This is a genomic window from Bradyrhizobium sp. UFLA05-125 (genome assembly GCF_059803515.1).
In genome coordinates, this window is record NZ_JBANBJ010000026.1 from 1 (window position 1) to 57,671 (window position 57,671).

Consider the following 57,671-nt stretch of genomic DNA (forward strand, 5'->3'; position numbering starts at 1 on the left):
TTTGCCTTCCCTGAACGATCACTCCGCCCGCGTGGAGATCAGCATCTTGCTTGAACGCAAGCGTGTTATTCTCTTTGGTAAAGATTTGATCGCAGGCCGAGGCGTCGATCGTCCAGGCTCCGTTCAGATCCGCAGCCTGTGTCGGGGCCGATTGCGTAACGAGAAGTACTAATAGCACCGAGGGATTGAAGGTTCTCATGAAACTCTCCGATTAAATGGTCAACTACCGGAGCCCGTTCGCGCGATTGGACGTAAAATCGTCGCTAAATCGATCTCTTCGACGCGGACACCGCGCGTCATCCCGAAAAAGTGGGACAGTGCCAGGACAATCATTTGTCGTGCGAACCACCGGTAAGGTTCAGGTGGCACCCACGTGCGGTTTGCAGAAGCTGGCTCGCCTTCAGAGAAAAGGGTTGCGCGGCTCCGCGAACGCTAGGTCGAGAGCTTATGCTTTTCAATGCCAGCACGGCGGCCGAGATCGCCCCCGCTTTCGACGAGGCAAACGAAAACATGTTGTAGGTCTGGCTTTTTGGCTCGAGGACTCGAGCCGAGTGTTGGGGTTGGCAGCGCTGGATGGCCGAACGTCGCCCTGTCGAAATCACCTTCGACGCCGAACAAGAAGTGTCCGGCCTGAAAATTGTAGCCCGCTTGAATGCCAGCAATAAACTCAGTGAGGCCACCGTAAAAATTGTTGCCGGGAACGTTCAGGTTGCCGCTGGTCCACGCGCCACCGAAATTTGCGCCGACATATGCCTGGCCGCAGAGACGGCCCAGCAGACGCTTCTATTTCGTGAACATTGGCCTTGAGGGCGCCGTTGGCGGCGTTGCCGCTGCAGGCGAAATATTGAACGTCAGCCAGAGGTTCCAGCCCGCGGGCCGACTGGCATTGGCGAATTCGCCGTAGGCCTTCAGGTTGAGATAGCCCTGCAGCTTGTCTGCGAGCGGAAAGATGTAACCAACCTGCGGTCCGATGCCCTGCACCCGCGACCGGAAGCAGCCGACGCGATCACCGGAGCCGCTGTCGCAGCCGATCTCCTGATAGAGATAACCCACCAGGCCGACCTGCCACTGCTTGGTCAGGAATTGCGACGCGCCCCAGTCGAGGTGCATGTCCACCCCGCTTTGGTATTGGGTGGCCGGGTTTTTGAAGTTGTATGTGAATCCGAGCACCGCCGAAAATTCGTGCCCGGTCTGTTGGTTCAAATAGGTGTAGCCGCCGCCGGCGTCGACCGCCCAATGCCCGATCCCTATGTTGGCAAGACGGGCTGAATCGTACATCCCGACCGGGACGTCCCCGGTGATGTAGGTCATATAGTTGTTAACACCGGCATTCCAGCGCAGCGCGAACTGTGGGTACACATCACCAAATCCCATAATCGAGCTGTTGATACTGTCGGAGCGCGAGAAAGGAAATGTGGTGCCGCCCGGACCCGTCACCGTTCCCGTGAGTGTTCCCGCCAGCGACGTGCTGTTGGCGCCGTAGGCTGCAAGAAAGCCGGCAGAGGCCTGACCGCCGAACACCGGCGTTTCGAAGGCGTAGTTCGCAATCAAAAAGCCAATATCCAGATTGGCATGGACGTTGGCGTTCGCGGTGGCCGTGACATTCGCCGGGATATTACCGATGGTGATCTCACGGGCCCGCGCCACGTCGCCAGCGGCGGAAACCGAGTCATGCCAATAGATGGTGGTCGCCGACCACCCCGGCGCCTGCTGGGGCACAGCCGCGAGACTGCCATAGAGGCCGGGCACCCAAAAGCTGACGCCGCCTTCGTCGGCGCGCGCCATTTGAGTGGGAAGCGACAGCAGAGCGGCAAACGATCCGATGCAGAAAAGACGCAGTGCTGACCTCGATCCAAGATCACACATTGTGTCAGTCCCCTAATTTTTCTAGGTCTTAATTCTCCCCAATCCCCCAAAATATGCCCACGACGCCAACATAGTCCGGCACGGGGGGGCTCCGTCTATGCCGAATCGGCAAGGCCTGCGGGCCTCCTGCTGTTTGTTCGAGACCGTGTCTCGGGTGTCACAGTTGCCGCGCACAACCCACTGCGGTTTTCCAACAGCGCCGCACGACCGTTGTAAAGGTCGAGAGGCCATGGTGCGAAGTGTTGTTGAATGAGGGCTGAGCAAGGCAGCTGCCAAGCGTGCAGTGACACTGCCGACGAAATCAGCGGGCGACAATTGTGGATCATTCTGGTGGGCGCGCCACCGCCTCCGTGGTGCTGGCCTATGTTTTGCTGCCGACCTAAGCGAACGGAACCACCACTCACGATGCCGCCTCCCATGATGATAGCCCTAAAGGATCAAGTCTGGCGGCATCAGCAGTGCAGTCAGCCAATAGTCACGTATCAATGGCTATTGTTTCAAACGTGCGCGGAGTTCGTCGGTTAGACGAGCCAGGTTGCGGTCGTTCGGCGCGAGATGGGAGAGGCGCTCGAGATAGTCGAGTGCGGTACCTAGATCTCCGGAGTCGCGGCTGAAGGTTGCCAGCGCCAACAGGGTATCGCGATCTTCGGGATGCCGGGCCAGGTTTTCCTTCAGAACCTTCATCGACTCATTGATGCGGCCCGATGAATGCAGCGCCACGGCATAAACATAGGCGTAGCGCGCCCGCTCAGGTTCCAGCTCGGTCGCGTCGCGGAATTCGCCGATTGCATCATCCGGTAACTTCTGTCGCGTCAGGGTGAGCCCGAGCGCATGGTGCAGTCCTGCGTCCCGGGGGGACGATACGATGGCTATCCTCAGCACGCTCGCTCCGTCGCCCTCACGGCCAAGTCGTCGGTACAAATCTGCGAGATTGATCGCCGCAGGCGCATATTGCGCGCTGAGGCGCAGTGCGCTCTTATATTCGCTCTCTGCGTCAGTGGTGAGTCCGCGACTGACGAAGAAGTTTCCGAGCGCTGAGCGAGCTTCAGGTCGATCAGCGTTGAAACGTTGCGCGGCGATGAACTCGGCTGTTGCCGTCTCGTAAGCCGCACGATCGGAGATGGGCTGGTTGGCAGCGGGCACCGCAGCCAGCACCGACACTGCTCTGATACGAACGCTAAGGCTTGAATCGGAGAGCAGGGGTGAGACCAGGGGCCAGAGCCGGTCGCCTGGAAGGCCGTCGAGCATCTCGAGGGCACCAATCCGAACCATCGGATCAGGATCGGCCAAGCCCTTGCGGGCAAGCTCGATATTAGCGGGCGAGACCCGGGATCGAAGTTCGCTCAGAGCGCTCGCTCGCGCGATCGCCGGCATTGTGGGGCTAGCTGCAACGACGGCCAGCAGAGCGGCCGCGTCGCTACGATCAGCCCAAGAAGCCTGGAAAGCCTCAGCGTAATTCTGGAAACCTTTTCGGACCGGCCCGTGCCAGCGCTCGACTGCATCGGTCGCCCATTGTGCGGATTTGTCGACGTGACAATTGTTGCAGGCGTTCGGCGTGCCAAGTTTCACGGAAAGATCCGGCCTGGGAATTCGAAGGCTGTGATCATGCCGCTTGTCAACCACCATATAGGTGCTGACCGGCATATGGCAGGACGCACAAGTGACTTTTGGTGTCACGTCACTGTGGTGGGTATGGGATGCAACCTCATAGCTGTCTGAAGCGTGGCACTGCAAGCACAGGCCATCGTCGGACGCGCGCAATTTGGCGGCGTGCGGCTCGTGGCAATCGCTGCAAGTGACGCCTGCTGCAAACATCTTGCTCTGCTTGAACGAGCCGTAGTTGTAGACTTCGTCGAGCATCTGCCCGTCGGCGTGATAGAGGCCGCGGGCCAGATTGGAGACCTGGTGCGTGTCGGACAACGGCCGCCCAGGTGTCCAGTCCTCGGAAAATTGTGCTCGTCGCGCATGACACAAGCCGCAGGTCTCGACTTCCCGGCGTATCGCAGCAGGGGAGAGGTTGCGTTGCGGATTGCCGGTCTTGGGATCGCGGTTCCAAATCACGCCGTCCCGCTCGTCGAGAAACACGGCAAGGCCCTTCAGAGGGTCGTTATCCCGTCCGAATGGCCACCAGCTCCGCTGACTGTATGCCCAGTTGACGTGTCGCGAGCCCTTGCCGTGGCACGCCTCGCAGCCGACGCTGATCTCCGCCCAGTTGGTGTGGAAACGGTCGTTGGCCACGTCGTAGTTCTTTTGCACACCCGTCGAATGGCACTCGGCGCACATGAAATTCCAGTTTTGATTGAGCTTGGTCCAATGCAACACGTCGTCGTGCTTGATCGCTTCATTTGGATAGAGATGAAACCAGCGCTGGCCGCCCTGGTCCTTCGGCCGGTTGTCCCAGGCGATTGAAAGCGCCTGTATTCGGCCATCCGGAAATTCGATCAGATATTGCTGGAGGGGGGCGATTCCGAAGGTATATTTCGCCTCGAAGGTCGCAAGCTTGCCGTCGGCGCCGTCGGTTTCGACGAAGAATTTGTTCCCCGTTTTGAAGAAGCGGGAATGGACGCCGTAGTAATCAAAACTCGCATCGTTGAAGTCGCCGAGCACGGAGGCGGCACTGGCGTGCTGCATGGCGTGCCGGTGCTGGGACCCGGCCCACAACGTAGCTTCAGTCTTGTGACATGCGCCGCAGGCTTCGCTGCCGACGAAGGCGGGAGCAGTGGCCGCACTCGTGCGATGTAGTGTCTCGGGCAAGCCGGCTCTTTCCTCGCGGAGGAGGTAGATGCCCAGGCTACCTATCGCGATCGCTGCAATTGACGCAAACACTGCGATCCGCAGCTTCAATGTCCGAGAGCGATCGGGGGGAGCGCTGACAGCTTCGTTCCGAGCGTCCGCGGCTGGCCTCGATGGGGCGGCGCGCTTTGACAGCGCGTCGCTGTTGCCGGTTCGTCCCTTCTTGCGCGCCACTGGCCCTACTCGCTAGACGCCGACCCCTTTTAAAAGGGAGATTGATCAAAGGATTTGGTGCGGGCTATGCAAATTCGGCAATTCCGAGCATTCCGGTCAGAAGTCTCCATGTCCTGCGGTGCCGAGGTGAATATGACGCGTGCCAAGCGATCCTCGTCTCACCACCCGTCGCCATAACCTTGATAGCAGCCGTTCACCCAGCCGTAGCCGTCCCAAAATAGACATTGGTCATAACCCGTATACGAATAGTCCCAGGTTCCGGCAGCGATACCCGCACCGACGCCGGCTGCAACAGGCCAGCCCCATCCGCCCCCACGCCAGCCCGGCCGCCATCCAGCCCAGCCGCCGCCCCAACCCGGGCGGCCCCAGCCTGGTCGCGCTACGACAGCGCCTCCTCGAAAGCCGCCAACAGCCATGGCGCTGGCTCCCCGCATAGCCAGCGCCCCTAAATCCGCCGCCGAAACCTCCTCCCGCAAAGCCTCCGCCATGAAACCCGCCTCCGCCATGGAACCCGCCGCCGCCAAAGCCTCCTCTCGCTGCTGCAGGATCTGGAGCCAGCGCCAGCATTGATGCAACGATCGCCGTACCGCTTAAGATTGCCAATCTGCTGTTGCGCATTGCATGCCTCCGTTTGGTTTCGGGAATCGCCAGCCGAGACGGTGTGATCCGCCATGTTCACGTGCATTTACACGAGGCCGGTGCTCGACACGCGATGATCGGCGCTATCGAACTTTGCTGTTTCTCTTCCATTGATGGAGGTCGCCAAGTTTGGCGGAAGCGCGCTGAGCACGCTATGCAGTTTCGCCTGGTAGAGACTGATCGACGCGCGCGACGATTGCATCACGGAAACAGACGCATTGGACTAGCGGTGACGAGAGCTGATTTGATCCTGATTATCAGTCATCTCGGTTCTTTGCTCGGCGTTGTTGATCGAGTTGGGGTTCAATCGCACAGCCCTTCATCCTTGAGCATGTGGGGAGCAAAGCGCTTTAAGACCACTCGCAGGGCAACCCTAACGTGACTTCGGCGGTTGGACGGCGCGCGAGTTTTGAAGTTTGTGCTCGGCTCGTGGCGGTTCGCTAGGCGCGGCCCCGGCGCGATGCAGGGAGCGCTATTTCAGTTGCTCCACCTTCGCTGCCATGTCGGGGTAGCGACTAATCCTGTACGTGGCGTTGCTGCATTGCAAAACCCAAACCTCGTAGTCCGGCTTTGATCGCTTCGCGTCTCGTATCGCGCGCTTGGGTTGTTCGCACGCAACGCCTTGAGTCCGGATCTGTGCCGCCAGCATGTCCTTGACTGTATTTCCAGCGGCCCATGCGACTGGTCCGAAAGGTCCACCGCCTTGAGGTATGCCATCGACGATCAAAAGGATTGCAATCAGGAAATGCCGACGCGCCATCATCTCAAGTCCTTGTTTCGGGACGGCTTCTGCTAAACATCCGGGTCGAAGGTTGGCCGAAACTCCCTGTTCGAGCTATGCATGTTCGGCAAGATTTCTTGATCTCGGTGTGTCAGGCTGATGTCTAAGAAAATGCGGGTACTGCGGACCCAAAACTTCACCACACCGGCGGCCGAACGGTTGGCTCAACACCTGCGGAAGAAGGAAGACCGGGAGCGGGCGGTTGCGGCTGGCCGGCAGGCGGCAGCAGTTCTCCCCAGTTTGTCCGTGCCCGCATCTGCTCGCGCGTCGCGGCGGTGACGAAATAGCTGTCTTCCCGGATCTGCCATCCACCCCCAAGCGCCCGATAGATGGCGGTCGCACCGAGTGCGACATTGGCCGAGGCTGTCGCCACATTGCTCTCCGCCTGAAACAGATTCTGCTCGGCAGTCAGAACGGTCGTGAAATCTGTCGCCCCTTGCTCGTACTGTACCGTCCCAATTCGCAAGGCGCCGCACGCAGCTTTCGGCGCTCCTGCGAGGCGGCCGGGCAATTGCCCCAAGCTGACAATTCCAATCACTGCCACCGCGATGAGAACGGCAAACACCGTAAATGCATCCAAGACGCCAAACATGGCGTTTAGCGTCGGACCACCTTCTCGCGCGACACGGTCACAAGCTGACGAACACCGTTGCCTTTCCTCCGCGGGCGGGGAGGGCGGTTCGGAACGACATGAACAAGTCCCCTCGAAACGTCCTCGCGGAGGTTGCACTACTGCTCGAACGGGAACACTCGCTTCCAGTCGTTCTTCATGCTGATGACAGTCCAGCCGTCCTTCTTCGCCTCCTCGTAGAGTGCGGCCGTGAAAATGCCGACCTTGCTGTCTGGCAGACCTTGCGCCGGGCCGTAGGCGTACTCGCGGTCGGCATCGTCATGCAGCACCAGCATCGTTAGCCGCGCGCCGGCGCCGGCACCGGTCCACTCAAGCATTTCGCGATCACCCGTCGAGTTGCCGAACGCGGCATAGGGCCGACGGCCAATCATGAGGTGAATCCCCTCTGGCTTGCCTGCGTTGTCGTCGTTCAGGACGAGCTTGGGCTCCTTGGTCAGGAACGGTTTGCCGTCCTTGTCGTAGCCATATTTCGTTCCGCCCGCAGTCCCGACCACCTGCTCGGGCGGGATGCCATAGACTTGCTGGGCGTAGACGCGTACGAAGTCTTGCCCGCCGCCGGTCACGATATAGGTCTTGTAGCCGTTGTCGCGCAGCAATCGGAGTACTTCGAGCATCGGTTGATAAACGAGCTCGGTATAGGGGCGTTTCCAGCGCGAATGCCTCGCGGTTTCGATCCACCTCTTCGCTTCGGCGTTGAATTCGTCGACCGACATGCCGGTCAGCGTCGCAGCCAGGATTTCCTCGAGGTCCCGCAAGGAAAGCTTGGCGATCGCCTCCCGATCGCCCGACAGAACGGTCTTGAACGGTGCGACGTCCTTCAGCTCCGGCTTCCTTTCGACCACCCCCGGGACACGCTCCAGACAGTACAGCACTTGCGTGTACATGGGATGCTCGACCCAGAGCGTGCCGTCCTGGTCGAACACCGCAATGCGGTCATCCGGCGGCACGAAGTTCGAGTTGGCCTGATCAGTGGTGGTGCGCACGAAGTTGAGGATCGCCTGTTTCGCCGCGCCATCATTCCAGGAAGGCAATGGGCTTCCGGACGGGGTTGTCTGCGCCGATGCCGGAACCGTCAGGAGCGGTCCGGATAAGGCGGGCAACATCGTCAAGATCGAAACCAGAACGCGACGGTTCGTGCGATAGTGCAGGAGCGAGAGCAAGGCCACCTCCTAATTCGTCGATGGTGGAAGCCTCAGCTTCTCCATCGCCTGCTCGACCGAGAAGCTGCCGGGCCGCTGGCGCGGGGGGAATTCGCGGAAGCTTGCGATATGTTGCGCCACGATCGCCTGCGCCGGCACAAGCAGGAAGGCGTGTTCAATGAACCATCGCACGTAGTCGCCCGATTCGTGCTGCGACCGCTCGAAAGGATCGGATCGCAGGTTAAGCAATCTGGGTAACCTCAGCTGCTGCAGAGGCTCCGCCCAGACATCGAGACCGTGGGCACGCTGCTCCAAAAAAACAGCCTTCCACTGATCGTAGCGCAAGCCGGCCAGGTTGCCGTCGTCGGTCCAGTAGAAGAACTCGCGGCGCTTGTCCGCCCCCTTGCCGGCGAGGAGATCGCGCTGGTCGTATCCATCGAGGTGAACCTTGAAATTTCTGCCCGCCGCGTCATAGCCCTGCAACAGCTTGTTCTTGATATCGGGTTCGCCGGCTGCGGCGACCAGCGTGGTTGCCCAATCCTCGGCGGAAAAGATATCGTTGATCTCGCTGCGGGGAGAGACCAGTCCGGGCCAGCGTACCATCGCCGGCACGCGATAGCCGCCTTCCCAATTGGTGTTCTTCTCACCCCGAAAGGGGGTTGTGCCGCCGTCGGGCCAGGAGAATGTTTCGGCGCCGTTGTCGGTTGTGTAAATCACGATCGTGTTGTTGGCGATGCCGAGGTCATCGAGCTTCTTCAATAGCTGTCCGACCTGCCCGTCGTGCTCGACCATGCCATCCGGATAGAGGCCAAGCCCTGTCTTGTCTTGTGACTCAGGCTTGAGGCGGGTCCAGATGTGCATCCGGCTCGGATTGAACCAGACGAAGAACGGCTTCTTCTCGCGGTTGGCACGTTCGATGAAATCTGTCGAGGCTTTGAGGAACTCCTCGTCGACTGTTTCCATGCGCTTCTTGGTGAGTGGCCCGGTGTCTTCGCACTTTTGTTTGCCCCAGGGACCAAAGCGCGGATCGTCACCAGGCGCGTCGGTCGAGGTTGCGACACATTTCAGGACCCCGCGCGGACCGAACTGTGCCCTGAACGCTGGATTTTTCGGATAGTCTGTGTGCTCCGGTTCGTCCTCGGCATTGAGATGGTAGAGATTGCCGAAAAACTCATCGAAGCCGTGTACAGTCGGCAGGAATTCGTTGCGATCGCCGAGATGGTTTTTGCCGAATTGTCCGGTTGAATAGCCCTGGGGCTTCAGTAGTTCGGCAATTGTCGGATCCTTGTCGGATAATCCCTCCTTTGCCGCTGGCAGGCCAACCTTCAAAAGTCCCGTGCGCAGCGGGCTTTGTCCAGTAATGAATGCGGCGCGCCCCGCAGTGCAGGATTGCTGACCATAATAGTCGGTGAAGATCGCGCCCTCATTGGCGATACGATCGATGTTGGGCGTGCGATAGCCCATCTGTCCCCGGTTGTAGGCGCTGATGTTCCAGTACCCGATATCGTCGGCCATGATGACGAGGATATTAGGCTTCTGCGGCTGCTGTGCTGATGTCGGTGCAGCGATTGTCGTTGCAGCTGCGAGTACCGCGAGCAGCCCGAGAGCCGTGTTTTTCAGATTGTACATGATCAATCCTCCAAACTCGGCTCGGGACCGGCTCAGCTGATCTGCGAGCTCTGTTCGATCCGTGATCCAGTTCCGTGATCCAGTAGAGCTCGCATCACCCGTGTTGGAAAGCTTCGTCACTTCATCGGTGGCGGGCGGACGCCCCTGTGGGGCGCCCGCCCGTTCATATGACCCTTGCTTCATGCACCTAGTCACTCGCTGAACGGGAATTGGCCTTTTTGACCTCTTCCAGGACTCCGCTGAGGTTGTAGCTTTCAGGCGCCTGCAGTGGCGGGTACTTCTCGTACGTTGTCAGATGCTGCAGCCAAAGCTGTTGGCCGATAGGCAGGAGGTTCCAGTCGTACAGAAAAGCAGTCGTCGGGCCGCCGAGCGCTCCTCCGATGCTCAGGGCCGTCTTTTGGTCGATGCCGACCGCCTGCTCGAAGGGATCGCGTTTGATGTTCTGGACGAGCGTGAAGTGGAACGGGACGAGCGGCATGATCCAGCCGGCCGGCCCGGGCTGCGACATCGTGTAGTACATCTTCCAGTTCTTGTAGCGCACCGCCGACGGCGTCGCGCCCGAGAAATAGAAGAAGTGATCGCGGGCCGACTTTTCGGACTTGCCTTCGAGATAGTCGCGCTGGTCGAAGCCATCGAGGGTCGTCTTGACGATACCGGGGTACTTCCCTGCCTCGATCTGCTGCTTCAACTCGTCGCCCTTGGGGCCGCCGGCGATATCGACGAGCGTCGGCACCCAGTCCAGCGCGGCGAACAGTTGGTTCTTCACCGTGCCCGGCTTGATATGCCCTGGCCAGCGGATCACCATCGGGGCGCGGTAGCCGCCTTCCCAGGCCTCGCCCTTCTGGCCTTTGAACGGTGTCACGCCGCCGTCCGGGAAGGTGATCGCCTCGGCGCCGTTGTCGGTGGTGAACACGACGATCGTATTGTCGATCTGCCCCATGTCGTCAAGCTTCTTCAGGACAAGCCCGATGTTGTCATCGAGTTGCTTCATGCCAGCTTCTTGGAGTCCCCAATCCTTCCCGCCCTGCTCGCCCATCATGGCCTCGTACTTCGGCGGCAACACGGTCGTGACGTGCATGCGTGCCGGGTTGTACCAGACGAAGAAGGGTTTGTTGGTTTTCTTCGGGTCATTGCGATCAAGGAAGTCGATGACCTTGGTCGAGATCTCCTCGTCGACTGTCTTGGAGCGCTCCAGCGTCAGCGGTCCTTCGTCACTACACATTTGGTTCTTGCCAGTGCCGTCCGAGGATTTGCATGACAGCATATTGCGCGGAGGCGTCAAACAGACCGTAGTCTTGGCGTCCACCGCGCCAGGCACTTCCGGCACGCCGGGGATCGGCGTGTTTTTGCACGGCGGCGCAACGGTCTGCTGGAGCGGAGTCTTGTTGATGTCGGGAAAGCTCACCCCCTGCATCGCATCGAGGTGATAGAGGTAGCCCCAGTATTCCTGGAAGCCGTGCGCGGTCGGCAGAGCCTCGGTGTGGTCGCCGAGGTGGTTCTTGCCGAACTCACCCGTGTTGTAGCCGAGATCGAGCAGGAATTGGGCGAGCGCCGGCGTGCCGGGCCGCAGGTAGGACGGGCTCCCCGGGAGCTGCGGCGGGATCATGCCGGTGCGCAGCGGATACATGCCGGTGAAGAACGCGTTGCGACCGGAGGTGCAGCTCTGCATGGCGACGTAATCCACGAACATCGCGCCCTCATTTCCGATGCGATCGATGTTCGGTGTCTCGCCAACCATCAACCCGCGGTGATAGATGCTCGGCTGCATCCATCCGATGTCGTCGCCCATGATGAAGAGGATGTTGGGCTTTTGTCCCTGCTGGGCGGAGGCAGGAATGCTCGCTATTGTCGTGGTGGTACACAACACGGCAAGAGCGCCCCAGATTGTTCTGAACATGCTCATGGTTGCTTCCCTTGATATCGGCTGCCTAAGCCCGGGCCGCAGCCTTCGCCCACCTCCACCCGTCGACCGAGCCTTTGCTCCTTATCCATACGGGATCGTGCCCCGCGTTTTCGGTCGACGCTCTCGCGACTGGAAAATTCGCCGAAGTGCCGTGGTTGCGCTATGCGATTTCGGCAGCTCGCGCTTAACTTTGCGGAGCCTGTTGCAGTGTAGCCGAAGGTGATTCACCGAAGGTGATGCGATACGTCACCGCGAACCGCCCAAGCTCGAGGAACTGATGATTTCGGGCGACTTCCGACACGCTCGTTGTCGAAGGATCGGCACGTCGCAGCGCGGCGCGAGCCTTGTTCAATCGTCGCAATAAGAGATATCGCATGGGGCTTACGCCAAAAAATTCAGTGCAGCACATGCGCAGTGTTCGCTCTGGCACGCCGATCTCTGTACAAAGCGCGGACATGCTTAGCTTTTGGTCGATGCGTTTGCTTATCGCTTCTTCGAAACGAACGATCACCGCGCCGTGATGGAGTCTAGTCTTGGGATTGTCGCCCGTCCCGTTGGCGGCCAGGCAATTGATCGTCGCGTGAAGTAGTTCCCGCTCCAGCGCTCTTGCGGCCTCGGTAGTCAGTTTGCGCCTTTCCGCAAGGCGGCAGGCTTTCGCGAAAAGACGCTGGAATCTCAATGCCTCCGCCTGCGCCGGGCGGAGTATCTTGCTTGTGCGCGGCGGCGCAATCGTCCGACCCGTCAATGCCTTGCTGCAACTCTCAAGTAGCCTAGGCGATAGCGCCATCAAACCCCATTGGCATGCGCCGTTGGATTGTTGATGCGTGGGTTGGCCACGACCGTGCAAAACCACGTCGCCGCTACGCAAAGTAAATCCGTCGGATATGAGAGACTGCGCACCCACTGGAAACGATAGGAACGTTCGCTCCGGGGGTAGCGAGACATAGGCAATGCGCGGAAGGTTCTCGCAACATAGACAGATTTCCAGATCCTTCAATTTCAGCCGTGTCAGCCGTGCCTTGAAATCGCCGGCACCTGTTATCGTGAGATTGATAAATGCATCGGCGAATCCGGCTGAGTAACTATCGGGATCGCCAAAGGTGAGTGTGCAAGTCTCTGCCATGTGTCCCGTCCTGTTGGACCGGCGGACAATTGTTGCGACCAGTTGAATTATTGGTCTCACCGCACGCAGCAGTATCAGGCAACTGGCCGCCTTCGGCTATGCAGGTTCGGAAGCTCGGTCCGGTGGGTGGAATGTGACGAATATGCAATTCCGGCAAGCTGGCAGATGATCTCTCGTTAGGTGCTGCGCGCACGGGTACTTCCGTGATCGACAACACGCCCAGCCTCACACGTGATCGGACACGTGCTGGGCGGATAGGTTTCAGCCCGGCCGAAACAACGATATCCAGCCGCCCCAAGCTCGCTATGCATTTTCGGCACGAATTATTGGATCGTTTGGTTTGTCTTCAGATGAGTGGAGGTGCAAGCACAACGCCCGTGACAAATTTGAAGGAAGCAAGCAAAAAGAAGGCGCGAAACTGGTCGGAGATTAAAGCAAGAGTTGCAGCCATGTGCCGGGTTTATTGAGATGACGCGCGCTCCGCTGGTGTAACATTCGGTTTGCGCGCCATTGGCCCGCGCTGAGCAGCCGCATAAGCGGCCCCAGAATCCATTCTTCCTGGTCGTATCCCAGCGGGAGCGTCTGTGACAAAAGCGTGACAGTGAGGCGCGAAAAGTCCCGGATTCCGGAGAGCCCTTCTGGATAAGTCGATCTTTCCTATTGCCCCGTCGCAGAGTTCATCTTCCCCTCAGTCTGGGGAACGGGGGACATTGCGATGCATCGACGTACCGCTTGGCGGCTGCTTGTTCTTTTCATTGTTCTTGCAAGCACTCCGGTTAGTGCAGCGTGCATTGATCCCGCGCAGCTTGCACACTCGACCGTCAGCATCATGCGGTATTGGGATGACACGGAACGCGACGCGCATCCCAACGTGGCCGGCATCCGGGGCACTGGTTGGTTCCTGTCCCCGGCGACGATCGTCACCGCCGAACACGTCACCGGGGCGATGAAGCTCTCGACAGAGGATTGGAGGCCGCTCGAGATCAGGGACGAAGATGGCGCCCAGTTCATCGGGGCGCGCATCCAGCGCCTGGCGGGAGGTGCCGCAGAAAGACTGGCCGTGATCGAACTCCAACGGCCCGTTTCCACCGCGCGGAGCTTTGCGATCCGGACCAAGCCGCTCGTACCGGAAGAGCAGGTCATGACGTTCGCCTATCCGGCCGGCCGCCCGCACCTCGTAGAAGGGCGGTTCGTTCGATTGGGAGATGGTGGGAAGCTCGACAGCATGGCGCTCCTCGAAATTTATGAAGGCGAGAACCGCTTTGTCATCGATCACGGCGCTTCCGGAGCGCCGGTGGTCGATTGCGACGGCCGCGTCGCTGCGGTCATCAGCCATGTGTTCACGCAAACTTTGGTATGGGCGTCCCGCCAAATACGAATCTCTACAGCATGGGGAATGCCCAACGTCGCTTCTGTGCCCGCCCAGGCGCTCGATGAGGCGGCTCTCGCCGCTCCAGCGCTTGTTCCGCAGCAAGGGAAGGCGGACGATTGAGGCTGATCGCAGTCCGGTCCGACTACGGCATTTCCGGGGTCCCTGCATTTGGCTCAAGCGATCCGCAAGTGTGTGACTGCCAGCGATGCGGGACGATTGTGATGGACTTCCGGCTGCTCCGCGGGACGGCGCAGTGTATACGAGGGTGTTTCTCCGAACAGCAGATTGTAGGCACCCGAAAAACGCCCGAGTTCCCAAAAGCCGTGGTCAGTAACGATCTGCGTGACGGTCGCCTTCCACGGATCTGAACTCAGGAGCGCCCGCCGCACGAGGTGCATTCGGCGCAAGGTGAGATAGCGGATTGGGCCCATGCCGAGATGCTCTTCGCAGGAGGCGCGAAGCGATCGCTCGGCAACACCGATCGCCGCGCAAATTTCGGCGAGATAGAGCGGCCGGCTGGGATTTGCTTCCAAGAATTCTTCAAACCGCGCCACGATGGTCTCGTGGCGACGGCCCCCTGCGGTTGGCTCGACGGCAGCGCCTTCGGTGAGGCACCTTACCATGAGGTGAACGAGCTCATGCTCTAACGACCGAAGCACTTGCGGCAACTCAAGGATATGCGGATTATCATGGGCAAGCTGCCCGACGCTCTTATGCAACTTCAACAGTCGGACCGTCAGTGCAGAATGTGGGCGAACGACTTGCTTTTGCGGCGTTTTCGGAAACTCACGGCCGACTATCGTCTCAGCAGCAGCATCCAGATCATCAATCGGAAGAGACATTGCTCCGTAGTGAAGGTTAGCGTCGGATCGTTGATGTACGACGTCGGACCGGTTCACTACGATGTCGCCGGGCAAAATCTCGAGGCCACAGTGCAGGAATCGTGACGAACCGGGTTCGGAAAGAAAGCCGATCGATCTACGCCCGGGCTTGACCGCGACAGTATTGACCTGAGGAAGGGACACATGAATCCGATGAACCAGGAGCCTGTTCATACCGATCTGTGTGATCTCGGCATGGAAACGTCCCCTCACGGTCGGGATCAGTTCGAGTTGTGCAGACCGAATGACTGCGGAGCACGTCGACGGTTCGGTAAAATTAAATACTCTACTCCACGCCACTGCTATTCTCCCCTGAAAAAACAGAGGCTGTTATCTGTCGGACAAGACGCGCGCCAGCATCCGTGGAATCGGCTTCGGATCGCAAAAGCAGAGCAGGGTGGTCGCGGCGACACCCAAATGGGGGTTGTATTGTAGCCCTTCATACTTGTGATGCGTGCACCACTGTTGACATAAATCAATGCGGGAATTGTGACATGAACGGCGAGTTGCTGCGCAACGCAGTTAGCTCAACATCTTATGGGCGTTCGCGGCGTCTCAAACGGAAATCGCTTCGTGTCGACGACGCTCCAAGTGTTCCTAGCTGCGAGGTCGAACGCGACATCGAGCCGGCCTCCCACGGTTCAAGGCGCATGATGCCGATGCGGGCGAATATCGTCGGGCCGCCTCGCTCTGCGACCAGAAACAGCGCCTCCATGGCGGCCTGACATTCTGGCCGATCATGCACCGCCTTCGGCAGCGCGCCGATGTACTCGCCAGCATCGCGTGGCGTGACGAGCGTGTGCCCACCAACCTCTATCGGATCCTCGAAAGGTCGCCCCCAGCCTCGATCTGTCGGCCCCTAACCGTGCGGGTCGCAGGTCGAGCATCAGATCGCCCTGACGTTTTTGAAATTGCCGTTGCGCGACAACAACTTTCCAATATTTACGTAACTGATGAAAATTAAGACGCGCCGTCCTTCAGGAGCCTGACATAGGTCCCGCTCTCGTTGGAACTGCCGTCCTGGACAGCTTCGATGCCGACGGCGAACTTCATCTGGGCTTGTCGTCGGCTTGAAAACAAGGATTTGGTCAAGAGGATTGGTCGGCGGCACAATAGCGCCGCCGTCCAGATCACGAGCCTCCGGCCGTTCGCTCTGTTTAAAAAGTGGACCGCGCCGACCGCCCAGCGGCTTCGGTGGATCGGGACACAACGGAGGACACATCACAGGTAAACCCTTATTTTTGTGATATATTTTCAGACTCACCAGTTCCCGCAAGGGGAGAAGGTGGCCCCAGCGCGGGGTCAGCCGGCCGTGACTCCTGATCAGCCGGAATGGCGGGCCGCGTTGGTGGGCTGACGGTCGCCGAGCGGTCCAATCATATTCGCGCGGATCGGCATCTGCGGCGGTCGAGAGGAAAGCGTTATCGGGTCGTCAGGCGAGAGGCTGCTCACTCGAATTCACACTCAACATCCCTAAACTTGAAATGTAGCAACAAAATCAATTGCCTAGTCGCGCAGTTATGGTCTCTCCGAGCGCGCCAGTAAAATCAATAACTTAGGCCTCTCATTTTGCCTGCTACGCCGGGCGAAGATCAAAGGCATGAGGGGCCAGAATGCAGCGATCGGGTTAGCGACCGATCAGGTCGATCTGCGCCGTCCAAACGTCACGATAGGCGTTGAGGCCGGCGATCGGGGCTGCGGGGACGGGCATCGGCGCCGCGATAGGATAGGAAGGCGGCCATTGCGCAAGCATTGCGGCACCGCGCGCTGTGCCCGCGGCGTCTTCCGCCGCAAAGACGCGCTGGGTCGGTCGTAACGCGGCGAGGGTCTGGCAGAAACGAAGATTGCCGGCGAAGCTCCCTTCGACGACGAGATCGCCGCTGGTCGCTCCCATGCGCGTCAGCATCAGATCGCTGACCAGAGCGCAGTAGAGCGTCGCAAGTGCGGGTCGATCGCGCGCTGCGACTTCGCCGCGGATCACGCCTTTGGTCGTCGCATAAGGTCCGCCATGGCCGGAGAAGCAGGGTAGGGCAATCGCGCCCGAGGCGATGACGCGCTCGATCGTGTCAAGATCAGGATTGCCGCCGCCGCCTGCGATGGCGGCGTATTCGCGTCCGCCCATGAAGCGCCCGCAGGCGATGGGTCGGCCCAGTGCGTCGACGTTGGCGAGCGTGTCGTCGCGAGGATCGAGCTGATCGAGCGAAAGGCCCACGCTCATCAGGATCACCCAGGTGCCGGTCGACAACACCGTGAACGGCGCCTGGCGCGAGACGAGGTAGGGCAGAAGCGAAGCGTTTGAATCGTGGATACCGCAAAAGACTTGCGTTTCGGGCGCGAGCCCGCATGCGGTTGCGATTTCGGGTTTGATCGGGCCGAGTGGATCGAAGGCGCGGCGTAGCGGTGGCAGCAGCGACTCCACGCCGAGAGCCTTGACGAGGCTCGAGATTTGTCCCTGCTGCGGCGCCCAGAGATCCGTATGGGCGCCGAGGGTCGTGACTTCAGAGACAGCGACGCCGGTCAGGCGCCAGGTCCAATATTGTGGATAGCCAACGAAATACCTCGCTTTGGCGAAGAGGTCCGGACAGCGCCACTTCTGATAGGCGAGCTGCCGGCCGAGATTGAGGCCGGCTGGCAATTTCGGCGACAGGCTCTCCGAAAAGGGCGGCCGCAGCTCGGCGTAGCCGGACTCGATCACTTCTACGTCCGTGAATTCGTAGTCCATGATCGGAGCGGCGAGCTCGCTCTCGCCGATCAAAGCGCCGGCTGCGCCATGCGCCGTCGGAACGATCGCGCTGATCTGATGCGCGCGTGCGGCCTCTCGAAGCGCATCGAGGAAGAAGTTCCACGCGCTCTCGACCTCTTCGTGCGGATAGGGCGGACCCGATCGAGTGCGGTTGGGCGCCGACTTTTCCCAGAGAAGTCGGCCGTCGTCGAACAAGGCAAGCTTTACGTTGGTCTTGCCGATGTCGAGGACTGCGACGGTCTGGCTCATCGTTAAGCTACATCTCGGCAAGCAACGTCAGGAGTGTCATGGCCGACTTGTCATGGCCACGACAACGAAGGCCAAAAGTGCGCCGCCCGACCGCATCCTGCGGCCGGGCGACGAGTCCAGATCAGAAATCGAAGTCCTTGACGTTCTGCTTCGTGAAGATGAAGGGCGAGCCAAGCAGGATCTCGCTGCCATTGACCACGTTCAGTTTGCCGAGCTTACCCGCGTCCACCGAGGTCGCGCCGGGCTTCAGGGTGCCGTCGACGACGGCGCGCATCACGTAGGTCGCGGCATAGCCGAGATCGACCGGATTCCACAGTACGACCGACTTGACGCAGTCCGCGTTGACATACGGCTTCATCGCATTGGGCGTGGCAAGGCCGACCACCGCCACCTTGCCGCAGAGCTTGGCCTTGGTCACGGCTTCCGCCGAAGCGGGCGTCGCGACCGAGGTCATGCCGAACAGGCCAGCGAGCTTGTCGCCGTGCTTGTTGATCAGCGTCGTCGCCTGGTTGAAGGACAGGTTGTTGTCCTCCTGCGCCTCGACCGTTTCCAGCCATGTCAGCTTGGGATGACACTTCTGTGCATAGGCCCACATCTCGGCGATCCAGCGTGCCTGGTTCGGCGTCGTGAAGGTCGATGTGACGATCGCAAAGCTCTTGTCCTCGCCGGCCTCCTTGGCCATCGAGTCCATCATCGCCTTGGCGATGCCGTTGAACTCGGCCTGGTTGACGAACCATTCGCGCGCATCCGGCGTCGAGTTGGCGTCATAGCCGACGACATGGATGCCCTTCGATAGTGCCTTCTTCAGGACCGGCGCGATCGCGACCGGATCGTTGGCGGCGAAGAGAATGCCGTCGACGCCGCTGGTGATGTAGTTGTCGATGAACTTGATCTGCTCGTCGATCTTGGCTTCGGTCGGGCCGTCGGTCTTCACCGTGACATTGCCGAGCGCCTTGGCGGCGTCCTGCATGCCTTTCGAAGTCGCGTTGAAATAACCGATGCCGATCAACTTCGGCACGTCGACCAGCGTGATCGGCTTGCCGGCCTTGTCGGGCGCGTTGGTTGGCCGGCCGCCGTCATAAGGCTTGGCCGCGGGCGCGGCGTTGGCTTCGCCAGCCGAGCAGGCAAGCGGATTGACTGGTAGGTCGTCCGCGCCGTCCCATCTCTTGTCCGCCGCCGAGGCCGTTCCGGCCAGTAGCGTCGCGCTGAGAAACGCAAAGGCTAATCCGAGCTTCATCTTGTTGTCCTCCCATGTTTAAGCCGCTTTTTTCGCGGTCAGACACTCCATCAAACGCCGTCGCGGCGCCGCTGGAGCGAACTCGCCACAAGAGTGGATAGGATGAGAACCGCGCCGATGACCACGATCGTCGCATCGCCCTTGACGCCGGTCAGGGCCAGTCCATTCTTCAAGAGCTGGATCATTGCTAGGCCTACCACCGTGCCCCAGATCGTGCCGACGCCTCCGAATATGCTGGTGCCGCCGAGCACCACCGCAGCGATCACGTCGAGCTCGTAGCCGATCCCCATGTCCGAGCGGGTCGTAGTCACGCGCGAGACGAGGACAAAAGCGGAAAGGCCGGCCATGAAGCCCGATAGCGTGTAGATGATCAGTTTGACGCGATCGACCGGCAAACCGGAAAAGCGCGCGGCGGTCTCGTTGTTGCCGATCGCATAGAGCGTCCGGCCGAAGGTGGTGCGGTCAAGAACGACTGCCGAGACTACGATCGCGATCAGCAAGAGCCAGAGCTGCGCCGGCACGCCGAAGAGGTTTTCCTGTCCGATGAAGTAGAACCATTCTGGATAGCCGCGCACCGAGCGCGCTTGGCTGATCCCCTCGGCGAGCCCGCGATAGAGGGCGAGCGTCGCGATCGTCATGATCAGCGGCGGCACTTTCACTTTGGTGATGACGATCCCGTTGAGAAAGCCCGCTGCGGCACCGACGAGCAACGAGAAGCAAATCGCCAGCGGCAAGGGAAAGCCGAAAGTCTTCCAGGAATAGCCGAGCAGGATCGCGCACAGCCCGACGATCGAGCCAACCGAGAGGTCGATGCCACCGGTGATGATGATGAAGGTCATCGGCAGCGCGATCAGTCCGACCTCGGTCGTCAGCCTGCCTTGATTGAGCAGATTGTCGAGCGTGAGGAAGCGGCCGTTCAAGCCGCCGAGCACGATCAACGCAATGAGCAGGATCACCGCGAGCATGGTCTCGTGGCGCAGCAGCCACCAGGGCACGACGCGCTTGGCGGTGTGAGGAAGCGGGATTTCGCTCATGGCGCTCATGCTCCGGCCATGCGCCGGCGCCGCAGAATGTCGGCGATCACGGTCACGAGGATGAGCACGCCCTGGACCGCGCGGATCCAGTAGGGCGAGACGTCGATGAAGACCAGCGCGCTGGCGATCTCGGCGATCAGTACGGCGGCAAGCGTCGAGCCGATCACCGTGCCGACGCCGCCGAGGATGCTGACGCCTCCGACGACCGACGCGGTGATGATCGTCAGCTCGAGATTGGGCGGCACGGTCGACTGGATGACGCGCAATTGCGTCGCATAGAGCAGGGCGGCCGCTCCGGCGAAGAAGCCGTGCAGCGCGAAGACCATCACGATCGTGCGCGGCTGCGAAATGCCGCAGAGCCGCGCCGCTTCGGCGTTGCCGCCGACCGCGTAGATGGCGCGGCCCGAGGCCGAATAGCGCATCCACAAGGCGGCCAGGATCGTTGCCAGGATCATGAGAAAAACCGGAAACGGCAGTACACCGAAGAGTTCGATATCGGCGAGATGGAAGCTGTCGGGCAGGTCGGTGATCCATTTGCCCCCGGTGACGCTGATCAGTCCACCTTTGAGGATCGACAGCATGCCGAGCGTAACCACAATCGCCGGAATGCGCAGATAGGCGATGATGGCGCCCTGCAAGGCCATCACCAGGACGCCGGCAACTAGCGCTGCCAGCCAGGCGACCACGATCGGCGCGCCGTTCACGGCCAGAGTGCCGCTGATCGTCGCCAGGACGCCGATCAGCGCGCCAACGGAAATATCGATGTTGCCGGAAACGATCACCATCGACATGCCGACTGCCGCGACTGCGATATAGGCGTTGCCGAGCAGCACGTCGGAAAGATTGCGCGCCGCCAGAAAGCGCGGATTGTAAAGGCCGACGACGATGGCGAGGCCGATCACCGCGATCGCAAGCAAAGCCTCCTGCGAGGCAATCACCTTCAGCCGCCGCCGCGGATCAGCCTCGGCACTGGCTAAGGTCACCGCGGTCATGCCGCTTTCTCCGCGTTGTCATGACTGCCCATCATCGCTGCGCCGATCGACTCCTGGGTTGCTTCTTCGCGCGAGAATTCGGCAACGATGCGGCCTTCGCGCATCACGAGAATGCGGTCGCTCATGCCGAGCACCTCTGGCAGCTCGCTCGAGATCATCAGGATGGCGAGTCCCTGGGCCGCAAGCTCGCCCATCAGCCGATGGATCTCCGCCTTGGCGCCCACATCGATGCCGCGCGTCGGCTCGTCGAGGATCAATAGCTTCGGCTCGTTGGCGAGCCATTTGCCGAGCACGATCTTCTGCTGATTGCCGCCGGACAGCTTGCCCGCGGTCTGCTCGAGCGAACTCGTCTTGACCGCAAAACGCTTGACACCGTCGCGGGCAAGCTTGCGTTCTGCGCCGCGATCGATGAAGCCGCCGAATGCGACCTTGCCAAGCGCGGCGAGGCTGAAGTTCTCGCGCACCGTCATCGGCCGCACCAGGCCCTGCGTGCCGCGATCCTCGGGAACATAGGCGACGCCCAACGATCGTGCCTGTGCAGGCGAGCGGATGTCGACCTTGTGTCCGGCGATCCGGATTTCGCCGTTGTCGGCCGGCGTGACGCCGAAAATCGTTTGCGCCAGCTCGCTGCGACCCGAGCCAACGAGGCCGGCAAGGCCGACAATCTCGCCGGCGCACACCGTGAGCGAGACGTTCCTCGTCAGCGGCCGTCGTTCGAGGTCTTTCACCTCCAGCACCGGCTTGCCGATCGGAACTGCGATCTTCGGGAACAGGCTTTCGATCCTGCGGCCGACCATCAATTGCACGAGCTCGGCCGCGTCCGTCTCAGTGACGCGCTTGGTCGCGACATGCGCGCCATCGCGCAGCACGGTAACACGGTCGGCGATCGCGAAAATCTCGTCGAGCCGATGGCTGATATAGATCACGGCGACACCGCGGGCTTTCAGCTTGCGCACGATATCGAAGAGCCGCGTCACGTCGTACTCGGTCAGAGCCGCGGTCGGCTCGTCCATGATCAGGATGCGCGCGTCCTGCGACAGCGCGCGCAGGATTTCGACGCGCTGGCGATTGCCGACGCTGAGCGAGCCGACGATGCGATCGGCTTGCAGGTCATGAATCTCGAGCGAGGCGAGCAGCGCATTCGTCCTCTCCCGCATCGCCCGCCAGTCGATCCGGCGGAAGCCTGCGCGCGGCGCATGCCCCATGAAGATGTTCTCGGCAACGGTGAGCTCCGGAAACAGCAGCAGCTCTTGATAGATCGTAGCGATGCCGGCGCGCCTTGCATCGTCCGGCCGCGCGAGGTCGACCGGCTTTCCGTCCACCAGCACCTCGCCGCGATCGGGCGGGAACACGCCGGAGACGATCTTGATCAGCGTCGACTTGCCGGCCCCGTTCTCGCCGAGCAAGGCGTGGACTTCACCTTTGGCGGCGTCAAACGAGACGCCGGACAGCGCCCGCACGCCTGGAAAGGACTTCTCGACAGCGCGCACCGACAGAAGTGGCGCCGTCGGAGTTTCACTGTGCGCGTCGGTTGCCATGGTCACGCCGCCGCATCGGTTTGAGCGCCTGCATCGACGACAACGAGGCGGACATCGTGCGCGCGCAGCATCTCGAGTGCGTCGCTAGGCGCATCGGAGTCGGTGATCAGCGTATCGATGCGCGAGAGCGGGCAGACGACGAGGCTGCCGCGAGAGACGAATTTCGAGGAATCGGCGAGCACGATCAGCTTGTCGGCACGCTTCAGCAGTTTCGATTCGGCGCGGGCGAGCAGGGGATCGCCCTCGATCACGCCGAGCGGTCCGATCGAGATTGCACTCATGAACATCCGCGTCGCCGAATAGTGCTGGATCGCATCCTCTTCAAAGGGCGAGACGATCATGCCTTGCTCACGATAGACCTCGCCACCCGGCAAGGCGACGCGGCATTTCGACGTGTGGATCAGCGTGTCGGCGAGCAGATAGGAATTGGTCAATACCTTCAGGCGGCGCTCGCGCAGATAGTCGCCCATCTGGTACGTGGTCGTGCCGCCATTGATGATGATCGTCTCGCCATCGGCGCAGAGCGCGACTGCCGCTTTCGCAATGGCGCGCTTGGCGTCGATGTTGAGCGTCTGGCTGACGTCGAAGGAGCGGGTGGCAAGGGAGAGGACGTCGCCCGGTGCGTTGACGGTTTCCGGCAGGGCTTCGAGCCCGCCATGCACCCTGATCGCGACACCTTGCTCGGCGAGCCTGGCGAAATCGCGCCGTATCGAGGCTTCGGAGACGCCGGTCGCACGACAAGCGTCGGCGATGCGCACCAACGACCGCTCACGCAAGAGTGCCTTGATGACCTGCCAGCGTTCCCGCTCGTGCACGTCGCCCTCCCTTTTGCTCGTAAATAGGTCACGCTCTCGATGAGTGGTCAACTGCAATCCGTCAAATTCGCTCAATATCGCGCTGCATCAATCATATTGCGTCGCAGTGTTGAGTGTCGGTGATTGACCTTGATTGAATCCGTGGCCTAAGTTGCCCAGAGATCAAGCACAGGGAGAATGCCTAATGAGCGAGGTCGCGGCCACGCCCCTGCCAAATCTCTGGGACGACGCGCTCGCCGCCAGCCTCGATGAAGCAGGTCAATTGCTGTACCGCTCGAACCTGCTCGGGGCCGATCTGCGCATCACCAATTTCGGCGGCGGCAACACCTCGGCCAAGATCGAGATGAAGGATCCGCTGACGCGCGCGAGCGCACGCGTGCTCTGGGTCAAAGGTTCGGGCGGCGACCTTGGTTCGATGAAGCGCGACGGCTTTTCGACGCTGTACCTCGACAAACTCGAGAGCCTGAAAGGCCTCTATCGCGGCCTCGCCCACGAGGACGAGATGGTCGCCTTGTTCAATCACTGCACCTTCGATCTCAACCCGCGCGCGACTTCGATCGATACGCCGTTGCACGCTTTCGTGCCGCACCGGCATGTCGACCACGTCCATGCCGATGCGGTCATCGCCATTGCTGCCTCAGTCGACGCCGAGCGTCTGACCCGCGAGGTTTTCGACGGCAAGCTTGGGTTCCTGCCGTGGCAGCGGCCGGGCTTCGATCTCGGCCTGAAACTCGGCGAGATGGCCGCGCGCCATCCCGACTATGTCGGCGTGGTTCTAGGCGGGCACGGGCTCTTCACCTGGGCCGAGACGTCGAAAGCCTGTTACGAGATGACCTTGCGCGTGATTCAGCAGGCCGCCGATTGGCTTGCCGCGCATGAAAAGAAGCCGGCTTTCGGCGGCGCCAAGGTCCAAACGGCCTCGCCGGAAAGGCGCCGCGCGATCGCAGCCAGGCTGATGCCGCTCATCCGCGGCAGGATCTCCGCGGATGAGCGCAAGATTGGCCATTTCACCGATGCCCCGGAGGTACTGGAGTTCGTCAACTCCAGCGCGCTGACGACGCTGGCGCCGCTCGGCACCTCCTGTCCGGATCACTTTCTTCGCACCAAGATCCGACCGCTGTTGCTGCCCTACGATCCCGCGCGCGACAATCTCGACGAGGTGATCGCGGGCCTCGAGGACGTTCTCGCCGCTTATCGGCGCGACTACGCCGCCTATTACGAGCGCTGCAAGCATCCGGACTCGCCAGCCATGCGCGATCCCAATGCGATTGTGTATCTCGTGCCGGGAATCGGCATGTTCACCTTTGCCAAGGACAAGGCGACGGCGCGCGTTGCGGCCGAGTTCTACGTGAACGCCATCAACGTCATGCGCGGCGCCTCAGGCGTCAGCGCCTATGTCGGCCTCGCCGAGCAGGAGGCCTTCAATATCGAATACTGGCTGCTGGAAGAGGCCAAGCTCCAGCGCATGCCCAAGCCGAAATCGCTCGCCGGGCGGATCGCCTACGTGACCGGCGGCGCCGGCGGCATTGGCGGGGCGACCGCGCAGCGGCTGCTCGGCGAAGGCGCTTGCCTCGTCATTGCCGATATCGACGAGAAGGCGCTGAACGAGCGCGTTGCGGCGATCACGAAACGCCATGGCCGCGACGCCGCGATCGGCGTGAAGCTCGATGTGACCGACGAAGCAGCAGTGGTTGCTTCGTTCGAAGAGGCCGCGCGTGCCTTTGGCGGCGTCGACATCGTCGTATCGAATGCCGGGATCGCCTCGGCTTCGCCGGTCGAGGACACCAGTCTTGGACTGTGGCAGAAGAACATGGACATTCTCGCCACCGGCTATTTCCTCGTCTCGCGCGAGGCGTTCCGGCTGATGCAGCGTCAGAACATCGGCGGCGCCATCATCTTCATTGCCTCGAAGAACGGTCTCGCGGCTTCGGCCGGCGCTTCGGCCTATTGCGCCGCCAAGGCGTCGGAGATCCATCTCGCCCGCTGCCTGGCGCTGGAAGGCGCGGCGCATGGCATCCGCGTCAACACAGTCAATCCGGATGCGGTGCTGCGCGGCTCGAAGATCTGGGAAGGCGAGTGGCGTCAGCAGCGTGCGGCGTCCAACAAGGTCACCGAAGACCAGCTCGAGGAAGTTTATCGCCAGCGTTCGATGCTCAAACTGTCGGTTTTCCCGGAGGATATTGCCGAAGGCGTCTACTTCTTCGCGTCCGACCTTTCGGCCAAATCGACCGGCAACATCCTCAATGTCGACGCCGGCAACGCCCAGGCATTCACGCGATGAGCGCGCCGTTCTCGATCAGTGCCGATTTCATCGCCGACCACAACGCGCGGCTCGAAGACGCGGCCACCGAAGACTATGACGCCCTGAAGCGCGCGCTGGCGCGGCACGGGATCGACGCCGAAGCCCTGGTTCAGACGGTCATGGCCTTCGGAGTCGCCATTCCGACCTGGGGTGTCGGCTCAGGGGGGACGCGGTTCGCCCGCTTTCCGGGGGCAGGTGAGCCGCGCAATCTCTTCGAGAAGATCGACGATTGCGCCGTGATCCAGCAACTGGCGCGGGCAACTCCTACGATCTCGCCGCACATTCCGTGGGACAAGGTCGACGACTATGCAGCCTTGCGCGAAATAGCCGCGACGCACGGCCTTGCCTTCGACGCTGTCAATTCCAACACGTTCCAGGATCAGCCGGGGCAGGAGCTTTCATACAAGTTCGGTTCGCTGTCGCATACCGATGCGCGCGTACGCGCTCAGGCGGTCGCGCACAATATCGAATGCATCGAGATCGGCCGCAAGCTCGGCTCGAATGCGCTGACCGTCTGGATCGCCGACGGCTCGAATTTTGCCGGACAATCGAATCTGACCAAGGCGCTCGATCGCTATATCGACGCGATGCGCGAGATCGTCGCCGCACTCCCTACTGATTGGCGCGTGTTCCTCGAGCACAAGCTCTACGAGCCGGCGTTCTACTCGACCGTGATCTCGGATTGGGGCACGAGTTTCGCCGCGGCGCAGGAGCTCGGCCCCAAGGCGTATTGCCTCGTCGACCTCGGCCATCATGCGCCGAACGTGAATATCGAGCAGATCGTCGCCCGGCTCGTTCGCTTCGGCAAGCTCGCGGGCTTCCATTTCAACGATTCAAAATATGGCGACGATGATCTCGACACCGGCTCGGTCGAGCCGTTCCGGCTGTTTCTCGTCTTCAACGAGCTGATCGACGCCGAGCGGCGCAAGGCGGATGGGTTCGCGCCCGCCTACATGATCGACCAGTCGCACAACGTCACCGATCCGATCGAGAGCCTGATGCAATCGGCGATCGAGTTGCAGCGCGCCTATGCGCAGGCCCTCATCGTCGATCGCGCGGCGCTCGAGGCGGCGCAAGGGGCCAATGACGCGCTCGGTGCGCATCTCGAATTGAAACGCGCCTTCACGACCGACGTCTCGCCGCTGCTCGCCATTGCCCGCCTGCGCGCCGGCGGTGCGATCGCGCCGATCGCGGCCTATCGCGCATCCGGCTATCGGGCGCAAAAGGCGAAGGAGCGTCCCGCCATCGCCGGGACGTCGGCGGGAATTGTGTAGGCGAGGGGCTCGCTTCCGCGTCAGAGCTTCCGCAACGCCAGACCGCCATCGACGTGGATGACATCTCCCGTCGAATAGCCGAGTTGGCCTGTTGCCAAGGTGGCGACGGCCTTTCCGATATCCTCGGGCTCGCCCCAGCGCTTGATAGGCGTGAGACCCTCGCCAATGAGCCGGTCGTACTTGTCCTTGGCGATGGCAGTCATTTGCGTTCGGATGATCCCAGGCCGAAGCTCGTAGGATCCGATGCCGTGATCGGCGAGCCGGATCGCGAAAAGCCGGGTCATCATGGACAAGCCCGTCTTGGAGACGCAGTACTCGCCGCGGTCAGTCGAGGCGAATTCGGCATTGATCGACGAGATCGTGATGATGCTGCGAAAGTGGTGCGATTGCGTGCCGATCATTCGCCGCGCGACCTCCTGAGTCAGGAAGAACGGGCCGCGCAGATTGATCCCCATGACGCGGTCATAGCTTTCCGGCGTCATCTTCAGGAGATCGTCGCGGACGCTGACGGATACGCCGGCATTGTTGACGAGACAGTCGATGCCGCCAAAGACATCCCAGGCGTCGTCCACGAATTGATGATGCTGCTCGACCTGCGAAATATCCAGCGCGATGGCCTTTGCATCCCCGCCTGTTTCGCGGATGGCTGCCACCGTCTCGTCAGAAGCTTCCGAGCCCGGCAGATCATTCACGATGATCGAGAAGCCGGCTCTCGATAGCGCGAGCGCGATGGCGCGGCCGATGCCGCGCCCCGCTCCCGTTACCAAAGCGCAAGGTCGTCGCTGATCGATCATATCGGTCTCCTTTCATGCGCTTGAGCCCAAGCGAATGGGCGCCGCCTGATTTGGAACGTTCTATAATAGAAAGGATTTAGCGTTCGAGACCAAAATTCCGCATTGGCCGTGTTTTCTAGCCTTGCGCATCGAGGAGAATGGGAGTATTTGGAACGTTCCAAATTTCGGGAGGCTCGCGAAGGGCATGGCGCGTGCGGGGCGCAAATCTCGTGCGGTGACGATTCTCGACATTGCCAAGTCGGCGGGTGTGTCGAAGTCGACGGTATCGCTCGTGCTCAAGAGAAGTCCTCTCGTCAGAGAGGAGACGCGCCAGCGCGTGGCGGGGGCGATGGACGCTCTCGGCTATGTCTACAACCGCGGGGCTGCGAGCTTGCGCCGTGCGAGGGCCGACATCGTCGGAATGGTCATCAATGATCTGTCGAACCCTTTTTTTGCGGAGCTTGCCATTGGCATCGAGCGCGCCCTGCAAAACTCCGGCTTCGTTCCGTTCATCGCCAATACCGCCGAGAGCGTCGTCCGGCAGGCCGAGGTCGTCCGCTCGATGCGGGAGCATGGCGCTGCCGGCCTGATCCTCAGTCCGGCGCTCGATACTGATGTGGCGGAGATCTCGCGGCTCGAGGCGCGTCTGCCCATCGTGCTCGCGATCCGGCGGATCATCGGGGCGAGGGCCTCGCTGGTGGTTTCCGACAATCTGGCCGGTGCAACGCGGGCGACCGAACATCTGATCGAGCTCGGCCATTGCGATATCGCTTTCGTCGGCGGTGTCGGCCGAATGGTCGTCTTCCAGGACCGTGTCGCCGGGTTTGCGCGCGCTATGGAGCAGGCGCGACTTGCCGTCGAGCCCGCGCGGATCATTGAGAGCATGCCGACCAAGGACGGCGGGTTCGACGCCATGAAGCGCTTGCTGTCGTCGGAGAGGCGGCCGACGGCGGTGGTTTGCTTCAACGACGTCGTGGCCATCGGTGCGATGTTGGCGATCGCACGACAGGGGCTGACGGTCGGGCGCGACGTTGCCGTCGTCGGTTTCGATGACACCGCCGAGGCCCGTCATGTCTCTCCCGCTCTGACCACCGTGTCGGTCGATGCCGGCAGTCTCGGAGAACGCGCCGCGCAGATGCTGCTGAGGCAGATCAACGAGGGCGAGCGTCGTCTCGAGAGCTACGTCGGCGAAGCGCGGTTGGTCGTTCGGGAGAGTTGTGGAGCGACATTCAAACGGAGGATCGCATCTTGAGTGGCCTGCGTTGGGGATTGATCGGTGCAAGTACGATCGCGCGCGAGTGGATGATCGAGGCCTTCCGCGGGGCGAACGGCGAGGTGGTGGCTGTGATGAGCAGCGATCCGGAGCGCGCGAAGCGCTTTGCTGGCGAGAATGGGATCGCGACAGCAACGACGGACCTCGAGGCGTTGCTCGGAAGCGGTATCGATGCGGTCTATATCTCGACAACGAACGAGCATCATTGCTCGCAAACTCTGGCCGCAGCCGCGGCCGGCAAGCACGTGCTGTGCGAAAAGCCGCTTGCGTTGAACCTGGCGGACGCAAGGCGAATGGTCGCGGCCTGCAAGGCGGCAGGGGTGCAGATGGGGACGAACCATCATTTGCGCAATGCGGCCACCCATCGCGCAATTCACGCCGCGATCAAGGCGGGCCACATCGGCAAGCCGCTGTTTGCCCGCGTGTTTCATGCGGTCTACCTGCCGCCGCACCTGCAGGGCTGGCGGATCGAGCGGCCGGAGTCGGGTGGCGGCGTCGTGCTCGACATCACCGTTCATGACGCCGACACCATGCGTTTCGTGCTCGACGAGGAGCCTGTCGCCGTGACCGCGATGACGTCGCGGGGTGGTATGGGCCAGACAGGTCTCGAAGACGGCGTGATGGGCGTGGTCCGCTTCGAAAGCGGGCTGATTGCCCAGTTCCACGACGCCTTCACGACCCGATACGCGGTGACCGGCTTCGAGGTCCATGGCGAGGAGGGATCGCTGATCGGGACCGACTGCATGACCCAGCAGTCCAAGGGCGAGGTCGTGCTGCGGAATCGGGATGGAGAGAGGCAGCTCTCGGTCGCGCACGAGAATCTCTATCTGCGGGCGGTGCGCCTGTTCGGCGATGCTGTTGCGGGCCGTGGGGCGCCCTCTGCAACGGGCGAGGACGGGATCAGGTCCCTGAGCGTTGCGCTCTCGACGCGTGAGGCTGCGCGAACGGAGCGCGAGACTCCCATCGATCTGACGACCTGAGGCGGACATGGCACGAACGAAGATCTTGAGTGCTTCCGAGGCGGCCCGTCTGATCCCCGACGGTGCCGTCGTGACGGTCTCTTCGTCGTCCGGACTCGGCTGCCCGGATGCGGTGCTCGCCGCGATCGGTGCAAGATTTGAAGCCGAAGGCCACCCGCGTAACCTGACGACGCTGCATCCGATCGCCGCCGGCGACATGTGGGGCGTCAAAGGCATCGATCACATCGCAAAGCCTGGATGCCTCAAGAAGGTCCTGGCCGGGTCTTATCCGTCCGGCCCTTCCTCCGCCGCTCCCCCCGCGATCTGGGAGATGATCTCGGGGAACGCCATCCCCGCCTACAACGTGCCGTCGGGAATCCTGTTCGACATGCATCGCGAAGCCGCCGCAAAGCGCCCGGGCGTTTTGACCAAGGTCGGTATGGACACCTTCGTCGACCCGGCGCGCGAAGGCTGTGCGATGAACCCCAAGGCCGCCGCCGAGCCGATCGTCAGTCGGGTGAATTTCGCCGGCGACGACTGGTTGTTCTTCCCGAGCATCGTTCCGCAGGTCGCGATCGTTCGCGCCACCACCGCGGACGAGCGCGGAAACCTCTCCTATGAGCACGAGGGGGGCATTCTCGGGCCGCTCGATCAGGCGCTGAGCGTGCGCAACAATGGCGGCCTTGTGATCGCCCAGGTCAAGCGCCTCGCGGCTGCCGGCACCTTGCGTCCCCACGACGTTGTCGTGCCCGGCGTTCTCGTCGACGTGATCGTCGTCGCCCCGGACCAGCTCCAGACCACGAACACGCCCTACGAACCCGCGATTTCCGGCGAGATCTTTCGGCCAATCGCCTCGTTCGAGACGCCGAAATTCGACGTCGGCAAAGCCATCGCGCGTCGCGTCGCGATGGAGCTTCGCGACGGCGACGCCGTCAACATCGGATTCGGCATTTCGGCCAACGTCCCTCGTATTCTGATCGAGGAAGGCCGGCACGGTGCGGTCACTTGGGTAATCGAGCAGGGCGCCATAGGTGGCGTTCCGCTGCTCGACTTCCAGTTCGGCTGCGCGTCCAATGCCGAGGCCATCGTCCAGTCGCCACATCAATTCACCTATTTCCAGGGCGGTGGCTTCGACATGTCGCTGCTCTCGTTCCTGCAGATCGACCGCTCGGGCTCGGTCAACGTTTCGAAGCTCGGTCTCCGTCCCCACGTGACGGCCGGGGCTGGCGGCTTCGTCGACATCACGGCGCGGGCCAAGCGCATCGTGTTCTCCGGTTACTTTACCGCCGGCGCAGGCCTCGAGATCGCCGACGGCTCCTTGCGGATTGCCAGGGAAGGGAAGGTCAGGAAGCTCGTCAACGAGGTCGAGCAGGTGTCCTTTTCGGGCAGGCGGGCGGTCGCGCAGGGGCAGGAGATCGTTTACGTTACCGAGCGCTGCGTCCTGAGGCTCGAGCCGGAAGGCGTCACCGTCGTCGAAATCGCACCCGGTGTTGACTTGCAGCGTGACGTGCTTGCACAATCGGAGTTCCCGCTGCGAGTGGCTGGCAATTTGAAGTTGATACCGGCCACGCTGTTCCGTCCCGAACCGATTGGCCTCGAATTGCGGAGGGCAGCTTGAGCCCGTTTGTCGAATTGACCTTTCAGGGATCGATCGCCCGGCTCGGCCTCAAGCGCCCCGACAAGCTCAATGCGCTTGATCGCGACATGATCGAGGCGCTCGGCGAGGCGGCGCGGGCCATCGAGGCCTCGCGCGAGACCCGCGTTGCGATCCTGTTCGGCGAGGGCAAGGCATTTTGCGCCGGCGGCGATATTGCGGCCTGGGGCGGATTGCCGGCGCTCGACATGTGGCGCGACTGGACGCGCGCAGGCCATCGCGCGTTCGAGGCGCTGGCACGCCTGCGTATGCCGCTCATTGCGGCGCTCACCGGCCACGCTTTCGGCGGCGGACTGGAACTCGCTGCGGTAGCGGACGTCCGCATCGCCGAGCGCGGCATCAAGCTCGGACTTCCGGAGACGGGATTGGGCATGGCGCCGGGCTGGTCGGGAACGCAGCGCCTGGTTCGCCGCTTCGGCGCCTCCGTGGTTCGCCGCATGGCGCTCACGGGCCGTCTGTTCACGGCCGAAGAGGGCTGCGAGCTCGGGCTGGTCGACGAGGTGACCGACGGCGGCCAAGCACTGATGCGCGCCGAAAGCCTCGCGTCCGACGTTGCCGCGCGTGGCCCACTTGCCGTGCAGATCGTCAAGGCCATGATCAATGCGGCTGAAGGGGAGGACAGTGACGCCCCCATCGAAGGGCTTGCCGGCGCGCTCACCGCCACGACCGATGATCTCGCCGAGGGCGTTGCCGCCTTCAGGGGCAAGCGCGCGCCCCGTTTTGTTGGACAGTAGGAAAGGAGCTTTGAAGGCGGGCCGTTTCTAATGGGTTCGGCGGCAACCGCGGACGACAACGATAATGAAATTCAAGAGCCGAACAGGCTTCTCGAAACGGTGCCGGACCGCTTCCGGCAGGAAACGACCAAAAAAGGGAAGGGACACGCGTATGAAGTTCCGCGCATTTCTGATCTCGACGGCTTTGGCTGCCGTCACCATCAGCTATGGGACGCTGGCGCACGCGGCGGACATCAAGGAAGTGCAGATGCTGCATTGGTGGACGTCAGGTGGCGAAGCGGCTGCGCTCGACGTCATCAAGCAGGCAGTCGCCAAGAAGGGATATGCCTGGAAGGACGTGCCGGTGGCGGGCGGCGGCGGCGGTGCGGCAATGACCACGCTGAAGGCCAATGTCGCCGCGGGTAATCCGCCGACGGCATCGCAGATCCTCGGCTACTACGCGCTCGAATACGCCGAGCAGGGTTCGCTTGCCGATATCTCGAATCTTGCGGACAAGGAAGGCTGGGACAAGGTCATTCCGGCGGCGCTGCAGAAGTTCGCCAAGACCAACGGCAAATGGGGCGCCGTTCCTGTCAACATCCACTCCGTCAACTGGATCTGGCTCAACAAGGCCGTCATGGAGAAAATTGGCGGAACGGAGCCGAAGAACTTCGATGAATTCGTCGCACTGCTCGACAAGGCGAAAAAGGCCGGCGTCGTTCCGCTCGCACTTGGCGGCCAGCCCTGGCAGGAAGCGACGATGTTCGATTCGATCGTCGCGTCGACCGGCGGCACTGAGTTCTACAAGAAGGCGTTCGTGGATCTCGACGAGAGCGCGCTCAAGTCGGACACGATGAAGAAGGCGTTCGACAACCTCGCCAAGCTGCGCGACTATGTCGACCCGAACTACACTGGTCGCGACTGGAACCTTGCCACTGCGATGGTGATCAAGGGCGATGCGCTCGTGCAGGTGATGGGCGACTGGGCCAAGGGCGAGTTCGCAGCAGCCCACAAGGAAGCCGGGAAGGACTTCCTCTGCTACCGCTTCCCGGGGACGGACGGGTCGGTGTTCTATAACTCCGACATGTTCGCCTTCTTCAAGGTCCCGGCGGATCGCCAGGCGGCGCAGCTCGCACTCGCGGAGGTGACGATGAGCCCCGACGTCCAGTCGGCGTTCAACGTCATCAAGGGCTCCGTCCCGGCGAGAACGGACGTTTCCGACGCTGCCTTCGACATCTGCGGCAAGAAGGGCATCGCGGACGTCAAGGCGGCCAACGCAAAGGGAACGTTCTTCGGCTCGCTTGCCCAGAACTACGCCCAGCCGCCGGCCATCGCCACGGCGTACTACGATGTCGTGACGAAGTTCATGCACGGCGGGATCAAGACGTCGGATATTGCCGTGACCGAGCTGGTGAAGGCAATCAACGCCGCCAAGTAGAGGCTCGGCGGCTCCTCTCCCGTTTGCGCTGCTCTGTAAACGGGAGAGGTTATCGAAATCGAAGTCATCGCTACGCCTGCGTCGCCGTCCAGGGCTCGTCGCGGCGACGGGGCGTGGCTTTCGGAGGATCATCATGACCGCGATGACCGAACGCGAGGCGGCAACCGCAATGGCCCGGCGGAAGCTAGGCCCGTCTCTGCGCGGGTGGTTCCAGGACTGGCTGCCACGGCTTGTGCTGGCGCCGTCATTCCTGCTCGTGCTGGTCTTCGTCTACGGCTTCAATCTCTGGACCCTGTTTCTGTCGTTCACGAGTTCGAAGGCGTTTCCGACCACAAACCTCATCGGCTTTACCAACTACATGAGGCTGTGGAACTGGACCTTCGAGACCGATCCGCCGTCGAACTGGTACACCGCCCTCGTCAACATGGGGCTGTTCGGCGGCCTTTACATCTTTTTCTGCCTGTTCCTCGGCCTGCTGCTGGCGATCCTGCTTGATCAGAAGATTCGTGGCGAAGGTATTTTGCGGCCGATCTATCTCTATCCGCTGGCACTGTCGTTCATCGTGACCGGCACGGCCTGGAAGCTGTTCCTGGATCCGCGCATCGGGCTCGAAAACGCCATGCATGATTGGGGATGGACCAGCTTCCATTTCGATTGGGTGGTCGATCCGCAGATGATGATCTATTGCGTCGCGATCGCCGGCATCTGGCAGAGCTCGGGCTTCGTCATGGCGATGTTTCTCGCCGGGCTTCGCGGTGTCGACGGCGAAATCCTCAAGGCGGCACAGATCGACGGCGCCTCGACCTACCAGACCTACCGCCGCATCGTCATTCCGATCATACGCCCGGTCTTCTTCTCGGCCCTGATCGTTCTGGCCCACATGGCGATCAAATCCTATGACCTCGTGCTGTCGGTGACCGGCAAGAATCCCGGCGGGGCGGCGGAGCTGCCGTCAACTTTCATGTATTCCTACACGTTCACCCGCAACCAGATGGCGGTCGGATCGGCCAGCGCGGTGATCATGCTGATGACGATCGCGGCAATCATGGTGCCCTACATCTACTCCGAAACCAGGGAGCAGAACCGATGAGCGCCGCGGATCTCATCACGTCAGCACCGGCGCGACGCGGTCCGGGTCATTCTCGGACGACACGGATCGTCATCTATGGCCTGTTGTTTCTGTTCGCGCTCGTCTATCTCGTGCCGCTCGTCGTCATGGTGATGACGTCGCTCAAGCCGCTGGATGAGGTCACCGGCGGCAACATGTTCGCGCTCCCGCGGCATCTGACGTTCGCGCCATGGTCCATGGCGTGGGGCGAGGCGCGCATCGGAGTGTCGGAGACGCGCGGGATCAGCGGTTATTTCTTCAATTCGGTGAAGATGGTCGTTCCGGCAGTCCTGATCTCGACTCTGCTAGGTGCCTTGAACGGGTATGTCCTGACCAAGTGGAGCTTTCCCGGCCACAAGCTCGTGTTCGGGATGATGCTGTTTGCCTGCTTCATCCCGTTCCAATCGGTCATCATCCCGATGGCCGTGATCCTCGGCATGCTCGGTCGCATCGGAGTTGATCTTGCTGACTTGACGGGCTGGTCGTTTGGTCTCGGCAACGCGACGGTCAATCTGGTGATCGTGCACGTCATCTATGGCCTCGGATTCACCACCCTGTTCTTCCGCAACTACTACGCGGCGTTTCCGTCCGAACTGGTCAAGGCCGCGATGATCGACGGTGCGAGCTTCTTCCAGATATTCCGCCGGATCCTGCTGCCGAACTCGACGCCGATCATCATCGTTACCGTGATCTATCAGTTTACCAACATCTGGAACGATTTCCTGTTCGGCTCGACCTTTGCTGCCGGCGATACCGCGCCAATGACGGTTGCGCTCAACAATCTCGTCAACACATCGACGGGTGTAGTCGAATACAACGTCAACATGGCGGCCGCGATCATCGCCGCCGCACCGACGCTGCTCGTCTATGTCATTGCCGGTCGATATTTTGTCCGCGGCCTGATGGCTGGCGCCGTGAAGGGATGAAGAGATGGCCACGCTCGAGATCAGCTCGCTTCGCAAACGCTTCGGGACGATCGAAGTCCTGAAGGGGATCGACATTACGCTCGAGAAGGGCGGCTTTCTGGTGTTGGTCGGCCCGTCCGGCTGCGGCAAGTCGACCCTGCTCAACACCATTGCAGGCCTGGAGGGGATCTCCTCGGGCGAGATCCGCATCGGCGGCGCTGTCGTCAATGACCTGCACCCGTCGAAGCGGGACATCGCAATGGTGTTCCAATCCTATGCGCTCTACCCGAACATGTCGGTCGCCGAGAACATGGGGTTCGGTATGGAGATGCGCGGTGTTCCGAAATCGGAGCGCGACAAGGCGGTGGCCGGGGTCGCGAAGACCTTGCAGATCGAACATCTCCTGTCGCGCCGGCCGAGCCAGCTCTCCGGCGGACAGAGACAGCGTGTCGCCATGGGACGAGCGCTCGTCAGGCGCCCGAGTGTCTTTCTGTTCGACGAGCCCTTATCGAACCTCGATGCCAAGCTGCGCGTCGACATGCGGGTCGAGATCAAGCGTCTGCATCAGACGACCGGCACGACGATCGTTTATGTCACGCACGATCAGATCGAGGCCATGACGCTGGCGACGAAGATTGCCGTGCTGAAGAATGGCGAACTGCAGCAGGTGGGAAGTCCGAGCGAAATCTATAATCGTCCCGCCAACATGTTCGTCGCGGACTTCATGGGATCTCCGGCGATGAACCTGCTGGAGGGCACGGTCACGCAGGCGGATGGCCAACAGCGGATCGCGCTCGCGCGCAAGGATGGGTCATCGATCATGCTGCCCGTGCCGGCGAGTGCCGATGCTGCCGGGCTCAAGGACGGTGCCAAGGTGATCTTCGGCATTCGTCCCGAGGCCGTGAACGATGACGAAAGCATGGACCGCAACGCCAGATCGGTTGTCCGGTTCGACGCCAACGTGGAGATCATCGAGCCTGCCGGATCGGACACCTATGTCGTCATCCGGGTCGCGGGCAAGGAGGTGACCGCCCGCATGCGTGCGGATGCCGACATCCGGCTCGGGCAACCGCACACTTTTGCGTTCAATCTCGACAAGGCGGTGCTGTTCGACCCAGCGACCACGCACCGCATCTGATCGAGCGCTGCGAGAGCCGCATGAAGATCACGGAGACAACCGATGTTCTCGTCATCGGTTCTGGAATGGGCGGTGCGACCTTTGCCGCCGGTCTCGCGCCTACCGGCGCAAAGATCGTGATCCTCGAGCGCGGCCAGCGCCTGCGCGACTGCGAGGCCGCGCGGGACGCGAGGGCAATCTTCCAGCGTGGGGTTTTCCGGCCGCAGGAGTCCTGGCTCGATGGGGCAGGGAAGGCCTTCAATCCCGGCAATTACTACTATGTGGGCGGCAATACCAAGCTGTACGGGGCGGTGCTGATCCGCTACCGCGCCGAGGACTTTGCTCCCATCGCGCATCGCGATGGAACGACGCCGGGCTGGCCGTTCAGCTATGGCGAACTGGAGCCATGGTATAGCCGTGCAGAGCAACTCTATAACGTGCGCGGCGCGCTCGGGAACGATTCCTCGGAGCCTTTTCACTCCGCACCTTACCCGTTCGGTCCGGTGCCGGATGAGCCGGCGATCGCCGCGGTACGAGAGCGGCTCAAGAAGATCGGGCTCAATCCGTTCTCACTGCCGCTCGGCATCGACATCGAGACATGGCTCAAACGCGCCAAGACACCCTGGGATGCATTCCCGGACGCCGGGCACGGCAAGATGGATGCCGAGTCCTGCGGGCTTGCCTGCGCTCTCGCCCACGACAATGTCGAACTGCGCGAAGGTGCACAGGTCGAGCGGCTTGTCGCCGAGCCGGACGGTAAACGCATCGCCGGCGTCGAGGTCATTCAGGCCGGTGAGCGGAGGATGATCTGTGCCCAGATCGTCGTGCTCGCGGCAGGCGCCGTCAATTCAGCCGCGCTGCTTCTGCGTTCGTCACAGGCCGGCATCGCCAACCGTTCCGATGCAGTCGGCCGCTACTTCATGAACCACAATGCCTCGGCTGTGCTGGCGATCGACCCGCGTGTCGTCAACGATTCGATCTACCAGAAGACGATCGGCGTCAATGATTTCTATCTCGATGATGGACGCGGCGGACCGCCGCTCGGCAACATTCAGCTGCTTGGACGTGTCACCGCGCCGATTCTGAAGGCCAACATGCCGCTCGCGCCGGAATTGGCGCTGGGCCTGATGAGCCGGCACGCGGTCGACTGGTACGCGATGAGCGAGGATCTGCCGAGCGCCGCGAGCCGTGTGACGGTCGATGGTGGAAATATCCGGCTCGACTGGCAGCGTTCGAACTGGACGACCCATCTGGCGCTGGTGGCAGCGTTGAGGGAACGGCTGCGTGCTGCAGGTTACCCGATCGTACTGTCAAAGGCGTTCGACCGGCGCACGCCCTCGCATCAGTGCGGGACGGTGCGCATCGGCCGCGATCCCGCGACATCACCGCTCGATCCGTTCTGTCGTGCCTTTGATCATCCCAATCTTTTCGTCGTCGATGCGTCGTTCCTGCCGACCTCGGCGGCGGTGAACCCGTCACTGACGATCGCCGCCCAGGCGTTGCGCGTCGCGGATCATGTTGCGAGGACCGACCTTCGAACTCATGATCTTCGAACTCTTGGGGACATGAGATGACGGTTTACGATTACATCATCGTCGGCGCCGGGTCCGCCGGCTGCGTGCTTGCCAACCGTCTGAGCGTCGATGCGTCGACGAAGGTGCTCCTGCTCGAGGCAGGCGGCAGCGACAACAACCCGCTGTTCGGCATGCCGGCGGGTTTTGCCAAGATGACCAGGGGCATTGCATCCTGGGGATACTCGACGGTACCCCAGCGCCACCTTGGCGGGCGGGTGCTGCGCTATACCCAGGCGAAGGTGCTCGGCGGCGGCTCCAGCATCAACGCGCAGGTCTATACCCGTGGTAACGCCCGAGACTATGATGGCTGGGCAGCGGATGGCGCGACAGGCTGGAGCTACGCGGATGTCTTGCCGTATTTCAAGCGCGCCGAAGACAACCAGCGCTTCGTCGATGCCTACCATGCGCGCGGTGGTCCGCTCGGCGTTTCGGTGCCGGTCAACCCGCTGCCGATCAGCGAGGCTTTTCTGCGAGCCGGGCAGGAATATGGAATTCAATACAATGCCGATTTCAATGGTGCGCGGCAGGAGGGCGTCGGCCACTATCAGGTGACGGTGCGAGATGCGCGGCGATGCTCGACCGCCACCGCCTATCTGAAGCCGATCCGTGGCCGACCGAATCTCACCGTCCTGACCGGCGCCTACAGCACCCGGATCGTGGTCGAGAATGGGCGTGCTGTGGGAATCGAGTCGGTGCGCGGAGGGGAGCGGGAGATCGTTCGGGCCGAACGGGAGGTCATCCTTGCGTCCGGCGCCATCGGATCGCCTCGTCTTCTGCTGCTATCGGGGATCGGTCCGGCCGACCATCTGAATTCAATCGGTGTCAAGCCGATCCACGATTTGCCCGGTGTGGGCGAGAACCTTCAGGATCATCTCGACCTCTATGCGATTGCGGAGTGCAAGGGCGACTTCACCTACGACAGCTATGCGAAGCTGCACCGCACGATCTGGGCGGGGCTGGAGTATCTGCTGTTCAAGCGCGGACCGGTCGCGTCCACCCTGTTTGAGACCGGGGGCTTCTGGTACGCCGACCCGGCGGCAAGAGCGCTGGAATGGCCGGACGTGCAATTCCACCTTGGCCTCGGTTCGGGAATCGAGGCGGGCGTGGAGAAGCTTGAGCATGCAGGCGTCACGCTCAATTCGGCATTCCTGCGGCCGAGCTCGCGTGGCACCGTGCGGCTTGCAAGCGGCGATCCTTCCGCGTCGCCCTTGATTGATCCAAATTACTGGTCCGATGCGCGTGATCGCTCTGCGGCGATCGAGGGGCTGAAGATGGCCCGTGAGATTCTCCGGCAACCCGCGCTCGAGCCGTTCGTCATGATCGAGCGGATGCCCGGTGTTGCGGCCACCAGCGAAGCCGCTCTCGCCGACTATGCGTATCGGACCTGCAAGACCGATCATCACCCCGTCGGCACCTGCCGAATGGGCACTGACGAGCTGGCGGTGGTCGATCCGTTGCTGAGGCTTCGTGGAATCGATGGTTTGCGGATTTGCGATGCTTCGGTGATGCCGCGCATCACCTCATCCAACACGAACGCCCCGACCATCATGATAGCGGAGAAGGCGGCAGATCTGATTCTCGGAAAGACGACTCTCTCTGCACCACACTTGGCGAACACCGACCGCAACGTGCTGAAGGGTTCGCTCAGTTGCCCTGCAGAATGAGTTCAAGCGGGCTTGCCCGCGAGAATGCGCCGGCAGGCGTCCACGAACACCTGGGCGCCGGTGACAATATCGGCGTCAGCCGTGTTCTCGGTCCAGTGATGGCTGATGCCGCCGATCGATGGCACGAACAGCATCGCGGCCGGCATGATGGTTGCGAGAACCTGGGCGTCGTGGCCGGCGCCGCTGGGCATGCGGGCGGAGCGTCCGTTCGCAAAGGCCTTGCTCGCAGCTTCAATGGTCTCCTGGAAGGGCGGATGCATTCTGGCGGGCACGCCGGTACGTAGCCGCTCCATGGTCGCGTGACAGGGGCCATTCGCGTTGGTCTCATCGATCATCGTCCGCAGCAGATCCTCCAGGCGGGCGATTACGGCCGGATCGTCGTCGCGGATCTGGAATAGCATCTCGGCGCCACCCGGAATGATGCTCGGTGCTCCCGGATCGAGCGTGATGCGGCCCGTTGTCCAGACTGTGCGTGGCCCTGCCACGGCCGGAAACCGCGCGTCGATCGCCACGCAGAATTTGGCCAGCGCCAAGCCTGCGTCCTTGCGCGAAGCCATGCGGGTCGTGCCCGCGTGGTTCTGCTCGCCGACGAAGTTGATGCGGTACTGCCAGATGCCCACGATCGAGGTGACTATGCCGATCGCAAGGCCGCTCGTCTCGAGCGCGTCGCCTTGCTCGATGTGGGCTTCCAGATATCCGATGTGGCGTCCTGGTTCAGCCCCGATACGCGCCCGGCCTGCAAGGCCCGCATCCGATAGTGCCTCGCGCATGCTCTGCCCGGTGGTGCGGTTGCGCGCGGCGTCGATGTCGGCTTCGCTGACGCCGCCGACATAGGACCGCGAGCCGAGGAAGTGACCGAAATGCCCTTCCTCGTCGCACCATGCCGCGACCTCGACGGCGCCGGGCAGCGACGGATCGGAGTTGATGACGCGGGCCGCCTCCAGCGCATAGACGACGCCAAGCGGACCATCGAGCCAGCCGGCGAAGTTCTGGCTTTCGAGGTGCGATCCGGCCAGCAGTTTCGGTCCCGCTCGCGTGCTCGTGCCAAGGATGTTGCCGATGCCGTCGATCGCACCGGTGAGACCGGCTTCGGGAAGCTTTTCGACCAGCCATGCAAGCGAGCGGCGATGCGGCTCGGACAAGGTCGGCTTGTGCACGCCAGTCTCGTAGGCGCCGATGGCGCGGAGCGCATTGAGGTCGGCGAGCACGCGCTCGCCATTGGCGATAGAACGATTGTCAGGCATGTTCGGCAACCTTCAATGCCTCGGTGCGGATTTCCTCGACGAGGCGCTCCTTGAGGCGGACGAACTCCGGCGTGGTCTTGATCTTGTAGGAGCGCGGATGCGGCAGGTCGACTGCAATCTCGGCCTTGATGCGGCCGGGCCGTGCGCTCATGACGATGACGCGGCTGCCGAGGAAAATCGCTTCCTCGATGTCGTGGGTCACGAACAGCACGGTCTTCTGGTCGCGCTCCCAGATCCCGAGCAGCATCTCCTGCATCAGCGCGCGGGTCTGGTTGTCGAGCGCGCCGAAGGGCTCGTCAAGCAGCAGTATCTTTGGATCATTGGCGAGCGCGCGCGCGATCGCGGTACGCTGCTGCATGCCGCCGGACAATTGCTTCGGCCAGTGACTTTCAAAGCCGGACAGCCCCACCTGGCGGATGAAGGCGTCAGCGATCTTGCCGCGCTCGTCTTGCGAAATGCCGCGCTCGCGCAGGCCAAAGGCGATGTTCTCCCGCACGGTAAGCCAGGGGAACAGCGTGTAGGACTGAAAAACCATGCCGCGATCCGCGCCGGGGCCGCTCACCTCGCGCCCGTCGAGGAGGACGCTCCCGCTGGTCGGCCGATCGAGACCGGCGACGATGCGGAGCAGGGTGGATTTGCCGCAGCCGGAAGGACCGAGGATGGTGACGAAGTCGTTGTCGCCGACGTCCAGGCTGGTCGGCTCGAGCGCCTTGGTCGGCGCATGGCCGGCGCGCGCAGGAAAGGTTCGTGAAACCTGATCGATCCTGAGCTTGGTCATGCGAGCTTCCACGGAAACAGCCACGCATTGAACGCCTTGAACAGGAAGTCGGAGACGAGGCCGATCAAGCCGATGACGATGATGCCGAAGATGATCTGCCCGGTGTTGAGCAGGGCCTGGCTGTCGGTGATCATGTGGCCGATGCCCGATGACGACCCGATCAATTCGGCGACGATCACATAGGTCCACGCCCAGCCCAGCACCAGCCGCAGGATTTCGGCGATCTCCGGGGCGGAGGAGGGCAGCAGCACGCGGCGGATGATGCCGCGGTCGCTGGCCCCTAACGTATAGGCCGCCTCGACCAGATCGCGCCGGGTGGCGCCGACGGTGACGGCCACCATCAGGATGACCTGAAACACCGAGCCGATGAAGATGACGAGCAGCTTTTGCAATTCGCCGATGCCGGCCCACAGGATCAGGAGCGGGATGAAGGCGGAGGCTGGCAAATATCGCGCGAAGGATACGAACGGCTCGAGAAAGGCCTCGATCGGCTTGTAGGCGCCCATCAGCACGCCGAGGGGCACGGCAATGACGGCTGCAAGCGCAAAGCCGCCGACGACGCGCCAGACCGTCATGCCGATGTCGAACAGGAAGCCGTGCCGGGTCAGGAGCTCAAAGCCCTCCTGCACCATGGTCAGCGGGTTCGCGAGGAAGGTTTTTGATACATGGCCCCCGAAGGTCGCCCAGGACCACAAGGCAACGAACAGCACGAAGAACGCGAGGCCGTAAGCCGTACGTTGCTTCGCAGTCACGGGATCGAGGGGACGCATCACGGGCGAGGTTTCCGGACGAAGCGAGATCATGCACCGGTTCGCTTCATGCGAAGCGAACCGGCCTGGCGCTGGCGGTGACTACTTGATGAAGCTCGCGTCGAAGAGATCCTCAACCTTGGGCGCCTGCTTGATGATGCCGATCTCGAGCAGCAGTTCCGCGGCATCCTTGTTGAAGCCCAGGAACTCGCCGCCAAAGAACTTCTGGTTCGCGGCCTTGTCCTGCCAGCGCAGATACTTCGCCGAGTTGCCGAACTGCTCGCCGGTCTGCTTCACGTCCGCGCCCATGATCTCATAGGCCTTGGTCTGATCCTTCGCGATCATGTCGAGCGCCTCGAAATAGCTGTCGGCCAGCGCCTGGGCTGCCTTGGGATTCTCGCTGAGGAATTTCGGCGTGCAGCCGAACGTGTCCATCACCATCGGATAGTCGAGCGTGGTGGCTATGATCTTGCCCTTGTCGGGCGCGGCGCGCACCGTCGAAAGATAGGGCTCATAGGTCATCGCGGCATCGTTCTGGCCGGAGACGAAAGCCTGCGCGGCCGCGGCCGGCTCGAGGTTCACGACCGTGACGTCCTTCACGGAGAGGCCGTTCTTCTTGAGCATCCACGCCAGCGCGAAATAGGGTGAGGTGCCGGGCGCGGAGGCGGCGACCGTCTTGCCCTTCAGATCCTTGATCGCCGCGAGATCGTTGCGCACCGCCATGCCGTCGGCGCCGTAGCTCTTGTCGAGCTGGAAGATCTGCTTGGTCGCGACGCCGTTGGCGTTCCAGGAGATCCAGGTCTCGACCGTTGTCGCCGCGCACTGGACGTCGCCGGAGGCGATGGCGAGGTGGCGATCCTTCTGCGGGATCTTCTTGATCGTGACGTCGAGGCCGTTCTTCTTGAAGATGCCAGCCTCCTTGGCGAGCGTCAGTGGCGCAAAGCCGGTCCATCCGGAGATGCCGACGCCGACCTTGACGTCGTCGGCGAGCGCCGGCGTCGCCACTGCGAGAGCAATGATGGCTGCGAATGCTTTTGTGTTACGCATGATTGTTGTCCTCTTGCCGATCGATGTGCTGAACGAACTTGATCTCACCACGTTGCATGAATTGTGCCGCTTGCGACGTCGCCGCTCAACCTCCCTTGAAACGGGCGACGAGACGGTGGGACTCGCCGGGATAGAGCAGCCGCACAGCGGTCAGCGTCCGCGCGCTGCGCCAGGTGTAGCGGTCGATCACCAGGCAGGGCGCGCCGACGGCGATGCCGAGCGCGTCCGCGGTGCGATCATCTGCAACGACGGCGCTGATCGTATGCTCGGCTTCTGTCCATGGGACATGATGAAGCAGCCACGAGCCGGGCGGCTCGGCCGCAAAGTCGGCGTGTGCTGCTTCCGGTACGGCCTCGAGATCGATCAGCCTGTCCTCGAGCGCGAACGGCACGTTATCGGCGCTGTGGCGGCAGGTGATCGCGATCACCTTGCCCGTCTTGCGCACCCCGAGACGGGCGCGATCCGCAGCACTTGCGGTGCGGCGCGTGCATTGGACGAGCTGATAGCCATAGCCGCGGCCGAGCGCGGTGATCTCCGCGCGAATGTCCGCGATCTTGAGCACCGCGGACAGATGCTGTGGACGGCGGACGAAAGTGCCGGCCCGCCGGCGCCGCTCGATCAGATCGGCCTGCGCAAGCTCCGAGAGAGCCTTGTTCACCGTCATGCGCGAGCAGCGATAGCGCGCCATCAATTGATGCTCGAACGGAATGCGATGACCCGGCGGCCACTCGCCCGTCAAGATCCTGGTCTCGATGTCGCGCCTGATCTGCTTGTAAAGCGTCGGCTTGTCGTCGAGCTTGTCGGTGGCAAGGCTCATGCGATGAGCCTCCGCACCGTCGTGTTGAAGCGTTCCCGCGCCGAGCGGCGAAGCATATGTTGCCCGCCTTCGACGACCTTCCTGCCGCTGGCCCAGACACAATCGATCGCGCCTTTGCCCGCCGCAAAGATCCAGCCGTCCAGAACGGCGTCACCACGGCGCCCGGCAAGCGATGGATGCGTCGTGTCGAGAGCGACGATGTCGGCGCGCGCGCCGGCTTTCAGTCCCACGACGGCTTGCGCGAGCGCTTGGCCGCCGCCGGCCAAAGCGCCGTCGAGCAGAGCGCGTCCGGTCGACACACCGGGTCCGTTCGACAGCACGTTGCGCTCGCGGTGCTTCAGCCGCTGGCCATATTCGAGCTGGCGCAGCTCATCGGCAATGCCGACCAGGACATTGGAGTCGGTGCCGACGCCGAACCGGCCCTGGGCATCGAGGAATTCGCGCGCGGGAAAAATACCGTCGCCTAGGCTCGCTTCGGTCATGGGGCAGAGCCCCACGACTGCGCCTGTCCTCGCGAGCGAAGCGACTTCCGTTGGCGTCGTATGGGTCGCGTGAATGATACACCAGCGCCGATCGAGAGGAGCGTGTTCGAGCAGCCATTCCACGGGACGCTTGCCGGACCAGGCGAGGCAATCCTCCACCTCTTTGGTTTGCTCTGCAGCGTGGATATGGATCGGACCGCCGTCCGCGAGGGGAACGATCGCGGCCAGCTCGTCCGGCGTCACGGCGCGCAGGCTGTGCGGCGCAATGCCAATATTGGCGCCGGGCAACCTGCTGACGGCCTGACGCGAAGCGGCAAGCAATTTTGCAAACTGGTCGACCGAGCAGATGAAACGGCGCTGGCCGGCATGTGGCGCAGCTCCCCCGAACGTGCCGTGCGCATAAAAGCTCGGCAGCAGGGTGAGGGCGATCCCCGCAGTTTCGGCGGCCTGGGCGATGCGCATCGCCATTTCCGCCGGGTTGGCGTAGGCCGCGCCGTCGTGATCGTGGTGCAGATAGTGGAACTCGCCGACGCGGGTAAAACCCTGCTCGAGCATCTCGACATAGAGCTGGGTGGCGACGCTCTCGACGTCATCGGGCGTCATCGTGAGCGCGAAGCGATACATCGTCTCGCGCCAGGTCCAGAACGTGTCCGCGGTGTTGCCGCGCGTCTCGGCGAGCCCCGCCATGCCGCGCTGGAACGCGTGGCTATGCAGGCTCGCGATTCCAGGAATGGCGAGTTGATGGCGCTCGTCTCCGGCCGCAGGCGCGACGCCTGCTGTGACTTCGGCGATGGTGCCGTCGGTGACGACGACCTGCACGTCGTCGGCCCAGCCCGAGGGCAGCAGCGCGGATGCGAAATGCAGTCGTGTCATGTTTCCTGCCGGCTGGACAGAACCATGCCACGATTATATGTCTAGACATATAAGTCAAGCGTCCGGCAGCGAAGGAACACCTGCATGGCAGAGCGCTTCGATCGGATCTGGCACAACGCCCGCCTCGCCACGATGCGGGACGATCTGCCCGATCTTGGCGAGATCGCGCATGGCCTGGTCGCGGCGCGCGATGGCCGCATCGCGTACGCCGGCGCTGTCGCGGACTTTCCGGCGGATGCCGACGCGGCGGAGTGGATCGACTGCTCGGGGCGGTGGATCACGCCTGGCCTCGTCGATTGCCACACGCATCTGGTCTACGGCGGCAATCGCGCGCGCGAATTCGAGCTGCGGCTCACGGGCGCCAGCTACGAAGAGATCGCACGCGCCGGCGGCGGCATCGTCTCAACGGTTGCGGCAACGCGGGCGGCGAGCGAGGCGGAGCTCGTTGTGAGTGCGCTGCCGAGGCTAGATGCGCTGATCGGTGAGGGCGTAACGACGCTCGAGATCAAGTCGGGTTATGGTCTCAACACGGTAACCGAGATGCGGCAGCTCAGTGCCGCCCGCGCGCTCGCGCGCGTCCGGCCGGTTGCAATCCGCACGAGTTTCCTCGGCGCGCACGCGCTTCCCGTTGAAGCTGGCGGCGACAAGGATCGCTACATTGATCTGGTGTGCCGCGAGATGCTGCCAGCGGTGGCGCAGGCCAGGCTTGCCGACGCTGTCGATGCGTTCATGGAAGGCATCGCGTTCTCGGCAGAGCAAACGGCGCGTGTGTTCGCGGCGGCAAAAGCGCTCGGTTTGCCGGTGAAGCTGCACGCCGATCAACTCTCCAATCTCGGCGGTGCAGGGCTCGCCGCGACATTCTCGGCGCTGTCCGCAGATCATCTCGAGCACACCGATGAGCGAGGCGCGACAGCGCTGGCGCAGGCGGGAACGGTAGCCGTCCTGTTGCCGGGTGCCTTCTATTTCATCCGCGAAACGCAAAAACCGCCGCTCGAGCTGTTCCGCAAGCATGGCGTCAGGATCGCGCTCGCGACCGACTGCAATCCCGGCAGCTCGCCGCTCACCTCGCTGCTGCTCACGATGAACATGGGCGCAACGCTGTTCCGAATGACGGTCGTCGAATGCCTCGCCGGCGTGACGCGCGAGGGGGCGCGCGCACTGGGCATGCTTTCGGAAATGGGCACGTTAGAGGCTGGCAAAGGGTGCGACCTCGCGATCTGGGACGTCGAGCGGCCGGCCGAGCTCGTCTACCGGATTGGCTTCAATCCGTTGCATCGCCGCGTCTGGAGAGGCCAGTGAACGGCGCTGCGACACCAATCGTTGTCACACCCGGCCGCGTCAGCCTCGGCGATCTCGCGCAGGTGCTGGCGGGCGCGACCGTAGAGCTCGATCCGTCATTCTGGCCGGCGGTCGACGCGGCGTCGGCGATCGTGGCCGCGGCCGCGCAGGCGCCTGCACCAGCCTACGGCATCAACACCGGGTTCGGAAAGCTCGCCTCGAAGCGGATCTCGCCCGACCAGACGGCGACGCTTCAGCACAATCTGATCGTGTCGCATTGCTGCGGGGTGGGACAGCCGACGCCGCAGCCGGTGGTGCGGCTGATGATGGCGCTGAAAATCATCTCGCTGGGGCGTGGCGCATCAGGGGTGCGGCGGGAGGTCATCGCGCAGCTCGAAGCGATGCTCGCGCGCGGCATCTGCCCGCTGGTGCCGCAGCAGGGCTCGGTTGGCGCCTCCGGCGATCTGGCGCCGCTCGCGCACATGGCCGCAGTCATGATCGGCGAAGGGCAGGCGCTGGTGGGCGGAACGATCATACCGGGCGGCGAGGCCCTGGCCCGCGCCGGTCTCGCGCCATTGACGCTTGGTCCCAAGGAAGGCCTCGCACTCATCAACGGCACGCAATTCTCCACGGCTTATGCGATCTCCGGCCTGCTGCGCGCACACGCGCTGGCCTGCGCATCGCTGGTGACCGGCGCGCTGTCCGTCGATGCGGCGATGGCCTCGACGGTGCCGTTTCGTTCCGAGATCCAGGCGCTGCGCGGCCATGCCGGACAGGTCGCCGCCGGCGCAACGCTGATGGCCCTGCTGGAGGGCAGCGATATCCGTCAGTCGCATCTGGAAGGCGACGAGCGGGTGCAGGATCCCTATTGCCTGCGCTGCCAGCCGCAAGTCGCCGGTGCCGCGCTCGACGTACTGGCGCAGGCCGCGCGCACCCTGATAATCGAGGCCAATTCGGTCACGGACAACCCGCTGGTGCTGGTCGAGACCGGCGAGATCGTGTCGGGCGGCAATTTCCACGCCGAGCCGGTCGCCTTTGCCGCTGACGGAATCGCGCTCGCGCTGTCTGAAATCGGTGCCATCAGCGAACGGCGCATCGCAACGCTGGTCGATCCCGCGCTGAACTTCGGCCTGCCGCCGTTCCTCACGCCCGATCCCGGCCTCAACTCCGGCTTCATGATCGCCGAGGTGACGGCGGCGGCGCTCTACGCCGAGAACAAGCAGCGCGCCGCGCCGTGCTCGATCGATTCGACGCCGACCAGCGCCAATCAGGAAGATCATGTGTCGATGGCCGCGCATGCCGCGCGGCGGCTCTCCGACATGGCGGATAATCTCGCCTCCATCCTCGGCATCGAGCTGTTGGTCGCCGCGCAGGGCATTACGCTGCGCCTGCCGCATTTGACCAGCCCCGCACTGGCGGCCGTCATCGCCGCCTTGCGCGAGGACGTGCCGGCGCTCGGACCCGACCGCTACATGGCCGACGACCTTGCCAAAGCCAAGGCGATGGTCGAGGCCGGCGCGCTGCCGCGCATGGCGAGCGCGGTGCTCGCGAAAGATCCGTTTCCATTGCTTGCCTGAGAGGTCGCCCGATGAATCGCCGATTGGACAACGAACGCACGATCCGCGCCCCACGCGGCTCCGACATCAGCGCCAAGAGCTGGCTGACGGAGGCACCGCTGCGCATGCTCATGAACAATCTCGATCCCGATGTCGCCGAGCGGCCGGGCGAGCTCGTCGTCTATGGCGGGATCGGCCGGGCGGCGCGCGACTGGGAGAGTTTTGACCGGATCGTTGCGTCGCTGCGCAAGCTCGAGGGCGACCAGACGCTGCTCGTTCAGTCGGGCAAGCCGGTCGGCATCTTCCGCACCCATGCCGATGCGCCGCGGGTGCTGATCGCGAATTCCAATCTCGTGCCGCACTGGGCGACGCTCGATCACTTCAACGCACTCGACAAGGCCGGGCTGATGATGTTCGGCCAGATGACGGCAGGCTCGTGGATCTATATCGGCAGCCAGGGCATCGTGCAGGGGACATACGAGACCTTCGTCGAGGTCGGGCGGCGCCATTATGGCGGCAGCCTTGCCGGCAAATGGATTTTGACGGCGGGCCTCGGTGGCATGGGCGGCGCGCAGCCGTTGGCGGCAACGATGGCCGGTGCATCGCTGCTCGCGATCGAGTGCCAGCCGAGCCGCATCGAGATGCGCCTGCGCACCGGCTATCTCGATCGCCAGGCGAGCTCGCTGGATGAAGCACTCGCACTGATGGCGGACGCCGCGCAAACCAGGAAGCCCGTCTCGGTCGGGCTGCTTGGCAACGCCGCCGACATCTTCCCCGAGCTCGTGCGCCGCGGCGTCAAGCCCGACATCGTGACCGATCAGACCAGCGCCCACGATCCGATCAACGGCTACTTGCCGAAGGGATGGACGCTTGCGGAGTGGGAGGCGAGGCGCAAGGACGATCCGAAGGCGGTTGAGCTCGCGGCAAAATCCTCCATGGTCGACCACGTCAAGGCGATGCTGGAATTCCACGCGCAAGGGCTTCCCACGCTCGACTACGGCAACAACATCCGCCAGATGGCGAAGGACATGGGATTGAACAACGCGTTCGATTTCCCCGGCTTCGTGCCGGCCTATATCCGTCCGCTGTTCTGCCGCGGCGTCGGGCCGTTTCGCTGGGCGGCGCTGTCGGGCGATCCCGAGGATATTTTCAAGACCGACGCACGGGTGAAGGAGCTGATGCCGCACGACAAGCACCTGCACAATTGGCTCGACATGGCAAAGGCGCGCATCAAGTTTCAGGGGCTGCCGGCGCGGATCTGTTGGGTCGGTCTCGGTGACCGGCATCGGCTTGGGCTCGCCTTCAACGAGATGGTGGCGCGCGGTGAAGTGAAGGCGCCGATCGTGATCGGCCGCGACCATCTCGACAGCGGCTCGGTGGCAAGCCCGAACCGCGAAACCGAGGCGATGCGCGACGGTTCGGACGCGGTGTCGGACTGGCCGCTGCTCAATGCGCTGCTGAATTGTGCCAGCGGAGCCACCTGGGTGTCGCTGCATCACGGCGGCGGCGTCGGCATCGGCTATTCGCAACATGCCGGCATGGTGATCGTCGCCGACGGCACTGCGGAGGCCGCCCGCCGCCTCGAACGCGTGCTGTGGAATGATCCGGCGAGCGGCGTCATGCGTCACGCGGACGCCGGCTACGAGACCGCGATCGACTGCGCTCGCGCAAACGGGCTCGATCTGCCGAGCCTGGCAGGTTAGCGGGCCAGCGTCTCCAAGGGAGTCTCCTTGACCGTCGCGCGGTTGAGCTGCTCAGCGATTCCGGCTCATTGGCTGTCCGGACACCAGATCGATGAAATGGACGCGCGCGCAGGCGGGGCAGGTGAAGGCCTCAAAACTCCGCCCCTCGGCGCCCTGCTGCTTTTCCAAATGAGTTTGCACATTCAAGCCCGTCTGCGGGCAACGAAAAACGATCAAATCGGCCATCGGCACAGCATGGACGGATGGCTTGTTTCGTCCTTGATCTGGATCAGTTTTGGAATCGTCTTTCGTCCGACGACGCTATCTCGCATATGCGAAGGGGCCCCGAAGGGCCCCTCAAAATCTCACCAACGGCGATAGCCATAATAGCGAGGACCGTAATAGCGCGGTCCATAATATCTGGGCCCGTAATAGGGTGCATAGCCGTAGCCATAATAGTAGGACGGCTGCCGCCAACAGCGCCCCCAGGCGTCGCAGACCAAGCGAACCTGCTGGGCATCCGGTGTCACCTGCGGGGCGGGTGCGACCGGCATGGCGGACGCGGCCGGCGATGCCGCGACCGCTGCGAACAACGATGCGGCAACGAGGCCAATTCCAAGCTTCATGATGTATTCCTCCGATTACGGGAACCCAGATATCAGAATTGGTTCTGATGAAATTGTGGCAGAGCCGAAATGTAATGCTGATGAACAAATCTTCAGCCGGGCGGTCACCGCCCAATTCCGCCCCCAATCCAGCACGCCGTCGAGTGGAGACAACGGCTCTGCGCCGCTTTGATACTTGATCTTGCGCAATTCGCGTGCCCTCCGGCACTTATAGTCTGCTTGGTGTGAGTGCGGCGGCGATACGCCGGTCCCTCAAGAAGGTGAAGCACCATGCGGACCATTCCCAGCCTGTCGATCTCGCCCGAAAAGGTCTTCTTCATCATCGCGAAGTCTCGCCAGTCCGACAGTGGGGCAGACGGTGGTGGCGTCATCCTGGACAGCGGCGACGATGACATGAGTTATGGCCGCGGCGGCCGGGGAGAGGCGACCGACCGCGCGGAGCTGGCCGGCTTCATACGCGACCTCAATGTCGACGAGCAGATTGATCTCGTGGCGCTGACGTGGCTCGGCCGCGGTGACGGCGACCTTTCGACCTGGCCCGAGCTGCAGTCCCAGGCGGCGCAGGCTCACAACAATCGTACCGCCTCCTATCTGATCGCGACGCCGATGCTCGCGGACTATCTGGAGGAGGCGATGACGCAGTTCGGCAAGTCCTTCGAGGAGTTCGAAGAGCATCTCTGACCGGCCGGTGACCGGGGCGGTGACCGGCCGGCGTGCATCGTTTTGCGCGGGGTGGTCTTTCGCGGCGCCCGCGCCATTCCTGGAGTACTGCAATGACCAGCTCGGTCGAGCAGACCGACTGGCATGACGAGGCGGAGCGTGCCTTCCTGAAGAGCCTGGCCGGCCGACTCGATAGCGCGGTCACATCCGGCGAGACCGCGGCGCTGGCCATGGTGGTGGCCTCACCCGTGCGCTCGGCATGATCCGGGCCGAATACTCGGCCGCAGTGCGCAAGACGCTGAATGGCGAGGTCGGCAAGGACCTCGTCAGGCTGCAGGTTTATGAGATCGAGCAGCAGCTCCTGGCGTCCGGCGCGACGCGATAGGTTTGCGCCGGCAGCGCGTCAGCGTCCCTCAGAAGCAGGGATGCCGGCGCCGATCCTGGCCGATATAGGCGGCCGAGCCCTGGTAACAGTGGTTGGTCGACGGCCCGTCGTAATAGGCGAAGCGGCCGGACGTGACTCCCGGACCGTAATTGTGGATGTAGCTGATCGGGTAGGGCAGCGGATTGGCGTAGTGGTGGTGATACCGGTGATGGACCCGCGCCTCGGACAGGCTCGGGGCGAGCGTCACCACCGACAGGGCGGCGACCGCCGCAAGGCACTTCAACTTGCTCATCTTGATTCTCCGGAAGCCGACCTGACCGACAACGATCTTATAGCGATTTGCGGCCCGTAGGGCACCCGCTTTGCGGCCGTAAACCTGGTGAAATTCCACAGATTCGCGCCTTGGTGCTGCCGGGACCGCCAGCGAACCCCAAGGTCTGCCCATTTTTGGCCTTTTCCGGATGCTTAACGGATTCCCAACACAGTTTGGCCAAGAGTTCGTTCGCATCCGGTGGCCGGCCCCTTGGGGCTCTCTATGAGGTCGGCTTCCTTCAAACAAGGCTTCAGCCGTTACTCTGCAATGCGCATCACGCCCATCAGCCTGCTGTTGATGTCCTGCGTCGCCGCGGCCCCCGCGCGCGCGGATTTGCACATCACGCGCGACCACGGCGGTTACGTCGAGGAATACAAGGCCAAGTACAAGCGCATCCGCGACAAGGGCGAGCGGGTCATCATCGACGGCATCTGCAATTCGGCCTGCACCCTGGTCCTGGGCATCGTGCCCATGAACAAGATCTGCGTGACGCCACGCGCCAGCCTCGGCTTTCACCAGGCCTATTACGACAAGGCATTCACCTTCGGCATCAAGGTGACCAGCGCCGCGGGCACGTCCGACCTGATGTCCTATTACCCGGACACGGTGAAGGACTGGATCCAGCGCAATGGCGGGCTCACCCCCGAGATGAAGAAGATCAAGAACGGCGTCGATCTCTGGAAGATCGTCGACCCCTGTCCCGACGAGTGGTGAGCGGCCCGCGCCGGCTGACGTCGTCCTCGGCGCAGCCTGCACGTCCCTCGCGCAGCGCAGCAAGGGATCCGCCCAAATTTGCATTGCCGCGCTTCCCATGGTCGGGCAATGAGAGCGGCAATGAATTATAATCAAGAAAATTGGGCCGCACGCGCGGCGCCGGTCCTCTTCGTCGTGCTGTGGAGTACCGGGTTCATCGCCACCAAATCCGTCGTCAACAACGCCGACCCCTTGACCTACCTCGCCATCCGCATGGCGATCGTGGTCGGGTTGATGGCGATCATCGTGGCAATTGCACGTCCCAAATGGCCGGACGGGACCGGCATTGCCCACAGCGCGGTCGCGGGCATTCTCGTTCACGGTTTCTATCTCGGCGGCACTGCGATTGCGATCGCGCATTCGATTCCCGCCGGCCTTTCCGCGCTTATCCCGGGCCTCCAGCCGATCCTGACCTCGACCATCGCCAATCGCTGGCTCGGCGAGCGGGTGACGCCGCTGCAATGGGGCGGGCTCTTGTTCGGTCTCGGTGGCGTGGTGCTGATCCTGCACAATCGTCCGATGACCGGAGAGGCAGGCCTTGGATGGCTTGCCTCGGTCGTCTCGCTGATCAGCATCACGCTCGGCACGCTCTACCAGCGCCGCTACTGCAACCACATCGACTGGCGCGCCGGCAATCTCGTGCAATATGTCGCAGTGACACTGTTCTTTGCGGCGGGGGCCTTCGCCTTCGAAGACCGCGTGGTGCACTGGACGCGGGAATTCGTGCTGGGGCTGGCCTGGCTCGCGGTGGTGCTGTCGATCGGGTCAATCGGCCTGTTGTACTGGCTGATCCGGCGTTCGGCCGCGACCGCGGTTGCGAGCCTGTTTTACCTGGTGCCCGCGGTCACGGCGCTGATGGCCTATCTGCTGTTCGGCGAACGGCTCGATGAGGTGGCCGTTGCCGGCATGGCGATCTGTGCGGCGGCGGTATTCGTGGTCAACAGGCGTTTCTAGCCGCGCGGACGGGCCTCGACGCGGCGGGCGAGAACAGTACGCAGAGCCGCCGGGCGCTGGGCACCCGGAGGCCTGATCTTGGATCCGCGATCAGCGCTTGGCTTTCTTCTTTTTCTTGGAGGCCTTCTTCGCGGCCTTCTTGGGAGCCTTCTTGGGAGCCTTCTTGGCGGCTTTCTTCTTGGAAGCCTTCTTGGAAGCTTTCTTGGCCTTCTTCGCCGTCTTCTTCGCCGCTACTTTCTTTGCGACCTTCTTGGCGGCTTTCCGGCTCTTCTTCGGCTTTGCAGCCTCTTTCGGCGGCTCGGCGACGGGCATCGCTTCGATCGCCGGCTCAATGACGGGTGCGTCGTCTTTCATATCGTCCCCCAAGGTTTGAACGGAGCGATGACGATAACGGGATTCGACAACCTGTCAAAGCGACGCTCAACCTTTGCGGATCTTCGCGTAAGCTGCGAGGGCGCGCTCGCGCCCCTTGGCATGATCGACAAATGGACGCGGATAGCCGGAGCCGAGCTCGACGCCTGCGCTCGCAAGCTCGATCGGTGTCGCCTTCCAGGGGTGATGGATCAGCTTCGCCGGCAGATGCTTCAGTTCGGGCACCCAGCGCCGCACATAGGTGCCATCAGGATCGAACTTCTCGCCCTGGAGCACCGGATTGAAGATACGGAAATAGGGCGCGGCGTCGGCGCCGCAGCCGGCGACCCATTGCCAGTTGGCGGGGTTGCTGCCGGCGTCGGCATCGACCAGCGTGTCCCAGAACCACCCTTCGCCTTGTCGCCAGTCGATCAGGAGATGCTTGACCAGGAAGGAGGCCACGACCATCCGCACCCGGTTGTGCATCACGCCGCTGTGCCAGAGCTCGCGCAGGCCGGCATCGACTATGGGATAGCCGGTCCGGCCGCGCTGCCAGGCGGCGAGCGCCTTCGCGTCGTGCTTCCACGGGAAGGCGTCGAAGCCGGGTTGCAGGTTCTCCGTTGCGAGGTCGGGATGGTCGAACAGGAGGTGACGGCAGAATTCGCGCCAGCCGAGCTCGCCGAGGAATTTCTCGACACCGCTCGCAAGGGCGGGGTCCTCGGCGGCGGCAAACCGTGCGGTGTGCCAGAGCTGGCGCGGGCTGATCTCGCCGAAGCGCAGATGCGGTGACAGCCGCGAGGTGCCCGGCAGGTCGGGCCGGTTGCGCTCGCTGGCATAGCCGCGCGCGGCGGTCTTGAGGAAATCGCGCAGCCGGCCGTGGGCCTGGGTCTCGCCGGGCTGCCAGCTCTCGCGCAGGCCGCCGGCCCAATCGGGCCGTGTCGGTTCGAGCTCGCAGCTTTCGAGGGCATCGCCCGCAAGCGCTGGACCTGCCCGCAGCGCTTTCGGCGCCGGCAGCGGTTTGGGCGGATCGCCCAGCGCCAGCACGCGCCGCCAGAATGGCGTGAACACGCGCAAGCCGCGGCCCTCCTTGTTGCGGATCGTGCTTGGCGAGGCCAGGAGGTCACCGGGGAAGCTTTGTGCGTCGACGCCGAGCTTTGCGAGGCTCTCCTTGAGTTTCGTCTCAAGCGCTTGATGCGGCGCCTGCGCGATCTCGTTCCAGTAGACTGCGACCGCTTCGTTTTCGCGTGCCACCTCGGGGATGACCGTGACCGCCGGTCCCCTGCGCAGCGTGACCGCGCCGCCGATCGCGGCGAGGCCTGCGGCAAGCGACCGCAGCGACTGCGCCAGCCACCAGCGCGCCGCGGCACCGAGCGGCCGTCCCACGGTGTCGTCGAGGACATAGAGGCAGATTACCGGCGCGCCAGTCCGCGTGACGGCGTGGAGGGCCGGGTGGTCGGAGAGTCGCAGGTCATCGCGGAACCAGACGATGATCGGCCGCGGGCTTGGCATGGTCGGGAAAGATCCTCGTTCACCTTTTGGAAGGCATGTCGCCGGCTGCAGTTGCGAACGGCCGTTAATGCGATCGTAAGCCGGTCCCTCAAATATACGGCCGTTTTTTGGGGGAGTTTCATGTCCAATCCTTTGACTGGGAAGGTCCTGCCGCAGTTCCGGTTCAAGCTCGGCACCAAGGCGGTGCTGTGCGCGGTGCTCCTGATTGCGGTGAATACGGCACTCGTGGTCGGTGCGGGCTACTGGTCTCTCACGTCCGAGTTCAACGATCGCGCGCTGCGCGACATCGAGGTCAATCTGCGCACGCTGGCGCTCGCCTTCGCCGAGATCGTTCCCGACGCCAGGATCACGATGAGGGACGGCATGGTCGTCCGCGCCGAGATCCCCAAGATGCCCGACTTCAAGGACCATGCGATCGTCGATCGCGCCGTGTCCTATGTCGGCGGCAACGCCACGCTGTTCGTGTTCGACGACGCCAGTGGGCAGTTCGTCCGCCGCTCGACCAATGTGAAGAAGGAGAACGGCGACCGCGCCGTCGGCACCCAGCTCGCCGCCGATCACCCCGGCCAGGTCCCCTTGCGCAAGGGCGAGGCCTATAAGGGGCAGGCCACGCTGTTCGGCAAGTCCTTCATGACCGCTTATTTCCCGGTCTCGGATGCGGCCGGCAAGGTCGTCGGCATTCTCTACGTCGGCATCCCGATGGCGCACTTCGAAAGCATGATGGCGGAGGCGATCCGCAACATGGCGATTGCCGCCGGCATCGCAGCGCTGCTGGTGCTCGCTCTGACCATGCTGGTCGTGCGCCGCGTGACCAGGCCGCTGAGCTCGGTGACGAGCTCGCTGACGGCGCTGGCCAATGGCCAGAACGACATCACCATCGATTGTGAGGACCGGGCGGACGAGATCGGTGAGATCGCGCGCACGGTCGCGGTGTTCAAGAGCAATTCGCTGGAGCGGGCGCGCCTGCGCAGCGAGCAGGCTGCGACTACGGCTGCGGCCGCCGAGCAGCGCAAGTCCGAGCTGCGCAACTTCGTCGACGAGTTCCGTGGCAGCGTTGGCGGCATCCTCAACAACGTGCTGGACTCTTCGAGCGAGTTCGAGCGCGTTGCCCGGCAACTGACCGATACCGCCCGTTCGACCGCCGACCTGTCGGCACAGTCCGCAGGCGCCTCCGAGACCGCCTCCGAGCACGTGAAGTCGGCGGCTGCGGCTTCAGACGAGCTTTCCAAATCGATCACCGAGATCACCCGCAGGGTGCAGGAGTCGAACGAGATTTCAGCCGAGGCGGTACGGCAGGCGGAGGCCACCGACCACCGCATCG

Annotated in this window: 48 protein-coding genes and 2 pseudogenes (1 of these 50 running past the window's edge); 22 read left to right on the forward strand and 28 right to left on the reverse strand. The window is 62.7% G+C overall.

The window, feature by feature from the left end; all coding sequences use genetic code 11:
- A pseudogene (locus SO156_RS22495) lies at positions 1-199 on the reverse strand (hypothetical protein); the annotation flags it as partial.
- A gap of 374 nt (positions 200-573) precedes the next feature.
- Here SO156_RS22495 and SO156_RS22500 point away from each other — a divergent pair.
- Positions 574-807, forward strand: a complete 234-nt coding sequence (locus tag SO156_RS22500) for a hypothetical protein (protein ID WP_458151429.1) — start codon at positions 574-576, stop codon at positions 805-807.
- On the opposite strand, the gene SO156_RS22505 is transcribed toward SO156_RS22500, so the two are convergent.
- The 8 genes from SO156_RS22505 to SO156_RS22540 all read right to left on the reverse strand — a co-directional run bounded on the left by SO156_RS22505 (position 784) and on the right by SO156_RS22540 (position 12,678).
- A complete protein-coding gene (locus SO156_RS22505; RefSeq protein WP_458151428.1) occupies positions 784-1,866 on the reverse strand; it encodes a SphA family protein in 1,083 nt (360 codons plus the stop codon). The two genes, SO156_RS22500 and SO156_RS22505, sit on opposite strands and share 24 nt — an antisense overlap.
- A 489-nt stretch (positions 1,867-2,355) precedes the next feature.
- Positions 2,356-4,497, reverse strand: coding sequence for a multiheme c-type cytochrome (locus tag SO156_RS22510; protein ID WP_498536315.1), 2,142 nt, complete (start codon positions 4,495-4,497; stop codon positions 2,356-2,358).
- Between the two features lie 1,447 nt (positions 4,498-5,944).
- On the reverse strand, positions 5,945-6,235 hold the full coding sequence (locus SO156_RS22515) for a hypothetical protein (protein ID WP_458151427.1): 291 nt from the start codon (positions 6,233-6,235) through the stop codon (positions 5,945-5,947).
- Between the two features lie 154 nt (positions 6,236-6,389).
- On the reverse strand, positions 6,390-6,845 hold the full coding sequence (locus SO156_RS22520) for a hypothetical protein (protein WP_498536267.1): 456 nt from the start codon (positions 6,843-6,845) through the stop codon (positions 6,390-6,392).
- Positions 6,846-6,982: 137 nt separating this feature from the next.
- Entirely contained in the window at positions 6,983-7,915 is a 933-nt protein-coding gene (locus SO156_RS22525) for an HAD family hydrolase (RefSeq protein ID WP_458151425.1), read from the reverse strand.
- A 138-nt stretch (positions 7,916-8,053) separates the two neighbouring features.
- The gene (locus SO156_RS22530; protein WP_498536268.1) at positions 8,054-9,652 is read right to left on the reverse strand and encodes an arylsulfatase; all 1,599 of its coding nucleotides are present in this window, start codon (positions 9,650-9,652) and stop codon (positions 8,054-8,056) included.
- 187 nt (positions 9,653-9,839) lie between these two features.
- The gene (locus tag SO156_RS22535; protein ID WP_498536316.1) at positions 9,840-11,441 is read right to left on the reverse strand and encodes an arylsulfatase; all 1,602 of its coding nucleotides are present in this window, start codon (positions 11,439-11,441) and stop codon (positions 9,840-9,842) included.
- A gap of 298 nt (positions 11,442-11,739) precedes the next feature.
- The gene (locus SO156_RS22540) at positions 11,740-12,678 is read right to left on the reverse strand and encodes a helix-turn-helix transcriptional regulator (protein ID WP_498536269.1); all 939 of its coding nucleotides are present in this window, start codon (positions 12,676-12,678) and stop codon (positions 11,740-11,742) included.
- Positions 12,679-13,393: 715 nt separating this feature from the next.
- Between SO156_RS22540 and SO156_RS22545 the strand changes: the two genes are divergently transcribed.
- Positions 13,394-14,170 carry a S1 family peptidase gene (locus SO156_RS22545; RefSeq protein ID WP_498536270.1) on the forward strand — a complete coding sequence of 259 codons (777 nt, stop codon included), beginning with the start codon at positions 13,394-13,396 and terminating at the stop codon, positions 14,168-14,170.
- A gap of 53 nt (positions 14,171-14,223) precedes the next feature.
- On the opposite strand, the gene SO156_RS22550 is transcribed toward SO156_RS22545, so the two are convergent.
- The 7 genes from SO156_RS22550 to SO156_RS22580 all read right to left on the reverse strand — a co-directional run bounded on the left by SO156_RS22550 (position 14,224) and on the right by SO156_RS22580 (position 23,539).
- On the reverse strand, positions 14,224-15,105 hold the full coding sequence (locus SO156_RS22550; protein WP_498536271.1) for a helix-turn-helix domain-containing protein: 882 nt from the start codon (positions 15,103-15,105) through the stop codon (positions 14,224-14,226).
- Between the two features lie 1,453 nt (positions 15,106-16,558).
- Positions 16,559-17,923, reverse strand: coding sequence for an FGGY-family carbohydrate kinase (locus tag SO156_RS22555; RefSeq protein ID WP_498536272.1), 1,365 nt, complete (start codon positions 17,921-17,923; stop codon positions 16,559-16,561).
- A gap of 121 nt (positions 17,924-18,044) precedes the next feature.
- Positions 18,045-19,160 (reverse strand): autoinducer 2 ABC transporter substrate-binding protein, encoded by a 1,116-nt coding sequence (locus SO156_RS22560; RefSeq protein ID WP_458148699.1) that lies wholly within the window; start codon positions 19,158-19,160, stop codon positions 18,045-18,047.
- Positions 19,161-19,210: 50 nt separating this feature from the next.
- Positions 19,211-20,203: an ABC transporter permease gene (locus tag SO156_RS22565; protein ID WP_458148698.1), complete on the reverse strand. Its 993-nt coding sequence runs from the start codon at positions 20,201-20,203 to the stop codon at positions 19,211-19,213.
- A complete protein-coding gene (locus SO156_RS22570) occupies positions 20,200-21,186 on the reverse strand; it encodes an ABC transporter permease (protein WP_458148697.1) in 987 nt (328 codons plus the stop codon). Before SO156_RS22570 ends, SO156_RS22565 begins: the two co-directional genes overlap by 4 nt.
- On the reverse strand, positions 21,183-22,724 hold the full coding sequence (locus SO156_RS22575) for a sugar ABC transporter ATP-binding protein (RefSeq protein ID WP_498536273.1): 1,542 nt from the start codon (positions 22,722-22,724) through the stop codon (positions 21,183-21,185). Before SO156_RS22575 ends, SO156_RS22570 begins: the two co-directional genes overlap by 4 nt.
- A gap of 2 nt (positions 22,725-22,726) precedes the next feature.
- Positions 22,727-23,539: a DeoR/GlpR family DNA-binding transcription regulator gene (locus tag SO156_RS22580; protein WP_498536274.1), complete on the reverse strand. Its 813-nt coding sequence runs from the start codon at positions 23,537-23,539 to the stop codon at positions 22,727-22,729.
- A gap of 184 nt (positions 23,540-23,723) precedes the next feature.
- Here SO156_RS22580 and SO156_RS22585 point away from each other — a divergent pair, with 184 nt between their 5' ends.
- Positions 23,724-25,820, forward strand: a complete 2,097-nt coding sequence (locus SO156_RS22585; protein ID WP_498536275.1) for a bifunctional rhamnulose-1-phosphate aldolase/short-chain dehydrogenase — start codon at positions 23,724-23,726, stop codon at positions 25,818-25,820.
- A complete protein-coding gene (gene rhaI / locus SO156_RS22590; RefSeq protein ID WP_498536276.1) occupies positions 25,817-27,115 on the forward strand; it encodes an L-rhamnose catabolism isomerase in 1,299 nt (432 codons plus the stop codon). The genes SO156_RS22585 and rhaI overlap by 4 nt, the downstream gene beginning before the upstream one ends.
- Before the next feature lie 20 nt (positions 27,116-27,135).
- On the opposite strand, the gene SO156_RS22595 is transcribed toward rhaI, so the two are convergent.
- The gene (locus tag SO156_RS22595) at positions 27,136-27,909 is read right to left on the reverse strand and encodes a 3-ketoacyl-ACP reductase (protein WP_498536277.1); all 774 of its coding nucleotides are present in this window, start codon (positions 27,907-27,909) and stop codon (positions 27,136-27,138) included.
- Positions 27,910-28,093: 184 nt separating this feature from the next.
- On the opposite strand from SO156_RS22595, the gene SO156_RS22600 reads away from it, so the two are divergent.
- The 10 genes from SO156_RS22600 to SO156_RS22645 all read left to right on the forward strand — a co-directional run bounded on the left by SO156_RS22600 (position 28,094) and on the right by SO156_RS22645 (position 40,293).
- Positions 28,094-29,140, forward strand: a complete 1,047-nt coding sequence (locus tag SO156_RS22600; protein WP_458148691.1) for a LacI family DNA-binding transcriptional regulator — start codon at positions 28,094-28,096, stop codon at positions 29,138-29,140.
- Between the two features lie 5 nt (positions 29,141-29,145).
- Positions 29,146-30,141, forward strand: coding sequence for a Gfo/Idh/MocA family protein (locus tag SO156_RS22605; RefSeq protein ID WP_498536317.1), 996 nt, complete (start codon positions 29,146-29,148; stop codon positions 30,139-30,141).
- Between the two features lie 7 nt (positions 30,142-30,148).
- Positions 30,149-31,738 (forward strand): acyl CoA:acetate/3-ketoacid CoA transferase, encoded by a 1,590-nt coding sequence (locus SO156_RS22610; protein ID WP_498536278.1) that lies wholly within the window; start codon positions 30,149-30,151, stop codon positions 31,736-31,738.
- Positions 31,735-32,508 carry an enoyl-CoA hydratase/isomerase family protein gene (locus SO156_RS22615; RefSeq protein WP_458148689.1) on the forward strand — a complete coding sequence of 258 codons (774 nt, stop codon included), beginning with the start codon at positions 31,735-31,737 and terminating at the stop codon, positions 32,506-32,508. The genes SO156_RS22610 and SO156_RS22615 overlap by 4 nt, the downstream gene beginning before the upstream one ends.
- Positions 32,509-32,659: 151 nt before the next feature.
- Complete coding sequence (locus SO156_RS22620) at positions 32,660-33,925, forward strand: ABC transporter substrate-binding protein (RefSeq protein WP_458148688.1); 1,266 nt, start codon at positions 32,660-32,662, stop codon at positions 33,923-33,925.
- A 142-nt stretch (positions 33,926-34,067) separates the two neighbouring features.
- Positions 34,068-35,015: a carbohydrate ABC transporter permease gene (locus tag SO156_RS22625; protein ID WP_498536318.1), complete on the forward strand. Its 948-nt coding sequence runs from the start codon at positions 34,068-34,070 to the stop codon at positions 35,013-35,015.
- Complete coding sequence (locus SO156_RS22630) at positions 35,012-35,959, forward strand: carbohydrate ABC transporter permease (protein WP_458148687.1); 948 nt, start codon at positions 35,012-35,014, stop codon at positions 35,957-35,959. The genes SO156_RS22625 and SO156_RS22630 overlap by 4 nt, the downstream gene beginning before the upstream one ends.
- A gap of 4 nt (positions 35,960-35,963) precedes the next feature.
- Positions 35,964-37,076, forward strand: coding sequence for an ABC transporter ATP-binding protein (locus SO156_RS22635; RefSeq protein ID WP_458148686.1), 1,113 nt, complete (start codon positions 35,964-35,966; stop codon positions 37,074-37,076).
- Positions 37,077-37,096: 20 nt separating this feature from the next.
- Positions 37,097-38,629: an FAD-dependent oxidoreductase gene (locus SO156_RS22640; RefSeq protein ID WP_498536279.1), complete on the forward strand. Its 1,533-nt coding sequence runs from the start codon at positions 37,097-37,099 to the stop codon at positions 38,627-38,629.
- Entirely contained in the window at positions 38,626-40,293 is a 1,668-nt protein-coding gene (locus SO156_RS22645; protein WP_498536280.1) for a GMC family oxidoreductase, read from the forward strand. Before SO156_RS22640 ends, SO156_RS22645 begins: the two co-directional genes overlap by 4 nt.
- A 2-nt stretch (positions 40,294-40,295) precedes the next feature.
- Here SO156_RS22645 and SO156_RS22650 read toward each other — a convergent pair whose 3' ends face one another.
- The 6 genes from SO156_RS22650 to SO156_RS22675 form a co-directional block, all read right to left on the reverse strand.
- Positions 40,296-41,537 (reverse strand): Zn-dependent hydrolase, encoded by a 1,242-nt coding sequence (locus SO156_RS22650; protein WP_498536281.1) that lies wholly within the window; start codon positions 41,535-41,537, stop codon positions 40,296-40,298.
- A complete protein-coding gene (locus SO156_RS22655; RefSeq protein WP_458148682.1) occupies positions 41,530-42,315 on the reverse strand; it encodes an ABC transporter ATP-binding protein in 786 nt (261 codons plus the stop codon). Before SO156_RS22655 ends, SO156_RS22650 begins: the two co-directional genes overlap by 8 nt.
- The gene (locus SO156_RS22660; protein WP_027525944.1) at positions 42,312-43,085 is read right to left on the reverse strand and encodes an ABC transporter permease; all 774 of its coding nucleotides are present in this window, start codon (positions 43,083-43,085) and stop codon (positions 42,312-42,314) included. Before SO156_RS22660 ends, SO156_RS22655 begins: the two co-directional genes overlap by 4 nt.
- 81 nt (positions 43,086-43,166) lie before the next feature.
- On the reverse strand, positions 43,167-44,111 hold the full coding sequence (locus tag SO156_RS22665; protein ID WP_458148681.1) for an ABC transporter substrate-binding protein: 945 nt from the start codon (positions 44,109-44,111) through the stop codon (positions 43,167-43,169).
- A gap of 85 nt (positions 44,112-44,196) precedes the next feature.
- Positions 44,197-44,928, reverse strand: coding sequence for a histidine utilization transcriptional repressor HutC (gene hutC, locus SO156_RS22670; protein ID WP_458148680.1), 732 nt, complete (start codon positions 44,926-44,928; stop codon positions 44,197-44,199).
- Positions 44,925-46,283, reverse strand: coding sequence for a formimidoylglutamate deiminase (locus SO156_RS22675; protein ID WP_458148679.1), 1,359 nt, complete (start codon positions 46,281-46,283; stop codon positions 44,925-44,927). Before SO156_RS22675 ends, hutC begins: the two co-directional genes overlap by 4 nt.
- 84 nt (positions 46,284-46,367) lie before the next feature.
- Between SO156_RS22675 and hutI the strand changes: the two genes are divergently transcribed.
- The 3 genes from hutI to hutU are packed head-to-tail and all read left to right on the forward strand — an operon-like array spanning position 46,368 to position 50,820.
- On the forward strand, positions 46,368-47,582 hold the full coding sequence (hutI, locus tag SO156_RS22680; RefSeq protein WP_498536282.1) for an imidazolonepropionase: 1,215 nt from the start codon (positions 46,368-46,370) through the stop codon (positions 47,580-47,582).
- On the forward strand, positions 47,579-49,138 hold the full coding sequence (hutH, locus tag SO156_RS22685; protein WP_498536283.1) for a histidine ammonia-lyase: 1,560 nt from the start codon (positions 47,579-47,581) through the stop codon (positions 49,136-49,138). Before hutI ends, hutH begins: the two co-directional genes overlap by 4 nt.
- An 11-nt stretch (positions 49,139-49,149) precedes the next feature.
- Positions 49,150-50,820, forward strand: a complete 1,671-nt coding sequence (gene hutU / locus SO156_RS22690) for a urocanate hydratase (protein ID WP_498536284.1) — start codon at positions 49,150-49,152, stop codon at positions 50,818-50,820.
- Positions 50,821-50,871: 51 nt separating this feature from the next.
- Here the strand turns inward: hutU and SO156_RS22695 are convergent, their stop codons facing one another.
- Both SO156_RS22695 and SO156_RS22700 read right to left on the reverse strand, forming a co-directional pair.
- Positions 50,872-51,045, reverse strand: coding sequence for a hypothetical protein (locus SO156_RS22695; RefSeq protein WP_458148675.1), 174 nt, complete (start codon positions 51,043-51,045; stop codon positions 50,872-50,874).
- Positions 51,046-51,164: 119 nt separating this feature from the next.
- Positions 51,165-51,425 (reverse strand): hypothetical protein, encoded by a 261-nt coding sequence (locus SO156_RS22700; RefSeq protein ID WP_498536285.1) that lies wholly within the window; start codon positions 51,423-51,425, stop codon positions 51,165-51,167.
- A gap of 270 nt (positions 51,426-51,695) precedes the next feature.
- On the opposite strand from SO156_RS22700, the gene SO156_RS22705 reads away from it, so the two are divergent.
- Both SO156_RS22705 and SO156_RS22710 read left to right on the forward strand, forming a co-directional pair.
- Positions 51,696-52,106, forward strand: a complete 411-nt coding sequence (locus SO156_RS22705; protein WP_458148673.1) for a DUF3775 domain-containing protein — start codon at positions 51,696-51,698, stop codon at positions 52,104-52,106.
- A gap of 98 nt (positions 52,107-52,204) precedes the next feature.
- A pseudogene (locus SO156_RS22710) lies at positions 52,205-52,470 on the forward strand (host attachment protein); the annotation flags it as partial.
- A 28-nt stretch (positions 52,471-52,498) separates the two neighbouring features.
- On the opposite strand, the gene SO156_RS22715 reads toward SO156_RS22710, so the two are convergent.
- The gene (locus SO156_RS22715) at positions 52,499-52,762 is read right to left on the reverse strand and encodes a hypothetical protein (protein WP_458148672.1); all 264 of its coding nucleotides are present in this window, start codon (positions 52,760-52,762) and stop codon (positions 52,499-52,501) included.
- A gap of 288 nt (positions 52,763-53,050) precedes the next feature.
- On the opposite strand from SO156_RS22715, the gene SO156_RS22720 reads away from it, so the two are divergent.
- Together SO156_RS22720 and SO156_RS22725 are read left to right on the forward strand one after the other, a co-directional pair.
- Positions 53,051-53,497 (forward strand): hypothetical protein, encoded by a 447-nt coding sequence (locus tag SO156_RS22720; protein WP_498536286.1) that lies wholly within the window; start codon positions 53,051-53,053, stop codon positions 53,495-53,497.
- Between the two features lie 120 nt (positions 53,498-53,617).
- On the forward strand, positions 53,618-54,490 hold the full coding sequence (locus SO156_RS22725; protein WP_498536287.1) for a DMT family transporter: 873 nt from the start codon (positions 53,618-53,620) through the stop codon (positions 54,488-54,490).
- Positions 54,491-54,580: 90 nt separating this feature from the next.
- Here SO156_RS22725 and SO156_RS22730 read toward each other — a convergent pair whose 3' ends face one another.
- Together SO156_RS22730 and SO156_RS22735 are read right to left on the reverse strand one after the other, a co-directional pair.
- On the reverse strand, positions 54,581-54,844 hold the full coding sequence (locus SO156_RS22730) for a hypothetical protein (protein WP_498536288.1): 264 nt from the start codon (positions 54,842-54,844) through the stop codon (positions 54,581-54,583).
- A 66-nt stretch (positions 54,845-54,910) separates the two neighbouring features.
- Positions 54,911-56,350 (reverse strand): cryptochrome/photolyase family protein, encoded by a 1,440-nt coding sequence (locus SO156_RS22735; protein ID WP_498536289.1) that lies wholly within the window; start codon positions 56,348-56,350, stop codon positions 54,911-54,913.
- Between the two features lie 120 nt (positions 56,351-56,470).
- Between SO156_RS22735 and SO156_RS22740 the strand changes: the two genes are divergently transcribed.
- On the forward strand, positions 56,471-57,671 hold the 5' portion of the coding sequence (locus tag SO156_RS22740) for a methyl-accepting chemotaxis protein (RefSeq protein ID WP_498536290.1). 536 nt of this gene lie beyond the right edge of the window; 1,201 of the gene's 1,737 nt are visible here — the first part of the coding sequence; its start codon is at positions 56,471-56,473; its stop codon lies off the right edge, out of view.

What these genes read in the sequence shown, in the direction of transcription:
- SO156_RS22575 (WP_498536273.1), bottom strand. Translation starts at nt 22,724, where the DNA reads ATGGCAACCGACGCGCACAGTGAAACTCCGACGGCGCCACTTCTGTCG.
- SO156_RS22675 (WP_458148679.1), bottom strand. Translation starts at nt 46,283, where the DNA reads ATGACACGACTGCATTTCGCATCCGCGCTGCTGCCCTCGGGCTGGGCC.
- SO156_RS22640 (WP_498536279.1), top strand. Translation starts at nt 37,097, where the DNA reads ATGAAGATCACGGAGACAACCGATGTTCTCGTCATCGGTTCTGGAATG.
- SO156_RS22650 (WP_498536281.1), bottom strand. Translation starts at nt 41,537, where the DNA reads ATGCCTGACAATCGTTCTATCGCCAATGGCGAGCGCGTGCTCGCCGAC.
- SO156_RS22585 (WP_498536275.1), top strand. Translation starts at nt 23,724, where the DNA reads ATGAGCGAGGTCGCGGCCACGCCCCTGCCAAATCTCTGGGACGACGCG.
- SO156_RS22510 (WP_498536315.1), bottom strand. Translation starts at nt 4,497, where the DNA reads ATGCAGCACGCCAGTGCCGCCTCCGTGCTCGGCGACTTCAACGATGCG.
- SO156_RS22620 (WP_458148688.1), top strand. Translation starts at nt 32,660, where the DNA reads ATGAAGTTCCGCGCATTTCTGATCTCGACGGCTTTGGCTGCCGTCACC.
- SO156_RS22540 (WP_498536269.1), bottom strand. Translation starts at nt 12,678, where the DNA reads ATGGCAGAGACTTGCACACTCACCTTTGGCGATCCCGATAGTTACTCA.
- SO156_RS22550 (WP_498536271.1), bottom strand. Translation starts at nt 15,105, where the DNA reads ATGAACAGGCTCCTGGTTCATCGGATTCATGTGTCCCTTCCTCAGGTC.
- SO156_RS22530 (WP_498536268.1), bottom strand. Translation starts at nt 9,652, where the DNA reads ATGTACAATCTGAAAAACACGGCTCTCGGGCTGCTCGCGGTACTCGCA.
- SO156_RS22645 (WP_498536280.1), top strand. Translation starts at nt 38,626, where the DNA reads ATGACGGTTTACGATTACATCATCGTCGGCGCCGGGTCCGCCGGCTGC.
- SO156_RS22715 (WP_458148672.1), bottom strand. Translation starts at nt 52,762, where the DNA reads ATGAGCAAGTTGAAGTGCCTTGCGGCGGTCGCCGCCCTGTCGGTGGTG.
- SO156_RS22655 (WP_458148682.1), bottom strand. Translation starts at nt 42,315, where the DNA reads ATGACCAAGCTCAGGATCGATCAGGTTTCACGAACCTTTCCTGCGCGC.
- hutC (WP_458148680.1), bottom strand. Translation starts at nt 44,928, where the DNA reads ATGAGCCTTGCCACCGACAAGCTCGACGACAAGCCGACGCTTTACAAG.
- hutU (WP_498536284.1), top strand. Translation starts at nt 49,150, where the DNA reads ATGAATCGCCGATTGGACAACGAACGCACGATCCGCGCCCCACGCGGC.
- SO156_RS22660 (WP_027525944.1), bottom strand. Translation starts at nt 43,085, where the DNA reads ATGCGTCCCCTCGATCCCGTGACTGCGAAGCAACGTACGGCTTACGGC.
- SO156_RS22500 (WP_458151429.1), top strand. Translation starts at nt 574, where the DNA reads ATGGCCGAACGTCGCCCTGTCGAAATCACCTTCGACGCCGAACAAGAA.
- SO156_RS22560 (WP_458148699.1), bottom strand. Translation starts at nt 19,160, where the DNA reads ATGAAGCTCGGATTAGCCTTTGCGTTTCTCAGCGCGACGCTACTGGCC.
- SO156_RS22725 (WP_498536287.1), top strand. Translation starts at nt 53,618, where the DNA reads ATGAATTATAATCAAGAAAATTGGGCCGCACGCGCGGCGCCGGTCCTC.
- SO156_RS22600 (WP_458148691.1), top strand. Translation starts at nt 28,094, where the DNA reads ATGGCGCGTGCGGGGCGCAAATCTCGTGCGGTGACGATTCTCGACATT.
- SO156_RS22515 (WP_458151427.1), bottom strand. Translation starts at nt 6,235, where the DNA reads ATGATGGCGCGTCGGCATTTCCTGATTGCAATCCTTTTGATCGTCGAT.
- SO156_RS22595 (WP_498536277.1), bottom strand. Translation starts at nt 27,909, where the DNA reads ATGATCGATCAGCGACGACCTTGCGCTTTGGTAACGGGAGCGGGGCGC.
- SO156_RS22555 (WP_498536272.1), bottom strand. Translation starts at nt 17,923, where the DNA reads ATGAGCCAGACCGTCGCAGTCCTCGACATCGGCAAGACCAACGTAAAG.
- SO156_RS22630 (WP_458148687.1), top strand. Translation starts at nt 35,012, where the DNA reads ATGAGCGCCGCGGATCTCATCACGTCAGCACCGGCGCGACGCGGTCCG.
- rhaI (WP_498536276.1), top strand. Translation starts at nt 25,817, where the DNA reads ATGAGCGCGCCGTTCTCGATCAGTGCCGATTTCATCGCCGACCACAAC.
- SO156_RS22570 (WP_458148697.1), bottom strand. Translation starts at nt 21,186, where the DNA reads ATGACCGCGGTGACCTTAGCCAGTGCCGAGGCTGATCCGCGGCGGCGG.
- SO156_RS22505 (WP_458151428.1), bottom strand. Translation starts at nt 1,866, where the DNA reads ATGTGTGATCTTGGATCGAGGTCAGCACTGCGTCTTTTCTGCATCGGA.
- SO156_RS22665 (WP_458148681.1), bottom strand. Translation starts at nt 44,111, where the DNA reads ATGCGTAACACAAAAGCATTCGCAGCCATCATTGCTCTCGCAGTGGCG.
- SO156_RS22720 (WP_498536286.1), top strand. Translation starts at nt 53,051, where the DNA reads ATGCGCATCACGCCCATCAGCCTGCTGTTGATGTCCTGCGTCGCCGCG.
- SO156_RS22565 (WP_458148698.1), bottom strand. Translation starts at nt 20,203, where the DNA reads ATGAGCGCCATGAGCGAAATCCCGCTTCCTCACACCGCCAAGCGCGTC.
- SO156_RS22625 (WP_498536318.1), top strand. Translation starts at nt 34,068, where the DNA reads ATGACCGAACGCGAGGCGGCAACCGCAATGGCCCGGCGGAAGCTAGGC.
- SO156_RS22520 (WP_498536267.1), bottom strand. Translation starts at nt 6,845, where the DNA reads ATGTTTGGCGTCTTGGATGCATTTACGGTGTTTGCCGTTCTCATCGCG.
- SO156_RS22695 (WP_458148675.1), bottom strand. Translation starts at nt 51,045, where the DNA reads ATGGCCGATTTGATCGTTTTTCGTTGCCCGCAGACGGGCTTGAATGTG.
- SO156_RS22545 (WP_498536270.1), top strand. Translation starts at nt 13,394, where the DNA reads ATGCATCGACGTACCGCTTGGCGGCTGCTTGTTCTTTTCATTGTTCTT.
- SO156_RS22730 (WP_498536288.1), bottom strand. Translation starts at nt 54,844, where the DNA reads ATGAAAGACGACGCACCCGTCATTGAGCCGGCGATCGAAGCGATGCCC.
- SO156_RS22700 (WP_498536285.1), bottom strand. Translation starts at nt 51,425, where the DNA reads ATGAAGCTTGGAATTGGCCTCGTTGCCGCATCGTTGTTCGCAGCGGTC.
- SO156_RS22610 (WP_498536278.1), top strand. Translation starts at nt 30,149, where the DNA reads ATGGCACGAACGAAGATCTTGAGTGCTTCCGAGGCGGCCCGTCTGATC.
- SO156_RS22735 (WP_498536289.1), bottom strand. Translation starts at nt 56,350, where the DNA reads ATGCCAAGCCCGCGGCCGATCATCGTCTGGTTCCGCGATGACCTGCGA.
- hutI (WP_498536282.1), top strand. Translation starts at nt 46,368, where the DNA reads ATGGCAGAGCGCTTCGATCGGATCTGGCACAACGCCCGCCTCGCCACG.
- SO156_RS22535 (WP_498536316.1), bottom strand. Translation starts at nt 11,441, where the DNA reads ATGGGCGACGACATCGGATGGATGCAGCCGAGCATCTATCACCGCGGG.
- SO156_RS22705 (WP_458148673.1), top strand. Translation starts at nt 51,696, where the DNA reads ATGCGGACCATTCCCAGCCTGTCGATCTCGCCCGAAAAGGTCTTCTTC.
- SO156_RS22635 (WP_458148686.1), top strand. Translation starts at nt 35,964, where the DNA reads ATGGCCACGCTCGAGATCAGCTCGCTTCGCAAACGCTTCGGGACGATC.